The following is a 51,026-nucleotide window of genomic DNA, read 5'->3' as shown; positions in this document are numbered from 1 at the left end:
GCTTGTAATCCGTTGTTCCGTGTCAGTGGAGGCGCATTATAGGGAGTTATTTCAGGCTGACAAGGGGAAATTTAAAATAACTTTCCGAGTGCGTGTTTTTTCACCAAAACAACCATTAACATGCCATAAAATAAGCAAATTGCCGTTTTTGCAGCCGCAATCACACTTCCAGGTGGCATACTAATGAATAAGAAAAAGAGTAAGGAAGAACATTCATGCCGTTAAATGCCCAACAGCTAGCCGCACAGAAAAACTTGTCCTACGTTCTGGCCGAAAAGCTGGCTCAGCGAATATTAAAAGGTGAATACGCGCCGGGTGCGATATTGCCTGGCGAAATAGAGCTGGGCGATCAGTTTGGCGTGAGTCGCACCGCGGTAAGAGAGGCGGTAAAAACATTAACGGCAAAAGGTATGGTATTACCGCGCCCACGTATTGGCACACGCGTCATGCCGCAAGCAAACTGGAACTTCCTTGACCAGGAGCTACTCACCTGGTGGATGACGGAAGATAATTTCCCGCAGGTCATTAAACATTTTCTGGTGATGCGTATCAGCCTGGAGCCTCAGGCGTGCTTACTGGCGGCGACTATAGGTACGGCTGAACAGAAAGCGCACCTCAACACGCTGATGGAAGAGATGGTCGATCTGAAAAGAAACTTCAGACGCGAACGCTGGATTGAGGTTGATATCGCCTGGCATGAGCACATCTATGAAATGAGTGCGAATCCGTTCCTTATATCCTTTGCATCTCTGTTCCATTCGGTTTACCAGACCTACTTTACCTCTATTACCTATAACGATGTGGTGAAACTGGATTTGCACCAGGCCATTGTCGATGCAATAGATGATAACGATGGCGATCGCGCCTTTGCTGCCTGTCAGGCATTGCTGATAGCACCGAACGTGCTACCGGATAAATAATATGTCAGAAAAGAAATCACGCAGTATGGCCGGGCTACCGTGGATAGCAGCCATGGCCTTTTTTATGCAGGCACTAGACGCCACGATCCTCAATACCGCCCTACCCGCAATAGCACATAGTCTTAACCGCTCTCCACTCGCCATGCAGTCGGCCATTATCAGCTATACCCTGACTGTCGCGATGCTGATCCCGGTAAGTGGTTGGCTGGCAGACCGATTTGGTACCCGACGCGTCTTTATGATTGCCGTTAGCCTGTTTACGTTGGGATCGCTGGCCTGCGCGCTGTCCAGTTCCTTAAGCGAGCTGGTGATTTTCCGTGTCATTCAGGGAATCGGTGGCGCCATGATGATGCCCGTTGCCCGTCTGGCGTTATTGCGTGCTTACCCCCGCAGCGAACTGCTTCCCGTGCTTAACTTCGTCACCATGCCAGGACTTGTGGGGCCGATTTTAGGTCCGGTATTGGGCGGTGTACTGGTTACATGGGCCAGTTGGCACTGGATCTTCCTGATTAATATTCCAATTGGCATTGCCGGTATCTTCTATGCCCGCAAATATATGCCGAACTTCACCACGCCACGCCGCGGTTTTGATATGACCGGTTTCTTTCTGTTTGGTTTGAGCCTGGTGTTGTTTTCCAGCGGCGTTGAATTGTTCGGTGAGAAGCTTGTCGAGACCTGGGTCGCACTCGGTATTATTCTTGCCAGTGTGTTGTTACTACTCGCCTATATTCGCCATGCGCGTCGCCACCCAACGCCGCTGATATCGCTTCCGATATTTAAGACTCGGACCTTTTCTGTTGGGATCGCCGGAAACCTCGCCACTCGCCTGGGCACAGGCTGCGTGCCCTTCTTAATGCCGCTGATGTTGCAGGTAGGATTTGGATATCCGGCTCTGATAGCCGGCTGCATGATGGCGCCAACAGCGTTGGGTTCAATTCTGGCAAAATCCATGGTGACGCAGGTTCTGCGCAAACTCGGCTACAGGACCACATTGGTGGGTGTTACGGTATTTATCGGCCTGATGATTGCGCAGTTCGCTTTGCAATCTCCTGCCATGCCGATCTGGATGCTAATCCTGCCGTTGTTCATTTTAGGTATGGCGATGTCCACCCAGTTTACTTCAATGAATACCATCACTCTGGCGGATCTGACCGATGAAAACGCCAGCAGCGGCAACAGCGTATTGGCCGTTACTCAGCAGTTATCAATCAGTTTAGGGGTTGCCATCAGCGCCGCCGTTCTGCGTATCTATGAAGGTATGGAAGGAACCAATACGGTCGAACAGTTCCACTATACCTTTATGACGATGGGCGCTATCACGGTAATATCCGCGCTGATGTTCATGCTGCTAAAAGCCAAAGATGGACGTAACCTGATCAAAGATCGGCACAAACCTAAACCGACCCCCGCTCCATCAGAACAGGAGTAAGCTGCAAACGCTGTTGCTGTAATGCGGGCTGCGCCATCCGGTGAATTAATACATCGATGGCCAGTTCGCCCAATTCATCTTTTGGTTGGTGGATGGTCGTCAGGGGCGGCGTCATATAGCGCGCCAGCTCGATATCATCGTAACCCACCACAGCCATATCCTGCGGAATGCGCAATCCTGACTGGTACAGAGCCTGATACGCGCCAACTGCCATTGCATCATTGCCGGTAAAAACAGCCTGCGGTCGCTGTTTATGCGACAGCAACGTTTTCATAGCTTCAAAGCCGCCGCCGAACTCAAAGTCACCGGTAATCTCGTAGCCTTCCGGGACAGACAACCCCGCCCGCTTCATTGCTGCCCGATATCCTTCCAGACGCAAACGCGCCGGGGTTTTATCCAGCGGCCCGGTGATGCAGGCAATGCGCGTAAAACCTTTTTCGATAAGATGTTGCGTGGCTAAATCCCCGCCCAGCAAGGAGTTATCCTGAATCAGATCGCTTTCACCATCAAAAGGCGACCAGTCCATCATCACGGTCGGTATAGAAGGATAACGCTGCATTATCTCTCTGGAAGGCTGATGTGTTTCGGTGCAGAGCAGCAACAAGCCGTCCACACGTTTTTGCATCAGAGTTTCCAGGTTACGGTTCATGCGCTGTTCATCGCCTTCGGTATTGCACAGCACCAGGCTGTAGCCGCGCTCAAAACAGCTACGTTCAACGCCGCGCACTAGTTCAGAATAGAAGGGATTGGTACTGGCAGTGATTAACATGCCAATCGTGCGGGTCTGGTTTAGCTTGAGGCTACGCGCCAGCGCGGAGGGCGCGTAGTTAAGCGCTTTAATTGCAGCTTCTACTTTGTCAGTGACGGACTCACTGACAAAGCGATCTTTATTAATGACGTGAGAAACCGTCGACGTGGAAACACCCGCCAGGCGGGCGACGTCCTTCATTGTAGCCAAGCGTTACCTCTGTTGACTTAAAAACGCTTCTATTTCTTCGCGCCACGGAACGGAAGGCTGTGCGCCTTTACGGGTAACCGCAATCGCCGCAGCGGCATGCGCAAAGCGGATCGCTTCAGGCAGCGGAGTCTCTTCCAGCAACGCTGTAATTAACGCGCCATTAAAGGTGTCTCCAGCGGCAATAGTATCAACGGCTTCCACTTTAAAACCGGGCACACGCTGACCTTCACCATTAACGCTGGCCCACACACCGCGACTACCTAAAGTAATCAGTACAGTATGGATACCTTTAGCGTGCAATGCCTGCGCCGCTTTGGCCGCGTCTTCATCATTTTCGACCCGGATCCCCGTCAGCTTTTCAGCCTCGGTTTCATTCGGGGTAATAATATCCACCAGCGCCAGCAGTTCATCAGAAAGTTCACGAGCCGGTGCCGGGTTCAGGGCGACCATGGTCTTATTTTGATGTGCAATCTTTGCTGCAGTCAGTACGCTTTCGATCGGTGATTCTAACTGCATAAGTAAGGCGGACGCCTGAGCAATACGCTCATGCTGTGCTTCCACCAACGCTGGCGAAAGAGCTGCGTTCGCTCCGGCATGAATGCCGATAACGTTCTCACCTTCACCATTCACAAAAATCAACGCCACACCGGTCGATTCCCCCGAAATTACGCTAATCGGCGCAATATCGATGTTATCTTTGGCTAACTGTTTACGCACACTTTCGCCAATATCATCATCGCCCGTACAGGCAATGAATGCGATATTCGCGCCACTACGACCCGCAGCAACAGCCTGATTCGCGCCTTTACCGCCAAATGCGACCTGATAATGGCTACCTGTTACGGTTTCACCAGGTGTCGGGAAAGAGTTAAGGTTAAGGATGTGATCGGCATTGATACTGCCAAGAACAACGAGGTTGCCTGCGGTTTTCATATTTGGTGTTCCAAGTCAAAGTGCGCCACCGGGTTAGGGTGGCGCGTGCCCTGCTTTTCTTTTTACGCTTTCATCCCCAAAATCAGATACGGGGATGGCGTATTTATGTCTCCATCAGGCCGCGAGCGACCTGAATCGGTATTACTGCTTGATGACCAGCTTCAGGTCAACCGGATATTTAGCCTGAACCTTCTCGCCTTTCAGGACTTTATCCGCAGTCTCAACGCCTTTCGCGCCGATCTGATCCGGCAACTGAGCAATGGTCGCAGCCAGTTTGCCATCATTTACTGCTTTTTCGCCATCTGGAGTGCCGTCAAATCCAACCACCATCACATCAGATTTACCCGCGGTTTGCAGTGCGCGCAGCGCACCCAGCGCCATTTCATCGTTCTGGGCAAATACGGCCTGCACATCAGGATGCGCGGTCAGCAGGTTCTGCATGACGTTCAGACCTTTGGTGCGGTCGAAGTCTGCCGGCTGGCTGGCCAGTACGTTAAATTTGTGTGCCGCAACGGCCTGCTGGAAACCTTCGCCACGCTCACGCGCCGCTGAAGTTCCGGCAATCCCTTGCAGTTCGATAACTTTCGCGCCTTCACCTGCTTTCTTCGCGATGTAATCACCCGCAATTTTGCCACCCAACACGTTATCAGACGCGATGTGGCTTACCACTTCGCCTTTGGAGGCAACACGGTCAAGGGTAATAACCGGAATTTTTGCCTGGTTAGCCATCTTCACAGCATTACCAACGGCATCAGAGTCAGTCGGGTTGATCAGCAGAATTTTAGTTCCACGAACCGTTAAGTCCTGAACGTTAGCCAGCTCTTTCGCCGGGTTGTTCTGCGAGTCCAGAATCACCAGGTTGTAACCCAGCTTATCCGCCTCTTTTTGCGCCCCATCCTTCAGAGAAACAAAGAACGGGTTGTTGAGGGTGGAGACCACCAGCGCAATGGTATCTTTCGCCATCGCATTCGCGCTCACGGTGGCGCTCAGCGCAACAGCAGAAACCAGGGTAGCCAGTTTTTTCATGTTCATATTTAAGATGTCCTGTAATCGTTGTTACTGCTTTTTGTTGTCTACCAGTACCGCCAGCAAAATCACCACCGCTTTGACGATCATCTGGTAATAGGAGGATACACCTAACAAATTCAAACCATTATTGAGGAAACCAAGAATCAATGCGCCGATCAGCGTCCCAACAATACGTCCTTTACCACCCGCCAGGCTGGTACCGCCTAACACCACCGCTGCGATAGCATCCAGCTCATAGCCAGTACCTGCCGTCGGTTGTGCGGAGGAGAGTCGTGCGACCTCAATGATGCCCGCCAGCGATGCCAGCAGACCGCACAGTGAGTAAACGATAATTTTGATTTTACTGACGCTGATACCAGACAAACGCGTTGCCGCTTCGTTACCGCCCAGCGCGTAGATATAACGGCCCAGACGAGTGTGGTGCAGCATGTACCACGCCGCGAGGAAGACAATCCCCATGATCCACACTGGCGTAGGGATGCCTAACGGACGACCAATACCAAACCAGCCAAACACATCGGCATTGTCAGTAAACCCGGTATTAACCGGACTGCCGTTGGTGTACACCATGGTCACGCCGCGCAGCAGCAGCATCATCACTAGCGTTGCAATAAACGCCTGCACCCGGCCTTTCGCAACAATCACCCCGGTGACTGCGCCAATGGCAGCGCCGAGCGCCAGGGCTGCAGCAACAGCCACCAGCGCATTGACCTCAATCCCTACAATCGAAGCTGCAACCGCGCCGGTAAGCGCCAGCAAGGAACCGACGGACAGATCGATACCCGACGTCAGGATGACCAGCGTCATGCCAACGGCCATGATGGCGTTCACCGACGTTTGCTGGAGAATGTTGAACAGGTTATTAACGGTAAAAAAGTTAGGGCTCATGGTGGAAACAATCGCGATCAGCACTAACAGAGCGATGAGCGACTTTTGCTCCAGAAGCCATGCTTTAGTGAAATAACGGCGACCAGAAACAGCCTGGGTAGTCATCTTTTTTACTCCTGATTCACGCGATTAAGCTTGCCCACAGCGGCAGCCATTAATACTTCCTGAGTGGCCTGCTCGCGAGTGAACTCACCGCCGAGATGCCCTTCATGCATAACGATAATTCGATCGCTCATGCCCAATACTTCTGGCATCTCAGAGGAGACCAGAATGATACTCAGTCCGTCAGCCTTAAACTGGTTGATAAGCTGATAGATTTCTTTCTTAGCCCCAACGTCAACGCCGCGCGTTGGTTCATCAAGGATCAGCACCTTTGGCCGGGTCATCAGACCGCGCGCAATCGCCACTTTCTGCTGGTTACCACCGGAAAGCAGGCCGATAGCCTGTTCCATTGATGGTGTTTTAACATTGAACAGACGAATAAAATCACCCACCGCCTGCTGCTCATCTTTATGTTTCAGGCTTCCACCGGCGCGGCTGAAATAACGCAGCGCGGTCAGTGACATGTTCTCTTTCACCGACATACCCAGCACTAAGCCATCGCGTTTACGGTCTTCAGAAATATAGACGATGCCGTTAGCCAACCCATCCTGCGGCGAACGGGTAACCACTTCATGGCCATCAAGCGTGACGTAACCGCTGGTACGCGGCAATGCGCCGTACAACACTTTCATCAGTTCGGTACGTCCGGCCCCCATCAGCCCCGATACGCCAAGGATCTCGCCTTTACGCAGCGTGAACGAAACATCGTTTACGCCAGGACCGCACAGGTTATCGACCTTCAGGCGAATATCACCCGGCGCTTTTTCCAGGCGCGGGTACTGATCTTCCAGCTTACGTCCCACCATCATTTCAATCAGCGAGTCTTCAGTCAGCGAGGCAACTTCACGTTCGGCAATAAACTGCCCGTCACGGAAGACGGTTACGTCGTCGCAAATCTCGAAGATCTCTTTCATACGGTGAGAAATATAGACAATGCCGCGTCCCTGGGATTTCAGTTCGCGGATGACGCGGAACAGGGATTCGGTTTCGGTATCGGTGAGGGCATCCGTCGGTTCATCCATAATGATGACCTTCGATTCAAAGCTAAGCACTTTGGCAATTTCGACCATCTGCTGATCGCCAATCGACAGCTCACCAACCAGTCTGTCGCTTTTAAAGCGCAGATTCAGTTTGGCGAGCAGCAGATCGGCTTCGGCGTACATCTTCTTCCAGTCAATTTTGCCAAAGCGATTCACAAACTCACGGCCAAGAAAAATGTTCTCGGCGATAGTGAGTTGCGGGATCAGGTTCAGCTCCTGGTGGATGATACCGATTCCGGCTTCCTGGGAGGATTTCGGGCCGTTAAAGGTGGTCTCTTTCCCCAGCCACAATAAAGAACCGGCATCACGGGTATAGATCCCGGTCAGTACTTTCATCATGGTGGATTTGCCCGCGCCGTTTTCGCCCACCAGCGCCATCACGCGGCCAGGGTAGACATTCAGCGCGGCGCCGGATAGCGCTTTTACGCCCGGGAACGCTTTATCGATCCCTTTGAGTTGCAGTAATGCGTTCATGATGGCCTCAGAACGTGACGCCAGCACAGAGAATGATATTCGCATACGGAGAACATTCTCCGCTGCGAATTACCGCCTGACTGTCTGCGGTTTGTTTTTTGAATTGTTCATGCGTGGTGTAACGAATTTCTATGGTGTTTCCCTGGTGTTGTTGCAGTTGCTCAATGTGGCTGAGCAACGTTTCGTGGAGTTGCGGATTATGTTGTTTAATTTCCGACGCGAGAATGGCCGCCTCGACCTGCATTTCACGTGTGACCACATCCAGTACCTGCATAAAAGAAGGTACGCCCTGGGTTAATGCCATATCAATACGCGTTGTGCTGTTCGGGATGGGTAAACCTGCATCACACACCACCAGCGTATCGGTATGCCCCAGACGGGAGATCACCGTTGAAATTTCAGAGTTGAGTACCGTGCCTTTCTTCATTTTCTTTCCCCACTAGCGAAACGTTTCGCTGGAGATAAGTGTAGTGCGAAGAGTGGACAGAAAACCACCGCGACGTTACGAAAATGTGATCGCCATCGAAACGTTTCGCAAGGATTATCATTTGATGAAATGAAAACTGAGAGGGGCAAAACAAAACGCCCCCTTTCGCGATGAAAGAGGGCGTCGATGAGATTAAATCTCTACCTGAGTACCAAGCTCAATAACCCGGTTCGGTGGGATTTCAAACTGGTCCGGCGCGCGCAGCGCGTTGCGCTGTAGCAGCAGATACAGCTTGCCGCGCAGACGCAGGTACCATGGCCGCTTGCCTACAATCAACGACTCATGCGACATGAAGAAGGACGTTTCCATCATCCGACAGCTTAAGCCTTCCAGGCCGCAGCGATGGAACACTTCCTCCACGTTCGGCGTTTCGCGCCAGCCGTAGCTGGCCACCACGCGCCAGAAGGTGGGCGATAACTGCTCAATCTGCACCCTACGCACGTTGTGCACGTATGGCGCATCTTCTGTACGCAACGTCAGCAGAATAACGCGCTCATGCAGCACCTTGTTATGCTTGAGGTTATGCAGAAGTGCAAACGGGATGACGTTCAGTGCGCGGGACATATACACCGCCGTTCCCGGCACGCGTACCGGTGGCGATTTCTCCAGAGAAGCAATCATCGCCTCCAGAGAGTTACCGTGCTCATGCATGCGACGCAGCAGACGGAAGCGTTCGCTTTTCCAGGTGGTCATGATGGTGAACATCACCAGACCCAGCGTCAGAGGCAGCCAACCGCCGGAAATAAGCTTATCGAGGTTTGCGGAGAACAGCGGAACATCGACGCACAAGAACGCCACCAGGATCAGGAAGACGAAGTATTTATTCCAGTGCCAGTTTTTGCGCGCCACGGTGGTAGACAGAATAGATGTCAGTACCATTGTCCCCGTTACCGCAATCCCGTACGCCGCGGCCAGATTACTGGAGTGTTCAAAGCTCACAATCACGATAACTACCGCAAAATAGAGCATCCAGTTAACGAAAGGAATGTAAATCTGGCCCGATTCCATTTCCGAGGTATGGATGATACGCATCGGCGATAAATACCCCAGACGTACGGCCTGACGCGTCAGCGAGAAGACGCCGGAGATAACCGCCTGAGAGGCGATGACCGTTGCCAGCGCGGCGAGGATCAACAATGGAATTAATGCCCAGTCCGGCGCCAGCAGGAAAAACGGGTTTTTGATCGCTTCAGGATGCTTTAACAGCAACGCGCCCTGCCCAAAATAGTTCAGCACCAGTGAAGGCAATACCACGGAGAACCATGCCAGACGAATCGGCAATTTACCGAAGTGGCCCATATCCGCATACAGCGCTTCAACACCGGTAATCGACAGCACCACCGCACCCAGCGCGATAAAGGACAGCGTTTTGAATTCGAGGAAGAAATGCACCGCCCAATACGGATTGAGCGCCTGCAGCACTTCCGGATTGCCAATAATACTGCGCACACCTAATACCGCGAGCGTCAGGAACCATAGCAGCATAATCGGCGCAAACAGCTTACCGACCATGCCGGTACCGTGTTTTTGAATCAAAAACAGCAGGGTCAGCACAATTATTGAGAGCGGAACAATCCAGGTATCCAGTTGCGGGGCAACTATCTCCAGACCTTCAATTGCAGACATCACCGAAATGGCTGGCGTAATCACCACTTCACCATAGAAGAAGCTGCCGCCTATCAATCCCATAATGACCAGCATGGAGGTTGTTCGCGCCGAGGTATTGCGCCCGGCCAATGACATCAGCGTCAGGATCCCGCCTTCTCCGGCGTTATCTGCGCGCATGACAAACGTCAGGTATTTAATGGAGACAACAAAGATCAGCAGCCAGAAAATCAGCGAGAGAAAACCAAATACGGCATCACGTTCAACGCCAAAACCAAACTGGCCGGACAAACATTCACGAAGCGTATAAAGTGGGCTGGTACCAATATCACCGTAGACAACCCCAATGGCCGCAAGGGTAATCGCAGACAATGATTGTTTATTATCAGTGCTCATAGACTCGTCTTTCGTTTATACACATCATCTCTCAAGCCACTCCGTGTGGGCTGCATTCGTTATTCCCCCCATCCCAGAAGAAAACTCCATTGCCGCCTTGGTGCAGCTTGATTGATTTGGTGTATATATAAGAAATGTGTGCGTCGTCCCTTGGCCCACAAAAAGGCGCACAGTATGCACGATTAATCACAAAATCGTACCCCTAAATGAGACCAGATTAATCTGGCTCAAAGAAAAATAAGCGCACCTTCAGTCTATTACTGCAATGGTGTGAAGCATCTATACTCGCAGTTTATGCAGTACATTTGGCGAAAGGACGCCACTTCATTATGGCTCACCCACATTTATTAGCGGAAAGAATTTCCCGTCTGAGCAATGCGCTGGAAAAGGGACTTTATGAACGTAGCCACGCCATTCGTCTGTGTCTGCTGGCAGCACTCAGCGGCGAGAGCGTTTTCTTATTAGGCCCCCCGGGGATCGCAAAAAGCTTAATTGCCCGCCGACTGAAGTTTGCCTTCCAAAACGCACGCGCCTTTGAATACCTGATGACGCGCTTCTCTACGCCCGAAGAGGTGTTTGGTCCGCTGTCCATTCAGGCATTAAAAGATGAAGGTCGCTATGAACGCTTAACGGCGGGCTATCTTCCTGAAGCTGAAATCGTTTTTCTCGATGAAATCTGGAAAGCAGGCCCGGCAATCCTTAACACCCTGTTGACCGCCATTAACGAACGTCACTTCCGTAACGGCGCGTATGAAGAAAAAATTCCAATGCGTCTGCTGGTGGCGGCTTCCAACGAACTGCCTGAAGCCGACAGCAGCCTGGAAGCGCTGTACGACCGTATGCTGATTCGTCTGTGGCTGGATAAAGTTCAGGACAAGGCCAATTTCCGCTCCATGCTGTTAAGTCAGCAGGATGAAAGCGACAATCCGGTCCCGGCATCATTGCAGGTGACGGATGAAGAGTATCACCAGTGGCAAAAAGACATTGGTGCGATCAAGCTTCCCGATCGCGTGTTTGAGCTCATTTTCACGCTGCGCCAACAGTTGGACGTGTTACCGAATGCTCCTTATGTGTCCGATCGTCGCTGGAAAAAAGCGATCCGCTTACTCCAGGCCAGCGCTTTCTTTAGCGGACGCGATGCGGTAGTACCTATCGACCTGATCCTGCTGAAAGATTGCCTGTGGTACGACGCACAAAGCCTGAATCTGATGCAACAGCAGCTTGAAATATTGATGACCGGACACGCCTGGCAACAGCAAGCCATGCTGACGCGCCTGGGCAGCATTGTGCAGCGCCGCATTCAGCTCCAGCAGCAGCAAAGCGATAAAACGGCGTTCACGGTGATCCGCCAGGGCGGAATGTTCAGCCGTCGTCCTCATTATGATTTACCGCCAGAAGCCTCGTCTTCTGTCGTGACATTACTGCTGCAAAAGCCTTTAAAACTGCATGATATGGAGGTTATCCATATAGCTTTCGAACGTGGCGCGCTGGAACTGTGGCTAACAAAAGGCGGTGAGATCCGCGGAAAACTAAACGGGATCGGCTTTGCCCAAACGCTGAATATGGAAGTCGATAGCGCACAGCATCTGGTTGTACGCGATGTCAGTTTACAAGGCTCTCGCCTGGCGCTGCCGGGTGCTTCGCAAGAGAGTATGCCCGCAGAGATAAAACAGGAGCTTGAAGCGCTCGATAATGAGTGGCATCAGCAGCACAGCGCATTCAGCGAACAGCAAAAATGCCTGTTTATTCATAGCGACTGGTTAGGCCGCATTGAGGCCAGCCTGCAGGATGTCGGGGCGCAAATCCGCCAGGCGCAACAATGCTGACCCTTGATACGCTCAACATCATGCTGGCAGTCAGCGAAGAGGCGATGATCGAAGAGATGATCGTCGCCCTGCTGGCTTCCCCAAAGATGGTGGTATTTTTTAAAAAATTTCCTCGCCTTAAAAAAGCGATCACTGACGACATTCCCCGCTGGCGTGAATCATTGCGTAGCCGCCTCAAAGATACCCATGTACCGCCGGAGCTGATGGAGGAGGTTATGTGCTATCAACAAAGCCAGCTCCTCTCTCATGCGCAGTTTATCGTTCAGCTACCGCAAATATTATCCCTATTGCACCGCCTCCATTCGCCTTGGGCCGGACAAGCGCAGCAACTGGTCAATGACAACAGCACCTTTACGCCCGCCCTACATACACTTTTTCTCCAGCGCTGGCGCCTGAGCCTGGTGGTGCAAACCACAACGCTGAATCAGCAACTGCTGGAAGAAGAGCGCGAGCATTTGCTCAGTGAAGTACAAGAACGGATGACCCTCAGCGGGCAACTGGAACCTGTACTGGCAGAAAATGACAACGCAGCAGGCCGGTTGTGGGATATGAGCGCGGGCCAAATCAAGCGCGGTGATTATCAGTTGATGGTGAAATACGGCGACTTTCTGACGCAACAACCCGAACTCCAGCGCCTGGCCGAGCAGTTAGGTCGTTCCAGAGAGGCGAAATCCGTGCCGCGTAAAGATGCGCCAATGGAAACCTTCCGTACCCTGGTGCGCGAACCTGCAACCGTCCCAGAGCAGGTGGATGGCATCCAGCAAAGTGACGATATCCTGCGCCTGCTACCGCCAGAGCTGGCCACGCTGGGCATTACCGAACTGGAATACGAGTTCTACCGACGGCTGGTGGAAAAACAACTGCTCACCTACCGCCTGCACGGCGAAGCATGGCGTGAGAAAGTAACGGAACGTCCGGCGGTGCATCAGGATTTTGACGAGCAGCCGCGCGGGCCTTTTATCGTCTGCGTTGATACCTCGGGATCGATGGGTGGATTTAATGAGCAGTGTGCGAAAGCCTTTTGTCTTGCGCTAATGCGCGTTGCCCTTGCCGATAACCGGCGCTGTTTCATTATGCTGTTTTCAACAGAAGTGGTGCGCTATGAGCTTTCCGGTCCGGAGGGCATCGAACAGGCGATCCGCTTTTTAAGTCAGCGCTTTCGTGGTGGCACTGATATTGCCAGCTGTTTTCGCGCCATAATTGAGCGCATGCAGGGTCGGGAATGGTTTGATGCCGATGCGGTGGTGATCTCAGATTTTATCGCTCAGCGATTGCCCGATGAGGTCGTCAATAAAGTGGGTGAATTACAGCGGGTGCACCAGCACCGTTTTCACGCGGTGGCGATGTCAGCACATGGCAAACCCGGCATCATGCGCATTTTCGATCATATCTGGCGCTTTGATACCGGGATGCGAAGCCGTCTGCTCAGACGCTGGCGGCGTTAATTGTTACAGCAGAGAAGCGACGCTTTCACGTACCTGGGCCGGCCATACGCCACACTGAACCTGACCAATGTGCGGTAATTGCAGCAACAGCATGGTCAGACGCGACTGCCCAATGCCGCCACCAATTGTCTGCGGCATTTCACCGCGCAGCAGCGCCTGGTGCCACTCCAGACTCAGGCGATCTTCATCACCGGTCAGAGACAGCTGGTGTTTCAGGGCGTCAGCATCCACACGGATCCCCATAGAAGACAGCTCAAACGCATCTTCCAGAACCGGGTTCCAGACCAGAATATCACCGTTCAGACCGGCATGACCCAGCTCGGACGCTGAACTCCAGTCATCATAATCGGGCGCACGTACGTCATGACGGTGACCGTCACTGAGCTTACCGCCGATCCCCACCAGGAATACCGCACCCAGCTCTTTAGCGATCGCACGTTCACGACCTTTTGCATCAAGATCCGGATAACGAGATAAAAGCTCCTGGCTATGAACAAAGTGGATCTGCTCTGGCAGGAACGGTGCCAGACCAAACTCTTTGCTAACCGCAGCTTCGGTGGCCTTAATTCCCGCCCAGATAGCCTCTACCGTGCTTTTCAGAGTGGAGAATTGACGCTCACCGTCGCCCATCACGCGCTCCCAGTCCCACTGGTCAACGTACACTGAGTGCAGCGGGGAGAGGCGATCTTCATCGGGACGCAGGGCTTTCATGTGCGTGTACAGCCCCTCGCCTGCGCTAAAGTCGTGTTGTCCTAACGTTTGACGCTTCCACTTCGCCAGTGAATGAACCACTTCGAATTGAGCGTCTGGCAATGCTTTAACCTTCACCTGCACCGCTTTTTCGCAGCCCGACAAGTTATCCTGCGTGCCATCTCCAACGCGGCTGAGGATCGGCGCCTGAACTTCGATCAGGCCTAAACGCTCTTCCAGCTGGCGAGAAAAATGAGATTTTACGAAGCTAATTTGACGTTGTTTGGCAATGTAAGCGGTTTTCATTATGTGTACTCCTGTGTCCTGTTGCCTATGATTAAGCAACAGAATGGAGGTAATATTCAATAATCAACAAACAAAAAGCCGACTTCGATTTTGATTCGTTAAAAATTACGTCTAAAATAGAGTGAATCATTAATCTACATAAGAAAAACCTATGGAAAATTATCAGATCGACAATCTGGACCGCGGCATTCTTGACGCCTTAATGGAAAATGCTCGTACCGCCTACGCAGAATTAGCCAAACAGTTCGGCGTCAGCCCAGGAACAATTCACGTTCGCGTAGAAAAGATGAAGCAGGCGGGGATTATTACCGGCGCGCGGATTGATGTTAGTCCCAAACAATTGGGTTATGACGTCGGCTGCTTTATCGGCATCATCCTGAAAAGTGCGAAAGACTATCCGTCAGCGCTGGCCAGACTGGAAAGCCTCGATGAAGTGACCGAAGCGTATTACACCACCGGGCACTACAGCATCTTTATTAAGGTGATGTGCAAGTCGATCGACGCATTGCAGCAGGTACTTATCAACAAGATCCAAACAATTGACGAAATTCAGTCCACGGAAACGCTGATCGTCCTGCAAAACCCGATCATGCGTACCATCAAGCCGTGATCGCTTTTTTTAATACCCTGGTTTTCCACAGGTAGATCCCAGCTCGCTCACAGCGTACAATACGCCCTCTTTATAAAGGTGGGCGATCATGGCAGACATCACTCTTATCAGCGGTAGTACGCTTGGCAGTGCGGAATATGTAGCAGAGCATCTGGCTGAAAAGCTGGACGACGCCGGTTTTTCCAGCGAAATACTGCATGGGCCAATGCTTGAAGAGGTTCCGACTGACGGGATCTGGCTGATTATCAGCTCCACGCACGGTGCGGGAGATATTCCTGACAACCTGCAGCCTTTATATGATGCGTTACGCGAGCAAAAGCCGGACCTGTCACAAGTGCGCTTTGGTGCAATCGGGATCGGCAGTCGTGAATATGACACCTTTTGCGGCGCAATCGACAAGCTGGAAGCCGAATTGAAGGCCTGTGGGGCAAAACAGATCGGCGAAACACTCAGGATCAACGTGCTGGAACATGAAATTCCGGAAGATCCGGCAGAAATTTGGCTGGGATCGTGGCATCCGTTGCTCAGAGATTTGTAAAGATCGTACTTTTTATGTGGATAACTCTGGTTAAAAGCTTGGATCAACCGGTAGTTATCCCAAGAACAACCGTTGTTCAGTTTTTGAGTTGTGTATAACCCTTCATTCTGATCCCAGCTTATACGGACCAGGATCACCGATCATTCACAGCTAATGATCCTCAGCAACCTGTTGATCTTACTTAAAGGATCGTCCTTATCCACAGAAAGGTGCGATCCTAATAATAGATCACAATAAAACAGATCTCTAAATAAAAAGATCTTCTTTTTAATACCCAGGATCCCAGGTCTTTCTCGATCGACTAAAGTTGAGTAGAATCCACGGCCCGGGCTTCAATCCATTTTCACACCGCGTTATGCGAGGCAATTACCATGTTTTATCAGGATCCTTTTGACGTCATCATCATTGGCGGGGGTCATGCAGGCACCGAGGCCGCAATGGCCGCGGCGCGAATGGGACAACAAACCCTGCTTTTGACACACAATATCGACACTCTGGGGCAGATGAGCTGCAACCCGGCGATTGGCGGTATTGGGAAGGGACACCTGGTAAAAGAAGTGGATGCGCTTGGTGGATTGATGGCAAAAGCGATCGACCATGCCGGTATTCAGTTTAGGATACTAAACGCAAGCAAAGGACCAGCCGTTCGCGCTACCCGAGCTCAGGCCGATCGTGTGCTCTATCGCCAGGCGGTACGCACTGCGCTGGAGAATCAACCTAACCTGATGATCTTCCAGCAGGCGGTTGAAGATCTGATTGTCGAAAACGATCGCGTTGTGGGAGCAGTAACCCAAATGGGACTGAAGTTCCGTGCCAAAGCGGTCGTATTAACCGTGGGGACTTTCCTCGACGGCAAAATTCATATTGGCCTGGATAACTACAGCGGTGGCCGCGCTGGCGATCCGCCGTCCATCCCGCTGTCACGCCGTCTGCGTGAACTGCCGCTGCGCGTCAGCCGCCTGAAAACCGGTACACCGCCGCGTATCGATGCGCGCACGATTGATTTCAGCGTGCTCGGCCAGCAAAACAGCGATAACCCGATGCCGGTCTTCTCATTCCTGGGCGATGCTTCTCAGCATCCGCGCCAGATGCCGTGTTACATCACGCATACCAATGAGAAAACCCATGACGTGATCCGCAACAACCTAGATCGTAGCCCAATGTACGCTGGCGTGATCGAAGGTATCGGCCCACGCTACTGCCCGTCGATCGAAGACAAAGTGATGCGCTTTGCCGATCGTAACCAGCATCAGATCTTCCTCGAACCGGAAGGACTGACCTCTAACGAAATTTACCCGAATGGCATCTCCACCAGCCTGCCGTTCGATGTGCAGATGCAAATTGTCCGCTCCATGCAGGGGATGGAAAATGCCAGAATCGTCCGCCCAGGCTACGCGATTGAGTATGATTTCTTCGATCCGCGTGACCTGAAACCTACTCTGGAAAGCAAATTCATCCAGGGTCTGTTCTTTGCGGGCCAGATTAACGGTACAACCGGTTATGAAGAAGCCGCTGCACAAGGCATGTTGGCAGGTCTGAACGCCGCACGTTTGTCTGCTGAAAAAGAGGGTTGGGCACCGCGTCGCGATCAGGCTTATCTTGGCGTGCTGGTGGACGACCTGTGTACGCTGGGTACCAAAGAACCGTACCGTATGTTCACATCTCGCGCTGAATATCGTCTGATGCTGCGTGAAGATAACGCCGACCTGCGTCTGACCGAAATTGGTCGTGAACTGGGTCTGGTGGACGATGAGCGCTGGGCTCGCTTCAACGAGAAACTGGAGCGTATCGAACAGGAACGCCAACGTCTTAAATCAACCTGGGTGAATCCGTTAGCGGAGTCCGCAGCAGAAGTGAATGCTCACCTGGCTACACCTCTGTCACGTGAAGCGAGCGGTGAAGATCTGCTGCGTCGCCCGGATATGACCTATGCTCAGTTGACCTCTTTATCTGCGTTCGCACCCGCGCTTGATGATGCTCAGGCCGCGGAACAGGTTGAGATTCAGGTGAAATATGAAGGATATATTGCCCGTCAGTTGGAAGAAATTGAAAGACAACAGCGCAATGAAAACACTCTGTTGCCTGCAACGCTGGATTATCGTCAGGTCTCTGGCTTGTCGAATGAAGTTATCGCTAAGCTGAACGATCACAAACCCGTCTCGATCGGTCAGGCATCGCGTATTTCCGGCATAACGCCTGCCGCCATCTCCATTCTGCTGGTATGGCTGAAAAAACAAGGTATGCTGCGCCGCAGCGCTTGATAACACTATTTTGGCGGGAGCGCTTCGCTTGCCCGCCGTACAAATTTGTAGGCCCGATAAGCGAAAGCGCATCGGGCATTTGATTATTAACAGGTAACGACCGTGCTCAACAAACTCTCTCGTCTGCTGGCTGATGCCGGTATTTCTCTTACCGATCACCAGAAAAATCAGCTGATTGCGTATGTCGATATGCTGCACAAATGGAACAAAGCCTACAACCTGACGTCGGTGCGGGATCCAAACGAAATGCTGGTACGCCATATTCTGGACAGCATTGTCGTTGCACCGTATCTGAAGGGGGAGCGTTTTATCGATGTAGGTACGGGACCGGGCCTGCCGGGAATTCCGCTTTCTATAGTGCGTCCAGAAGCGCATTTCACACTGCTCGATAGCCTGGGAAAACGCGTTCGTTTCTTGCGTCAGGTGCAGCATGAGCTTGCGCTTACTAACATCACTCCAGTGCAAAGCCGTGTTGAAGAATTTCCTTCAGAACCGCCGTTTGATGGGGTGATTAGCCGTGCTTTCGCTTCACTCAATGATATGGTGAGCTGGTGTCACCATTTGCCGGGCCAGAATGGGCGTTTTTATGCGCTAAAAGGGCAGTTGCCTGCAGATGAAATTGATTCGCTGCCAGCAGAATTCAGCGTCGAGTCCGTCGAAAAATTACGCGTTCCGCAGTTGGATGGTGAACGTCATTTGGTGGTTATTAAGCCAAACAAAATTTAATTTTTATCAAAAAAAATAGAGAAAAAACGACTTTTCAGGTGTTAAAAGTCATAGGTAATAGTGTGGTTAAATGTCGTTACATTTCACTAGTGCCTTACGGTTTTGCATCATAACTATAACGTACCGTTTTTTGTTAAAAGCGAAACAAGTCAGCTGTGAAAATATCAGTCTGCTAAAGATAGAACGTAAGAATCACCGTTCGTGTTAATTTTTTATTATAAATGTCAATGAGCGGTTTTTTTGTTGTTAGGCGTTGTTTTTGAAATAGTGGCTATTTTTACGCTTAAATATCAAAAAGATGAAAAGGCATCAATTGCCACGTAAATAAATTATGCGAAGGTGAATATGTTCAATATGTGATCTGGTGCACGCTTTGACGCCAGTGTTTTCGCGGCATTTGCAGTTTTGCATGATCGTTCACAGTTTGCCTAAAAGTAATAAATGTGGGGCAGCGAAAAATATTTAAACATTTATTCACTTTTTAGCTACTTATTGTTTGAAATCACGAAGGCGCACCGTATAATTTGTCCGCTTTTTGATGCTTGACTCTAAGCCATAAAGAACGTTTTATACGACACGCGGCATACCTCGAAGGGAGCAGGAGTAAAAACGTGATGTCTATGTCGCTCTTGAGTCGAAACGTTGCTCGTAAGCTTTTGCTCACACAGCTTCTGGTTGTAATAGCAAGTGGATTGCTGTTTAGCCTCAAAGACCCTTTCTGGGGCATCTCCGCGTTGTGTGGAGGATTGGCAGTGTTACTGCCTAATGTGTTGTTTATGATATTTGCCTGGCGTCACCAGGTACATACACCAGCGAAGGGCCGAGTAGCCTGGTCGTTCGCTTTCGGCGAAGCCTTCAAGGTATTAGCTATGCTGGTGTTGTTGGTGGTGGCGTTGGCTGTTTTGAAAGCGGTATTCATGCCGCTGATCGTTACGTGGGTTTTGGTGCTGGTGGTTCAGATACTGGCGCCGGCTGTAATTAACAACAAAGGGTAAAGGCATCATGGCTTCAGAAAATATGACGCCGCAGGATTACATAGGACACCATCTGAATAACCTTCAGTTGGACCTACGTACATTCTCGCTGGTGGATCCGCACAACCCCCCAGCCACCTTCTGGACGCTCAATATTGACTCCATTTTCTTCTCGGTGGTTCTGGGTCTGTTGTTCCTGCTTATGTTCCGTAGCGTAGCCAAAAAGGCGACCAGCGGCGTACCAGGTAAATTTCAGACCGCGATTGAGCTGGTAATCGGCTTTGTGCATGGTAGCGTGAAAGACATGTACCATGGCAAAAGCAAGCTGATTGCTCCGCTGGCCCTGACGATTTTCGTCTGGGTATTCCTGATGAACTTGATGGATTTGCTGCCTATCGACCTGCTGCCGTACATCGGTGAGCATATCTTTGGCCTACCGGCTCTGCGTGTGGTTCCGTCTGCTGACGTGAACATCACCCTGTCGATGGCGCTGGGCGTATTTATCCTCATTCTGTTCTACAGCATCAAAATGAAAGGCATCGGTGGCTTCGCGAAAGAGTTGACGCTGCAGCCGTTCAATCACTGGGCGTTCATCCCTGTCAACTTAATCCTTGAAGGGGTAAGCCTGCTGTCCAAACCAATCTCTCTTGGTCTGCGACTGTTCGGCAACATGTATGCCGGTGAGCTGATTTTCATTCTGATTGCTGGTCTGTTGCCGTGGTGGTCACAGTGGATTCTGAATGTGCCTTGGGCCATTTTCCACATACTGATTATCACGCTGCAAGCCTTCATATTTATGGTTCTGACGATTGTCTATCTGTCGATGGCATCTGAAGAGCATTAATTTACCAACACTACTACGTTTTAACTGAAACAAACTGGAGACTGTCATGGAAAACCTGAATATGGATCTGCTGTACATTGCTGCCGCTGTGATGATGGGTCTGGCGGCAATCGGTGCTGCGATCGGTATCGGCATCCTCGGGGGTAAATTCCTGGAAGGCGCAGCGCGTCAACCGGATCTGATTCCTCTGCTGCGTACTCAGTTCTTTATCGTTATGGGTCTGGTGGATGCAATCCCAATGATCGCTGTAGGTCTGGGTCTGTACGTGATGTTTGCTGTCGCGTAGTAAGCGTTGCTTGAATTAAGAGCAATATCAGAACGTTAACTAGATAGAGGCATTGTGCTGTGAATCTTAACGCAACAATCCTCGGCCAGGCCATCGCGTTTGTCCTGTTCGTTCTGTTCTGCATGAAGTACGTATGGCCGCCATTAATGGCTGCCATCGAAAAACGTCAAAAAGAAATTGCTGACGGCCTTGCTTCTGCAGAACGAGCACATAAGGATCTTGACCTTGCAAAGGCCAGCGCGACCGACCAGCTGAAAAAAGCGAAGGCGGAAGCTCAGGTAATCATCGAGCAGGCGAACAAACGCCGTGCTCAGATCCTGGACGAAGCTAAAACTGAAGCAGAGCAGGAACGTACTAAAATCGTGGCACAGGCGCAGGCGGAAATTGACGCCGAGCGTAAACGTGCTCGCGAAGAGCTGCGTAAGCAAGTTGCTATCCTGGCTGTTGCTGGCGCCGAGAAGATCATCGAACGTTCCGTGGATGAAGCTGCTAATAGCGACATCGTGGACAAACTTGTCGCTGAACTGTAAGGAGGGAGGGGCTGATGTCTGAATTTATTACGGTAGCTCGCCCCTACGCCAAAGCAGCTTTTGACTTTGCCGTTGAGCACCAAAGCATTGACCGTTGGCAGGATATGTTGACGTTCGCCGCTGAGGTGACAAAAAACGAACAAATGGCAGAGCTTCTCTCTGGCGCGCTGGCGCCGGAAACGCTCGCTGAGTCGTTTATCGCTGTGTGCGGTGAGCAGCTGGACGAAAGCGGCCAAAACCTGATTAGGGTTATGGCTGAAAATAACCGTCTGAATGCGCTCCCGGATGTTCTTGAGCAGTTTATTCACCTGCGTGCAGCCAGTGAGGCTATCTCTGAGGTAGAAGTCACTTCTGCCAATGCACTGAGTGATGAACAGCTTACGAAGATTAGTGCTGCGATGGAAAAACGTCTGTCACGCAAAGTTAAGCTGAATTGCAAAATCGATAAGTCTGTAATGGCAGGCGTAATCATCCGAGCGGGTGATATGGTCATTGATGGCAGCGTACGCGGCCGTCTTGAGCGCCTTGCAGACGTCTTGCAGTCTTAAGGGGACTGGAGCATGCAACTGAATTCCACCGAAATCAGCGAACTGATCAAGCAGCGCATTGCTCAGTTCAATGTTGTGAGCGAAGCTCACAACGAAGGTACTATTGTTTCTGTAAGTGACGGTGTTATCCGCATTCACGGCCTGGCCGATTGTATGCAGGGTGAGATGATTTCCCTGCCGGGTAACCGTTACGCTATCGCACTGAACCTGGAGCGCGACTCCGTAGGTGCTGTTGTGATGGGGCCATACGCTGACCTCGCCGAAGGCATGAAGGTTAAGTGTACGGGTCGTATTCTGGAAGTTCCGGTTGGCCGTGGCCTGCTGGGTCGTGTGGTGAACACTCTGGGTTCCCCGATTGACGGTAAAGGTCCGGTTGATAACGATGGCTTCTCGCCAATCGAAGTTATCGCACCAGGCGTAATCGAACGTCAGTCCGTCGATCAGCCAGTACAGACCGGTTATAAATCTGTTGATGCCATGATCCCAATCGGTCGTGGCCAGCGTGAGCTGATCATCGGTGACCGTCAGACAGGTAAAACTGCGATGGCAATCGATGCCATCATCAACCAGCGTGATTCCGGCATCAAATGTGTGTACGTGGCTATCGGCCAGAAAGCGTCCACCATTTCCAACGTGGTTCGTAAACTGGAAGAACACGGCGCACTGTCCAACACCATCGTTGTTGTGGCGACCGCGTCTGAATCTGCTGCACTGCAATACCTGGCACCATATGCCGGTTGCGCAATGGGCGAATACTTCCGTGACCGCGGTGAAGATGCACTGATCGTTTATGATGACCTGTCTAAACAGGCTGTTGCTTACCGTCAGGTTTCCCTGCTGCTGCGTCGTCCGCCAGGACGTGAAGCATTCCCGGGCGACGTATTTTACCTCCACTCCCGTCTGCTGGAACGCGCATCCCGCGTAAACGCGGAATACGTTGAGAAGTTCACCAATGGTGAAGTTAAAGGTAAAACCGGCTCCCTGACCGCTCTGCCGATTATCGAAACCCAGGCGGGTGACGTTTCTGCGTTCGTTCCGACTAACGTAATTTCCATTACCGATGGTCAGATCTTCCTGGAAACCAACCTGTTTAACTCCGGTATTCGTCCGGCAGTTAACCCGGGTATCTCCGTATCTCGTGTTGGTGGTGCAGCGCAGACCAAGATCATCAAGAAACTGTCCGGTGGTATTCGTACCGCTCTGGCACAGTATCGTGAACTGGCAGCGTTTTCTCAGTTCGCTTCCGACCTGGATGAAGCTACTCGTAAGCAGCTGAGCCATGGTCAGAAAGTAACTGAACTGCTGAAGCAGAAACAGTATGCGCCAATGTCTGTTGCACAGCAGGGTGTGGTGCTGTTTGCGGCTGAACGCGGTTACCTCGAAGATGTGGAACTGGCGAAAATCGGTAGCTTCGAAGCCGCTCTGCTGGCTTACGTTGACCGTGACCACGCTCCGCTGATGCAAGAGATCAACCAGTCCGGTGGCTATAACGATGAAATCGAAGGCAAGCTGAAAGCTATCCTCGATTCCTTCAAGGCAACCCAGTCCTGGTAACGTCTGGCGGTCTGCTTTAGGGCGGACCGCAAGGCATTGAGGAGAAGCTCATGGCCGGCGCAAAAGAGATACGTAGTAAGATCGCAAGCGTCCAGAACACGCAGAAGATCACTAAAGCGATGGAGATGGTCGCCGCTTCCAAAATGCGTAAATCGCAGGATCGCATGGCGGCCAGCCGTCCTTATGCAGAGACCATGCGCAAAGTGATTGGTCACCTTGCGAATGGTAATCTGGAATATAAGCACCCTTACCTGGAAGAACGCGACGTTAAACGCGTGGGCTACCTGGTGGTGTCGACCGACCGTGGTCTGTGCGGTGGCTTGAACATTAACCTGTTCAAAAAGCTGCTGGCGGATATGAAAACATGGTCCGATAAAGGCGTTCAGTGCGATATCGCAATGATTGGCTCTAAGGGCGTGTCTTTCTTTAACTCCGTTGGCGGAAACGTGATCGCTCAGGTAACCGGCATGGGGGATAACCCTTCCCTGTCCGAACTGATCGGTCCGGTTAAAGTGATGCTGCAGGCCTACGATGAAGGTCGTCTGGACAAACTGTACGTTGTCAGCAACAAATTTATTAACACCATGTCTCAGACGCCAACCATCACTCAACTGCTGCCTCTGCCGGCATCAGATGATGATGAATTGAAGCGTAAATCCTGGGATTACCTGTATGAGCCAGACCCGAAAGCGCTGCTGGATACCTTGCTGCGTCGTTATGTCGAGTCTCAGGTTTATCAGGGCGTGGTAGAAAACCTGGCCAGCGAGCAGGCCGCACGTATGGTGGCGATGAAAGCCGCGACCGACAATGGCGGCAGCCTGATTAAAGAGCTGCAGTTGGTATACAACAAAGCTCGTCAGGCCAGCATTACTCAGGAACTCACCGAAATCGTCGGTGGTGCATCCGCGGTATAACCAGGTTAATTCGTAGAGGATTCAAGATGGCTACTGGAAAAATTGTCCAGGTAATCGGCGCCGTGGTTGACGTCGAATTCCCTCAGGATGCCGTACCGCGCGTGTACGATGCTCTTGAGGTTATGAATGGTAAAGAGAGCCTGGTGCTGGAAGTTCAGCAGCAGCTCGGCGGCGGTATCGTACGTACCATCGCCATGGGTTCTTCCGACGGTCTGCGTCGTGGTCTGGAAGTTAAAGACCTCGAACACCCGATCGAAGTCCCGGTAGGTAAAGCAACCCTGGGTCGTATCATGAACGTCCTGGGTCACCCGATCGACATGAAAGGCGATATCGGTGAAGAAGAGCGTTGGGCTATCCACCGCGCAGCACCTTCCTACGAAGAGCTGTCCAGCTCTCAGGAACTGCTGGAAACCGGCATCAAAGTTATCGACCTGATGTGTCCGTTCGCTAAGGGCGGTAAAGTCGGTCTGTTCGGTGGTGCGGGTGTAGGTAAAACCGTAAACATGATGGAGCTGATCCGTAACATCGCGATCGAACACTCCGGTTACTCCGTGTTTGCGGGCGTAGGTGAACGTACTCGTGAGGGTAACGACTTCTACCACGAAATGACCGACTCCAACGTACTGGACAAAGTGTCCCTGGTATATGGCCAGATGAACGAGCCGCCGGGAAACCGTCTGCGCGTTGCACTGACCGGTCTGACCATGGCTGAGAAGTTCCGTGACGAAGGTCGTGACGTTCTTCTGTTCGTTGATAACATCTACCGTTACACCCTGGCCGGTACAGAAGTATCTGCACTGCTGGGTCGTATGCCATCAGCGGTAGGCTACCAGCCGACCCTGGCGGAAGAGATGGGTGTTCTTCAGGAACGTATCACCTCTACCAAAACCGGTTCTATCACCTCCGTTCAGGCGGTATACGTACCTGCGGATGACTTGACTGACCCGTCCCCAGCAACCACCTTTGCTCACTTGGATGCAACCGTGGTACTGAGCCGTCAGATCGCTTCTCTGGGTATCTACCCGGCAGTTGACCCGCTGGACTCCACCAGCCGTCAGTTGGATCCGCTGGTTGTTGGTCAGGAACACTACGACACCGCGCGTGGCGTACAGTCCCTGCTGCAGCGTTATCAGGAACTGAAAGACATCATCGCCATCCTGGGTATGGATGAACTGTCTGAAGAAGATAAACTGGTGGTAGCACGTGCGCGTAAGATCCAGCGCTTCCTGTCCCAGCCGTTCTTCGTTGCGGAAGTATTCACCGGTTCTCCGGGTAAATACGTTTCCCTGAAAGACACCATCCGTGGCTTTAAAGGCATCATGGAAGGCGAATACGACCACCTGCCAGAGCAGGCGTTCTACATGGTTGGTTCTATCGACGAAGCCGTGGAAAAAGCCAAAAAACTTTAACGCCTTAATCGGAGGGTGATATGGCAATGACTTACCACCTGGACGTCGTCAGCGCAGAGCAACAAATGTTCTCTGGTCTGGTCGAGAAAATCCAGGTAACGGGTAGTGAAGGTGAACTGGGTATTTTCCCGGGTCACGCCCCGCTGCTCACCGCCATTAAGCCTGGTATGATCCGCATCGTTAAACAGTTCGGTCATGAAGAGTTTATCTATCTGTCCGGCGGCATTCTCGAAGTGCAGCCTGGCAGCGTGACCGTACTGGCTGATACCGCGATTCGCGGACAGGATCTCGATGAAGCGAGAGCCCTGGAAGCGAAGCGTAAGGCTGAAGAGCACATTAAGAGCTCTCATGGTGACGTGGATTACGCTCAGGCATCTGCGGAACTGGCCAAAGCGATCGCGAAACTGCGCGTTATCGAGTTGACCAAAAAAGCGATGTAACACCGGCTTGAAAAGCACAAAGGCCAGTCTGGTTTCCAGGCTGGCTTTTTTTATGGCTTGGTTACAGGAAATATGTAAATAAAAAGCAGTTTTATTGTTTCGTGATTTAGATCATAAAAATATTGATTGGTTAAAAAATGAGGCGTAGACTCTTTTTTATGTGATGTATGTCACATAATGAACTCAGATAAAAAAAGAGATACCAACATGAAATTGATCAACAAAATCATCGCCCTGTTCAGCAATATGAGTTTTTAGTCTTTCCCCGCCAGCTCTGTGGCGCGAAGCTTAATGCGGTTTATCAGCTAGCGCCATCGTTATTAAATCCCCCTCCTTCGCTGTATCATTTGTTCTCTATCATTCCTCCCCTCAATTTTCCCAACCCATTTTTCTGCTTCTCACTGAATCACATAAATAAAATCGTTCTATGCTGATGTAATGCTTTATTCATGCGGTAAAAAAATAGCAAAAACATTAACCTAAGGCTTTAATAAGAGCAGACTCCAGGTTTTTGGGAGACAAAAGACGCAGATATAGACGAAAATAGTGAGTTATCAGATGGGGAATCACCCCTGTTGAACGTTTTATCTTCGGTCCATTTCACGCTGAAAAAAATGTAGTATTTTCAATGTGAAACGGTATAAATTCGTTCTCAAATTACAGTCAGGACGTGTATGTTGAATAATGCTATGAGCGTTGTGATCCTTGCCGCAGGCAAAGGCACGCGTATGTATTCCGAAATTCCTAAAGTGCTGCACACCCTCGCAGGAAAGCCGATGGTTCAGCATGTCATTGATGCAGCTAATGAATTAGGTGCGACTCATGTACACCTTGTCTACGGACACGGTGGCGATCTGCTTAAGCAAACGCTGAAAGATGGAAATCTGAATTGGGTTCTGCAGGCTGAGCAGTTGGGTACCGGCCATGCAATGCAGCAGGCGGCGCCATTCTTTAGTGATGACGAAGACATTTTAATGCTCTATGGCGATGTGCCGCTGATCTCTACCGATACCTTACGTCGCCTGCGTGAAGCTAAACCGCAGGGTGGTATCGGTTTGTTAACGGTAAAACTGGACGACCCATCCGGCTATGGGCGTATTACCCGTGATAACGGCAAAGTTACTGGCATTGTTGAGCATAAAGATGCAACCGACGAGCAGCGTCAAATCCAGGAAATCAACACTGGTATTCTGATTGCCAACGGCGCTGACATGAAGCGTTGGCTGTCTAAACTGACCAACAACAACGTGCAGGGTGAATACTACATCACCGATATCATCGCGATGGCGTATCAGGAAGGACGTGAAATTGCTGCGGTACATCCGGCACGAATCAGTGAAACGGAAGGGGTAAATAACCGCCTTCAGTTATCCCGTCTGGAACGTGTGTATCAGTCCGAGCAGGCAGAAAAACTGCTGCTGGCGGGCGTGATGCTGCGCGATCCTGCACGTTTTGATCTTCGCGGTACGCTGATTCACGGGCGCGATGTTGAAATTGATACTAACGTTATCATTGAAGGTAACGTAACCGTTGGAGATCGCGTCAAGATTGGTGCTGGCTGCATCATCAAAAACAGCGTGATTGGTGAGGGTTGTGAGCTTAGCCCGTATAGTGTGGTGGAAGATGCCCATCTGGAAGCCGCATGCACCATCGGTCCATTCGCGCGTCTGCGCCCGGGTGCTGAGCTGCAGGAAGGCGCACACGTGGGTAACTTCGTCGAAATGAAAAAAGCTCGTCTGGGTAAAGGCTCTAAAGCTGGTCATTTGACCTATCTGGGCGATGCGGAAATTGGCGATAACGTGAATATCGGCGCGGGTACGATCACCTGCAACTACGATGGTGCCAATAAGTTTAAAACCATTATTGGTGATGATGTGTTTGTGGGTTCTGATACTCAGCTGGTGGCACCTGTCACCGTGGGTAAAGGTGCGACGATTGCCGCAGGAACCACCGTAACGCGTAATGTCGCCGATAACGAATTGGTATTAAGCCGTGTACCTCAGGTCCATAAACAGGGCTGGCAGCGTCCGGTGAAGAAGAAGTAATTTATTTTTGCCGGATGGCGGCTTTGCCTTATCCGGCCTACGTGCGGTGACGTTCTGTAGGCCTGATAAGCGTGAGCGCCATCAGGCAGACAAGAGATGAGGGGATAATATAATCCTCCGCTCAACAAGCAGTACCTATAAAAATAACCCCACTCTCTACAAGGCTCGGGGCGCCCGAAATACGGGTATCAGGTTGACCGACAACGACAGGCTAATGCCTAAATTCGGAATCAAAAAATATGTGTGGAATTGTTGGCGCTATCGCGCAGCGTGATGTAGCTGAAATCCTTCTCGAAGGTTTACGTCGTCTGGAATATCGTGGTTATGACTCTGCTGGTCTGGCCGTTGTCGATGCTGAAGGCAACATGACCCGTCTGCGTCGTCTGGGTAAAGTGCAGATGCTGACTGCTGCTGCGGAAGAACATCCGCTGCATGGTGGTACTGGTATTGCTCACACCCGCTGGGCGACACACGGCGAACCTTCAGAAGCGAACGCGCATCCCCATGTTTCTGAACACATTGTTGTGGTGCATAACGGCATCATTGAAAACCATGAACCACTGCGTGAGCTGTTGAAAACGCGTGGCTACACCTTTGTTTCTGAAACCGACACCGAAGTGATTGCTCACCTGGTGCACTGGGAGCTGGAACAGGGTGGTACGTTACGTGAAGCCGTGCTGCGTACTATTCCGCAGCTGCGCGGTGCCTACGGCACGGTGATCATGGATACCCGTAACCCGGAAACCCTGCTGGCGGCCCGTTCTGGCAGCCCGCTGGTGATTGGTCTGGGTATGGGTGAGAACTTTATCGCTTCCGATCAGCTGGCACTGCTGCCGGTAACCCGTCGCTTCATCTTCCTGGAAGAGGGCGACATCGCGGAAGTAACCCGTCGTTCGGTCTCTATTTTCGACAAGTCTGGCGCGGAAGTGAAACGTCAGGATATCGAATCTAATCTGCAATACGATGCGGGCGAAAAAGGTATTTATCGCCACTACATGCAGAAAGAGATCTACGAACAGCCGAACGCAATTAAAAACACGCTGACCGGCCGTATCAGCCACGGTGAAGTGGATTTAAGCGAGCTGGGTTCGCATGCCAACGAGCTGCTGTCTCAGGTTGAGCATATCCAGATTATCGCCTGCGGTACGTCGTACAACTCCGGTATGGTGTCCCGCTACTGGTTTGAATCGCTGGCTGGCATTCCTTGTGATGTCGAAATTGCTTCCGAATTCCGCTATCGCAAATCCGCCGTGCGTCGTAACAGCCTGATGATCACCCTTTCCCAGTCTGGTGAAACGGCAGATACCCTGGCGGGTCTGCGCCTATCCAAAGAGTTGGGCTATCTGGGTTCGCTGGCTATTTGTAACGTACCGGGCTCTTCTCTGGTGCGCGAATCCGACCTGGCGATGATGACCAATGCCGGTACCGAAATCGGCGTGGCCTCCACGAAAGCATTTACCACTCAGCTGACCGTTCTGCTGATGCTGGTGGCGAAACTGTCTCGTCTGAAAGGCCTGGATGTGGCTATTGAGCAGGAAATCGTTCACGGTCTGCAGGCGCTGCCGAGCCGTATTGAGCAGATGCTGTCTCAGGACAAACGCATTGCCGCTCTGGCTGAAGGATTCTCTGATAAACACCATGCGCTGTTCCTGGGCCGCGGCGATCAGTACCCGATTGCGCTGGAAGGTGCGCTGAAGCTGAAAGAGATCTCTTATATTCATGCTGAAGCTTATGCCGCAGGCGAACTGAAACACGGTCCGCTGGCGCTGATTGATGCCGATATGCCGGTTATCGTGGTTGCGCCGAACAACGAACTGCTGGAAAAACTGAAGTCCAACATTGAAGAAGTTCGCGCCCGTGGCGGTCAGCTGTACGTCTTTGCTGACCAGGATGCTGGCTTTACCAGCAGCGAAAACATGCACATCATTGAGATGCCGCATGTGGAAGAGGTGATTGCACCGATCTTCTATACCGTTCCGCTGCAGTTGCTGGCGTATCATGTGGCACTGATTAAAGGCACCGACGTGGATCAGCCGCGTAATCTGGCGAAGTCGGTTACCGTAGAGTAATCCGTACCTAACTGAACTGAAAATGCCCTGCTTTAAGCGGGGCATTTTTTTAAACTTGTTCTGTTTTTAATCAATTATCCCGCCTGTTTTATGTGACAAACCGTCATCTTCAGCTACTGTTTGCAGTGTCATAAAAAGAAAATTTTAGCGAAATGTTATTGTCATGGTAATAGATAACATTTTGTTTTAAATGAATTTTTAGATAAATAACTTCCCGTATTTTTCATTGTCATAAAACTGTCATATTTCGTACATTTAACTGTCACCTGTTTGTCCTATTTTGCTCACAGTAGCAACTCAAACAACGATTTACGAAAACCGTGCAGGAGACATTATGAAAGTTATGCGTACCACTGTCGCAACTGTTGTCGCCGCGACCTTATCCATGAGCGCGTTCTCTGCGTTTGCAGCAGCGAGCCTGACAGGTGCAGGTGCAACCTTCCCTGCGCCAGTGTATGCCAAATGGGCAGATACCTATCAGAAAGAGACCGGTAGCAAAGTAAACTACCAGGGTATCGGCTCCTCCGGTGGCGTAAAACAAATTACGGCCAATACCGTTGATTTCGGCGCTTCTGATGCCCCGCTGTCTGACGAGAAACTGGCACAAGAAGGCCTGTTCCAGTTCCCGACCGTTATCGGCGGTGTGGTGCTGGCGGTGAATATCCCTGGACTGAAATCCGGCGAGCTGGTGCTTGACGGTAAAACGCTGGGCGACATCTACCTCGGTAAAATTAAGAAGTGGGATGACGAAGCCATCACCAAACTGAACCCGGGTCTGAAGCTGCCTTCGCAGAATATCGCTGTTGTGCGCCGCGCTGATGGTTCCGGTACTTCCTTCGTCTTCACTAGCTACCTGGCGAAAGTGAACGAAGAGTGGAAATCTAAAATCGGTTCTGGCTCTACCGTAAACTGGCCGACCGGTCTGGGCGGTAAAGGTAACGACGGTATCGCCGCGTTCGTACAGCGTCTGCCGGGTTCTATCGGTTACGTTGAGTACGCTTACGCTAAGCAGAACAACCTGGCGTACACCAAGCTGGTCTCTGCTGATGGTAAACCGGTAAGCCCGACCGAAGAAAACTTTGCCAACGCCGCTAAAGGCGCTGACTGGAGCAAAACCTTCGCTCAGGATCTGACTAACCAGAAAGGTGACGATGCGTGGCCAATCACTTCCACCACCTTCATCCTGGTCCATAAAGAGCAGAAGAAGCCTGAGCAGGGCGTTGAAGTGCTGAAATTCTTCGACTGGGCATACAAAAATGGTGGCAAACAGGCTAATGACCTGGATTACGCCAGCCTGCCGGATAGCGTGGTTGAGCAGATTCGTGCTGCATGGAAGACCAACGTGAAAGACAGCAGCGGTAAAGCGCTGTACTAATAGAATATCTTTAACGAGTTGGCGGATGGCGCTACGCTTATCCGCCCTACAGTTCCGACTGTAGGCCCAATTTGTAGGCCGGATAAGCGTAGCGCCATCCGGCAGGGCAATTTCGTAAACGCGTTTAACTTAAAGAGTGATTTATGGCTGCAACCAAGCCTGCTTTTAACCCACCGGGTAAAAAGGGTGACATGATATTCAGCGCGCTGGTAAAACTGGCTGCGCTGATTGTGCTATTGATGTTGGGTGGCATTATTGTCTCTCTGGTTATCTCCTCCTGGCCAAGCATACAGAAATTTGGTTTCTCCTTTTTGTGGACCAAAGACTGGGATGCGCCGAACGATATCTACGGCGCGCTGGTACCGATTTACGGTACGCTGGTCACCTCGTTTATTGCATTGCTGATTGCCGTTCCGGTGAGTTTCGGCATTGCGCTGTTCCTGACTGAACTTGCACCCGGTTGGCTGCGTCGTCCGCTGGGTATCGCTATTGAACTGCTGGCAGCAATTCCGAGTATCGTATACGGCATGTGGGGCCTGTTTATCTTTGCCCCGCTGTTTGCGACGTACTTCCAGGAGCCGGTCGGAAACATCCTTTCCAACATTCCGTTTGTTGGTGCACTGTTCGCTGGCCCGGCGTTTGGTATCGGTATTCTGGCGGCTGGTGTGATCCTCGCTATCATGATCATTCCGTACATTGCTGCGGTTATGCGTGATGTGTTCGAACAAACGCCGGTGCTTATGAAAGAGTCAGCCTACGGCATCGGCTGTACCACCTGGGAAGTTATCTGGCGTATCGTCCTGCCGTTCACCAAAAATGGTGTGATCGGCGGTGTGATGCTGGGTCTGGGCCGCGCGCTGGGTGAAACCATGGCGGTCACCTTTATCATTGGTAACACCTACCAGCTCGATAGTGCCTCGCTGTACATGCCGGGCAACAGTATTACCTCTGCGCTGGCGAATGAATTTGCCGAAGCGGAATCTGGCCTGCACGTTGCTGCGTTGATGGAACTGGGTCTGATTCTGTTTGTGATCACCTTCATCGTACTGGCGGCGTCTAAGTTCATGATCATGCGCCTTGCGAAGAACGAGGGGGCACGCTAATGGCTACGCTTGAAATGCAAAACACCACTGCGCTGGCGGAGTCCCGCCGTAAAATGCAGGCACGTCGCCGTCTGAAGAACCGCATCGCGCTGACGCTCTCTATGGCGACCATGGCGTTCGGTCTGTTCTGGCTCATTTGGATCCTGATGTCCACGATCACCCGTGGTATTGACGGTATGTCGCTGGCGCTGTTCACCGAAATGACGCCTCCGCCGAATACAGCGGGTGGTGGTCTGGCGAACGCCCTGGCCGGTAGCGGACTGTTAATTCTGTGGGCGACCGTGTTTGGTACACCGCTTGGCATTATGGCGGGTATCTACCTGGCAGAGTACGGACGTAAGTCCTGGCTGGCTGAGGTTATCCGCTTTATCAATGACATTCTGCTGTCTGCGCCATCAATCGTGGTCGGTCTGTTCGTTTACACCATTGTGGTAGCAAAAATGGAACACTTCTCTGGCTGGGCGGGCGTTATCGCGCTGGCGCTGCTGCAGGTGCCCATTGTTATTCGTACCACGGAGAACATGCTCAAGCTGGTGCCGGATAGCCTGCGTGAAGCTGCCTATGCACTGGGTACGCCGAAATGGAAGATGATTTCTGCAATCACCCTGAAGGCGTCTGTCTCGGGGATCATTACAGGCGTTCTGCTAGCGATTGCTCGTATCGCAGGTGAAACGGCTCCGCTGCTGTTTACGTCGCTCTCCAATCAGTTCTGGAGCACCGACATGATGCAGCCTATCGCCAACCTGCCGGTCACTATCTTTAAGTTTGCGATGAGCCCGTTTGCTGAGTGGCAGCAACTGGCCTGGGCCGGGGTACTGATTATTACCCTGTGCGTACTGCTGCTGAACATTCTGGCGCGCGTCATTTTCGCGAAGAAGAAACACGGTTAATTTTTACGGCGTGGCTGATGCGGCGCCGGATGAGGAAGAGATTGAAATGAGTATGGTTGATACTGCCCCAGGTAAGATTCAGGTTCGTGATTTGAACTTCTACTATGGCAAATTCCATGCCCTGAAGAACATCAACCTGGATATTGCTAAAAACCAGGTAACGGCGTTTATCGGGCCGTCAGGCTGTGGTAAATCAACGCTGCTGCGTACGTTCAACAAAATGTTTGAACTGTACCCGGAGCAGCGTGCGGAAGGTGAAATCCTGCTGGATGGCGACAATATTCTCACCAATACCCAGGATATCGCTCTGCTGCGTGCCAAAGTGGGCATGGTATTCCAGAAGCCGACGCCGTTCCCGATGTCCATCTACGACAACATTGCTTTTGGCGTACGTCTGTTTGAGAAACTCTCGCGTGCGGATATGGACGAGCGTGTGCAGTGGGCATTGACCAAGGCCGCATTGTGGAACGAAACCAAAGATAAATTACACCAGAGCGGGTACTCTCTCTCGGGTGGTCAGCAGCAGCGTCTGTGTATTGCGCGTGGTATCGCCATTCGCCCGGAAGTGCTTCTGCTTGATGAGCCATGTTCAGCGCTCGACCCTATTTCTACCGGGCGTATCGAAGAGCTGATCACTGAGCTGAAAGAGGATTACACCGTCGTTATCGTTACCCACAACATGCAGCAGGCTGCGCGTTGTTCCGATCACACGGCATTTATGTACCTGGGCGAGTTGATTGAGTTCAGCAACACGGACGATCTGTTCACCAAGCCCGCGAAGAAACAAACTGAAGATTACATCACCGGTCGTTACGGCTGATTCAGGAGCTTGTTGTGGATAACCTTAACCTTAATAAACATATTTCCGGCCAGTTCAATGCAGAGCTGGAAAGCATCCGTACCCAGGTGATGACCATGGGCGGCATGGTCGAGCAGCAGCTTTCTGATGCAATCACGGCGATGCACAACCAGGACAGCGAGCTGGCAAAACGCGTCATTGAAGGCGATAAGAACGTCAACATGATGGAAGTGGCGATCGACGAAGCCTGCGTGCGTATCATCGCCAAGCGTCAACCGACAGCGAGCGACCTGCGTCTGGTGATGGCGATTATCAAAACCATCGCTGAGCTGGAACGTATTGGCGACGTGGCGGACAAAATTTGCCGTACCGCGCTGGAGAAGTTCTCGCAACAGCACCAGCCGCTGCTGGTAAGCCTGGAATCACTGGGCCGCCACACCGTACAAATGCTGCATGACGTGCTGGATGCGTTTGCGCGTATGGATCTGGACGAAGCAGTGCGTATTTATCGCGAAGATAAGAAAGTTGACCAGGAATATGAAGGCATCGTGCGTCAGCTGATGACTTATATGATGGAAGACCCACGTACCATTCCAAGCGTGCTGACCGCGCTGTTCTGCGCACGTTCCATCGAACGTATCGGTGACCGCTGCCAGAATATCTGCGAATACATCTTCTACTTCGTGAAGGGACAAGACTTCCGTCACGTGGGCGGGGATGAGCTGGATAAGCTGCTGGCGGGCAAAGATCCGAAGGAATAAGCAGTTTGTTGCGTTCGCCGGGATCCCCCGGCGTCGCTATTGTAGGCCGGATAAGGTGTTACGCCGCATCCGGCATTCTGCGCCATTCGCCTGATGGCGCTTTGCTTATCGGGCCTACTGTTTATTCGACGATATTCCAACCCCGCGCTTTCCACAATTCCGGCAACTGTGCCAGATCGGTAAACGTCGTCACTTTTGGATGATCGATCGGTTTGTTATGCGGATCGGCGCAGAAGTAGAACACTTCCATCCCGGCGGCAATCCCCGCCTGCGCACCTGCGCTGGAATCATCAACCAGAATGCAGTTCTCAACATTAACATCCATCGCTTTCGCCGCATGGAACATCAGGGCCGGATCGGGCTTCCAACGCTGAATATCGTAGCCGCTGAACAGTAAATCAGGGAAATGGTGCAACATGCCCAGCTTACCCAGCGAATGCTGCATTTTGCTGACCGGACCGTTAGAGACCACACACATTGGTACGGCTATGCTGTCCAGTAGCGCATTGGCACCGGCAATCACCTCCAGTTCCGTATCGAACAGACGTGCGACCTCAGCGCGGTAAACCGGTTCTAAATCGGCTTTTGCCAGTTCGACACCGTGCTCTTCGTTGATAATGTCGATGATCTCGTACAGCTTTACCCCCTTGAAGCGTTTGAAAATTTCTTCAAGATCGAGCGTAATGCCAAACGCCTGGAACATGCTGACATACGCGCGAGAACAAATCACTTCACTGTCGACAAGGGTACCGTCACAGTCAAAAAATACGGCTTCTATCTGGGACATGTCATTTCCGTTTTAACAAGTTTAACGTTTTCGTAATGCATTATTGGGCGACGCAATCGTTGCCGTATAAGCAAAATCAATGAAAAAAGTTGCTCATAACCCAACCCTATTGTCGCATTTTGGTATAGGATAGCGACGAATTTTCCCTCCTTGTTCGGAAATTGATAATGAGTCAACAACACACAACCCAGGCTTCTGGCCAGGGGATGCTGGAACGCGTGTTCAAACTGCGCGAACATGGCACGACGGCACGGACCGAAGTGATCGCCGGTTTAACGACCTTCCTGACGATGGTGTATATCGTTTTTGTTAACCCGCAAATTCTTGGCGTGGCTGGCATGGATACCAGCGCTGTCTTTGTTACCACCTGCCTTATTGCTGCATTTGGTAGCATCCTGATGGGCCTGTTTGCCAACCTGCCGGTCGCACTTGCGCCTGCTATGGGCCTGAACGCATTCTTCGCTTTCGTGGTCGTTGGCGCGATGGGGCTGTCATGGCAGATTGGTATGGGCGCTATCTTCTGGGGCGCTGTTGGTCTGCTGCTGCTGACGATTTTCCGCGTTCGTTACTGGATGATTGCCAATATCCCGGTTAGCCTGCGTGTGGGGATCACCAGCGGTATTGGTCTGTTCATCGGCATGATGGGGCTGAAAAACGCCGGTGTTATCGTCGCCAACAAAGACACGCTGGTGTCTATCGGTAACCTGACGTCCCACAGCGTACTGCTCGGTATCCTGGGCTTCTTTATCATCGCGATTCTGGCGTCCCGTAACATTCACGCGGCGGTGCTGATTTCTATCATTGTAACCACGCTGCTGGGCTGGATGCTGGGCGATGTTCATTACAACGGTATCGTTTCTGCGCCACCGAGCGTGATGTCCGTTATCGGACATGTCGACCTGGCCGGTTCGTTTAACATTGGCCTGGCGGGTGTGATTTTCTCGTTCATGCTGGTTAACCTGTTCGACTCCTCCGGTACGCTGATTGGCGTTACGGATAAAGCCGGTCTGGCGGATGCGAAGGGCAAGTTCCCGCGCATGAAGCAAGCGCTGTATGTGGATAGCGTGTCGTCGGTTACCGGGGCGTTTATCGGGACTTCTTCCGTTACTGCGTATATCGAATCTTCTTCCGGGGTTTCGGTCGGTGGACGTACCGGTCTGACCGCCGTGGTCGTTGGTCTGCTGTTCCTGCTGGTTATCTTCCTGTCGCCGCTGGCGGGGATGGTACCGGGTTATGCAGCCGCTGGTGCGCTGATTTACGTTGGTGTCCTGATGACATCAAGCCTGTCGCGCGTGAAGTGGGATGACCTGACAGAAGCGGTTCCGGCGTTTATTACCGCCGTGATGATGCCCTTTAGCTTCTCAATTACCGAAGGTATTGCGCTGGGCTTTATTTCTTACTGCGTGATGAAGATTGGTACCGGACGTTTCCGCGATCTCAGCCCGTGCGTCATCATTGTCGCGCTGCTGTTTGTGCTGAAGATTGTGTTTATCGACGCGCACTAATCGCTGTTTATTTGCCCATATATCAACAAGCCCGGCATATCGCCGGGCTTTTTCTTTTACGCTTTCACGCGCTGAATGTAGTCGCCAAATGCGGTCAATTGACCGGTCAGATGGTCCAGCGTGCTTTGGTCGATCACTTCACCTGTCTGCGGGTCTACTTTGTTCTGAATGACGCCGCCCATAAATTCCGGCTTGTTCATTACCATGGCGTCGAGGAATACCAGGATCTGACGCAGATGATACTGGCAGCGCGCGCCGCCAATAGCGCCCATAGAACTGGTCTGGATCAGCACCGGCTTACCCGATAATGGCTGATCGGGCAGGCGGGACAGCCAGTCAATGGCGTTCTTCAGTCCGCCCGGAACAGAATAGTTATATTCAGGAGTGACGATGACGACACCGTCAGCCTTTCTGATTTGCTCAGCCAGTGCTTCTACGCTGGCCGGAAAACCCTCTTCCTGTTGGAGGTCGGCATCGTACAGAGGGATATCACCAATCGACGGCAGCGCGTTCACTTCCATTCCCGCTGGAGCAATCTTGGGCAGCGTACGGGCAACCATTCCATTAAACGAACCTTTGCGCAGACTTCCCAGTAACGTAACAACATTCAATGTTTCAGACATGGTGACTCCTGTTTCATCATGAAGGTTAAATCAAAGCGTATGGCTCTTCGCTGCACATAATTGAGAGAACCGGATCAGACGACCCGTTGGCTCATTGGCGCGAGTCTGGATATCAGGCAAAATTTTCCAGTCCTGTTTACCATCAAACTCCCAAACTTTGAGTTTTTCAATGGTTGGCGTAACCGCAACTGACCACACCAGTACATCTTCCGCATCGCAAATGGCTTCAACCTGCGCCACATGGGCACATTTCAGGCGCCCTGCGCCGGGTAAAAGCTGGAGCTCGCGCGGATCGTCATTGCACACATCGCCAGTGAGTTTGAGTACGCTCTGGCGCAATGTAATGAGCTGCGCGCGTGCTTCGTTGGGGTCGTTTTGGTTATTGATCCACAGGTTTTCGTTACTGGAGAAGCGCCACGTTTCCGTTGAATTTGGATTGTGAAACCCGCGGGTGGCCCGCTGAAGTTCCATATCCAGGCCGCACGTTCCTTCAGTTGTTAGCACAACGCCGACGATATTCCCGGCATAGGAAATCGAAAAACCCGGCAGGTTCTTATCGCGAAAAACGGGCTTACCTTTGGCCTGAGTAACAATTTCGGGCAGCGTGCTGGTGCCGTAAAGCATAAACATCAGTTCAGCGAGAAGACTTCGGGAAGCCAGGAAACGTGTCCGGCGATGAGCGGGTAGATCTCTTGCTTCGATATGACATGGAGAAGGGAGGCGAGCTGAAACCAGGTGTCCCTCCGTAAGAATCCCTCTGGCAAAATGTGTCGCCATTTGTCGCTCCGTGATTAATGGTCCGTGATTATTACCAGAGTAACATTTACACGGCTTCCGGGCAGGCTTTGCTGCCCAAAAACTAAGCGAAAATGGGAGACATTACGCGATATTTACATTTCTGTTGCCAGAATGGTCGATTTAGCAACACCAAAATGAAGGATCGTCAGGAGATATCGCGATAAAGCGCCTTGATCGTGTCTTTTAGCCAGACGATCTTAGGATTGTGGCTGTTGCGTTTATGCCAAAGAAGAGTGAACGGTACGCGCATTTTTTCCAGTTGCGCCGTATCAAATGGCATTGGCCGTGCAACGAGTGGAAGCTGGTGGAGTTGGTTATAACGCTGGCAATAGACCGGTGCGGTGGCTATCAGCGCGTGATCCGGCTGCGCGGCCATAAACAGCGATTGCTCAAAACCGGGCAGACATAACGCGATATTGCGTGCGCGTCCCATTTCTTGCAGGACTTCATCCAGCGCCCATGTATCGCTTTGCTCCCAGCTAATGCTGATGTGCGGATAGCGCAGAAAGGTGTCCAGATTCCACTCTTCCTGCAGTGCGGGATGATCTTCACGTAGCCAGACGCAGGGGAGATCGGAAAACAGCACTTCATGGTCGATCGACAATGGCAACAAACTCAGCAGTTCGCGCGAACGCGGATGACTTTCGCGCCCGGTAAAGCCAATATCCACTTCACCGCGGATAATGGCATCCAGCGAATCATAGTCCCAGTTGCGTATTTTGATTGTCGCCTGGGGATAGCGCTGATAAATCTGCTGGGAGAGCGCATTGAACATGATCATCACTAACGGCGTTTCGGCCGCCAGATCAAACTTCAGCCCGCGTGGAGACTCATGGTGCGGCTTATCGAGCAACTGATTGCCCATCTGCATCCATTCAGCAAGGCTCTGCTCCATGCTGACCATCAGCGGCGTCGGCGATAGCCCCAGCGGGGTGTTCACAAACAAGGGATCATCAAACCAGGTCCGCAGCTTCGACAGCGACTTACTGACCGCCGACGGTGTGACGTTCATCCGTTTGGCGGTTTTAGTGACGCTGCGTTCCTGCATCAACAGCTGCAGGCAGAGCAATAAATTAAGATCGAGACTGCTGAGGGATTTCTTCATGAGTTGGCGCGGACCGGTTAGGTGCAACAGTGATAATCAGCATGATACTCACTATGCTACAGCCAATCAGAATCCCGATCAGCATATTCAGCGCATCAAGGCCAAGAACCGCCGCCAGCCAAATCCACAGCGAGGAACCGCAAACCTGGGCAATACCTAATGCCGAGCTGGCGACGCCCGCGCGCAGCGAGAACGGCCCAAGCGCCTGGCTCATCGCAACACCGAAGCCGACCGAGAATCCGGCGCAGATTAACGTCAGCCCGAAAAGCGTTACTGCGTGTGAAGTGGCAAGGGTTAACACCACGCCGGCACACAGAAACAGCACCTGTGAGGTCAGCATCAGAACGCGAGGCTTAAATACGCTCAGAGCAAATGGCGTAGAGAAAGAGACCGCCATACTGATGCCTGCGGTCATGGCCATCGTGGTGGCGTACTCACCACGGTCGAAGCCCATCACTTCCATCAGCAGCACCGGAGACGTGTTCACGAAGGTCAGGATCACCGATACGCTGAGGGTGGTAATGGCCAGACGGCTTAAGAAAAAGCGGTTTACCAGTGATTCGGTCGTGTGGTTCTTTTCCGTCGTCGCCATAAGCGTTGCTGGGCGCGATTCTCGCAGGACAAACACCGACAGCAGGCAAACAGCCACACCCATTCCCATCATCGTGTAGAACAGGCTCTGCCACGGGTATTTGAGCATGATCAGATGCCCCATCACTGGAGCCAACACCGGCACAATACAGGTAATTCCGTTCAACAGCGACAGTACCTTCGCCCGGCGGCGATCGTCGAGCGTATCGCGCAGGATAGCGAAAGCCACCACGTAGCAACAGCCCGCACCTACGCCCTGAATAAAACGACCTATGAGGAATGGCGTACCGCTTTCGGCGAAAGAACATAGCGCAGAGGCGAAAATAAAGATGAGTGCGCCGACTATGGCGACCGGTTTGCGACCTGACTGGTCGGCAATTTTACCGGCGAACAGCATCGCCGTCGCCATTCCTGCCAGATAAACCGAAAACGCGATATGCAGTTGCGCCTCGCTGGCCTGTAAATCGGCAGCAATACGGGGCAGCCCCACCAGATACATATCAATACCGGCAGGATAAAGAAGAACCAGGGCGAAACTGCAGATTAGAAAGCGTGTCATAGCGACCTCATAAGAAATGTGGCGCTAAGCATACGGTCAGAGAGTCAACTGCACGAGTTGCCATTTGGACAACAGTGATTTCCACATGGGAAATAGTTGTTGCCGGATGGCGGCGTAAATGCCTTATCCGGCCTACGGGGCCTGTAGGCCCGGTTAGCATCGCGCCACCGGGCAACACAACGTTACTTACCAATACAGAAGCTGGAGAAAATCCGTCCCAGCAGATCGTCGGAGGTAAATTCTCCAGTGATCTCACTGAGGTTCTGCTGCGCCAGGCGTAGCTCCTCAGCCAGCAATTCTCCGGCCCATGCTCCGAGCAGTTGGGCTTTACCCTGCTCGAGATGCTCCGCCGCTTCTGCCAGCGCCTGCAGGTGACGACGACGCGCCAGGAAGCCGCCTTCCATATTGGTTTCAAAGCCCATGCTCTGTTTGAGATGATTACGCAGTACGTCAACGCCTTCACCGGTACGCGCAGAGAGGCGAACCAGTGAGTGGCCATTTACTTCGCTAAGGCCCAGCGTCTCACCGGTAATATCCGCTTTGTTACGCACCACGGTGATCGGCAGTTTGGCTGGCAGACGGGCAATAAAGTCTGGCCAGATATCTGCCGGGTCCACGGCGTCGGTGGTGGTGCCATCAACCATAAACAGTACACGGTCGGCCTGTTCAATTTCCTGCCAGGCACGTTCGATACCGATGCGTTCAACTTCGTCGCTGGCATCGCGCAAACCGGCGGTGTCGATGATGTGTAGCGGCATGCCGTCGATGTGAATATGCTCACGCAGCACGTCGCGAGTAGTCCCGGCGATATCGGTGACAATGGCCGCCTCACGGCCAGCCAGCGCGTTCAGCAGGCTTGATTTCCCGGCGTTTGGCCGACCGGCAATCACCACCTTCATCCCTTCGCGCAGCAGGCTGCCCTGACGCGCTTCCGCACGCACGGCATCAAGATCGCTGATAACGCTGTTGAGTTGCGCTTCAATCTTGCCGTCAGACAGGAAGTCGATTTCTTCATCCGGGAAGTCGATCGCAGCTTCAACATAGATGCGCAGGTGAGTGAGCGCTTCCACAAGATGATTTACCCGTGCGGAAAATGCGCCCTGCAACGAGTTCAGCGCCGAGCGAGCGGCTTGCTCTGAGCTGGCATCGATCAGGTCGGCAATCGCCTCGGCCTGGGCTAAATCGAGCTTATCATTGAGAAACGCTCGCTCGGAGAATTCACCCGGTCTGGCAATGCGCAGCCCGGGAATGGTCAGAATACGTTTGAGCAGCAGGTCAAGAATCACCGGACCTCCGTGGCCCTGAAGCTCTAAAACGTCTTCGCCGGTAAAGGAGTTTGGGCCGGGGAACCACAAGGCAATCCCCTGATCCAGCGCGCTGCCATCCGCGTCTTTAAACGGCAGATAATCGGCATAACGCGGTTTGGGCAGTTTCCCCAGTACGGTTTCTGCGACCTCACGCGCCTTCAGGCCGGAGATACGCAGGATACCCACGCCACCACGTCCCGGTGGGGTGGCCTGAGCGACGATGGTGTCGTTATGGCTCATGGTTTGTCTCTTCTTAATGCAATAAAAAAGGCGGTCTAATGACCGCCCTTTACTTTATGTTCCGTTTGCCGGATGGCGGCTTCGCCTAATCCGGCCTACACCGAATCAGGAGTTTTTCTTCTCGCGGCTATGCAGGCCACGTTTCTCCAGACCACGGTAAATCAGCTGCTGCTGAATAATGGTTACCAGGTTGCTGACGATATAGTACAGCACCAGACCTGACGGGAACCACAGGAAGAACACGGTGAAGATGACCGGCATGAAGGTCATGATCTTCTGCTGCATCGGGTCGGTTACGGTGGTCGGAGACATCTTCTGAATGAAGAACATCGTCACGCCCATCAGAATCGGCAGGATGTAGTACGGGTCCTGTGCAGACAGGTCATGGATCCACAGGGCGAACGGCGCATGACGCAGTTCAATGGAGCCCATCAGCATGTAGTACAACGCCAGGAAGATTGGCATCTGGATGATCAGCGGGAAGCAGCCGCCCAGCGGGTTTACCTTCTCAGCTTTGTACAGGGCCATCATTTCCTGGCTCTGACGCTGTTTGTCATCGCCCAGACGTTCACGCATAGCCTGAATCTTCGGCTGCAGCATACGCATCTTCGCCATGGAGGTGTACTGCGCTTTGGTCAGCGGGTACATGATGCCACGAACGATAAAGGTGATAACGATGATGGAGAAGCCCCAGTTACCCAGGAAGCTATGGATCCACTTCAGCAGTTTAAACAGCGGCTGAGAAATGAACCACAACCAGCCGTAATCCACGGTCAGATCCAGGTGCGGTGCAACGGCCGCCATTTTATCCTGAATTTCCGGGCCGACCCACAGGGTGCTGGTCATCGCGCCAGTCTGGCCAGGCTGTACCAGTACCGGCTGTGATTTATAGCCGATAGCGGCAATGCCGTTACCCAGGTTAGCGGTATAGAAGTTGTTGGTGCCGTCGTTACGCGGAACCCATGCCGTTGCGAAATACTGTTGCAGCATTGCGACCCAGCCATCTTTAGCATTGACGTTCAGGTTTTCGTTTTCAGCAATGGTGTCGAATTTGTATTTCTCATACTTCTCATCCGGCGTGGAGTACGCCGCGCCACGGAAGGTGTGCAGCGCAAAGTTGCTGCTACCGGTGTCGCGATGAGATGGCAGATTGATGGATTGCTTCAACTGACCAAAGGTGGAGATTTCCAGCGGTTTTTCGCCGGCGTTCTGCACGCTGTAGTTAACGTTGACAGCATATTCACCACGCTTAAGAACAAACGTTTTAGTGAATGTGTTACCCGCTGCGTCAGTATAGGTCATCGGGATCTGCAGTTCGTTCTGACCGTCAGCCAGTACAAACGCGTCTTTATCGACGTTGTACAGCGGACGTGGGCCGTTAGCCGGGTTATCCGGGCCGTCACGACCTGTCAGGCCACTCTGTGCCTGGTAGATGAACTGTGGCGTGGTTTCCAGTAACTGGAACGGTTCGGTAGAACCGAGTTCTTTCGGGTAAGCTGGCAGTGAAGCCTGTTCCACATCACCACCACGGGTGTTGATGGTCAGATCAAGCACGTCAGTTTTAACCGTAATCAGTTTCCCCTGGCCACTGGCCGGTACGCCCTGGTCTGCGGCGCTACCCGCTGCGGTGGTCGTTGTCTGCGTGGTCTGTTGGGCCTGAGGTTGCGGGTTTTTATCCTGCTCCCAGGCTTGCCAGATCATGAAAGACACGAACAGCAAAGCGATGACTAAAAGATTGCGTTGCGAATCCATCGTTAGTGTTCTCTGGTATCAAATGGTCCGGGCGGGACGGGATCGTCACCACCAGGGTGTAAAGGGTGGCATTTTAATACGCGTTTCACCGTCAACCAACTGCCTTTTATCACTCCAAACCTGCGCAATGCCTCAATTCCGTAGCTCGAACAGGTTGGAGTGAAACGGCAATGCGGCCCAAGCAGCGGACTGATCAGGCGTTGATAGACCCGAATGAGGGCTATCAGGACCCGCGAGCCAGGCGACAATGGCGACGCCATAATTTTTCCAACGCTTCCGAGAGAGCACGGTTATCGAGGTCAGCAACCCCTTTTTTCGCCACCACCACGAAATCCATTGCTGGAAGCTCGTGCTGACGTAAACGGAAGCTTTCACGCGTCAGACGTTTAATCCGATTGCGTTCATGCGCACGTTTAACATTTTTCTTGGCGACTGTAAGACCGATACGGGGATGCCCCAGCGAATTCAGGCGGCCGAGGATGGTGATTTGCGGCGTGCCAGCCCGTTGTGGCTGCTGGAAGACGAATGTGAAATGAGTGGGAGTTAACAAACGTAACTCCCTGGGAAATGCGAGCTTAACCACTCAGGGGCTAGCTTTTATTACTTAGAAACGGTCAGACGAGAACGGCCTTTAGCACGACGACGTGCCAGAACCTGACGACCATTTTTATTAGCCATACGAGCACGGAAGCCGTGAGAACGGTTGCGCTTCAGTACAGACGGTTGAAAAGTGCGTTTCATGGCGATTTCTACCTAAACTTGAATAAATTCACTGACTTTTGCGTATACCCGAACGAATTTCGAACGACTTACGCCACAGTGTGGGTGATTAAAGAGGCCGGATTGTAATAATTGTACACTCCGGAGTCAATTCTCTTTCCTTATTTCCCGCTTTTTTCCGCATGGTTTCGCGTAAAAAACAGGCAGCGTTGACGCCGTAAGGCGACCGTTACTCGCTGGGGGTAAGAATTATACGGGCTGGTGGATAAAGCGCAAGGATCGCACGGGATCTTTATTAGATCGTTTAAGCAGTAAAGCATCTTTACTCATTAATTTTTTCAATATGCGCGCTAAAACCTGCAGCACTTCTCCAGGATCGTTTACACTTAGCCGATTCTGGATCATCCTGTGGATAAATCGGGAAGAATCTGTGAGAAACAGAAGATCTCTTTCTCAGTTTACGCTATGATCCGCGGTCCTGATCGTTTCAATGGATCCTGATCGGGTAAAAATTGCAGATAGCAATTCGCACGTCACCCTTTGCATAGGGTCTTGTCGATGTGCGTCAACAATCATGAATGTTTCAGCCTTTGTCATTTATCGACTTTTGTTCGAGTGGAGTCCGCCGTGTCACTTTCGCTTTGGCAGCAGTGTCTTGCCCGATTGCAGGATGAGTTACCAGCCACAGAGTTCAGTATGTGGATACGCCCGTTGCAGGCGGAACTGAGCGATAACACGCTGGCTTTGTATGCGCCAAACCGTTTCGTGCTCGATTGGGTAAGGGATAAATACCTTAATAATATTAATGGATTACTCAATAATTTCTGTGGAGCGGATGCCCCACAGCTGCGCTTTGAAGTCGGCACTAAACCCGTCACGCAAACGCTGAAAACGCCGGTCAACAATGTTGTTGCGCCCGCCCACGTGGCTCAGCAAGTGCAACCGCAACGTGCTGCTCCGGCGGCGCGTCCAGGCTGGGATAACGTCCCGGCTCCGGCAGAACCTACCTATCGTTCTAACGTCAACGTCAAACACACGTTTGATAACTTCGTTGAAGGTAAATCTAACCAACTGGCGCGCGCGGCGGCACGTCAGGTGGCGGACAATCCTGGCGGCGCCTACAATCCGTTATTCCTTTATGGCGGTACGGGTCTGGGTAAAACCCACCTGTTGCACGCTGTCGGTAACGGCATTATGGCGCGTAAGCCAAACGCCAAAGTGGTGTATATGCACTCCGAGCGTTTTGTGCAGGACATGGTCAAAGCCCTGCAAAACAACGCGATCGAAGAGTTTAAACGCTACTACCGTTCCGTTGACGCGCTGCTGATTGACGATATCCAATTCTTCGCGAATAAAGAGCGATCGCAGGAAGAGTTTTTCCACACCTTTAACGCCCTGCTGGAAGGCAATCAGCAGATCATCCTGACCTCGGATCGCTATCCGAAGGAGATCAACGGCGTTGAAGATCGTCTGAAATCCCGCTTTGGCTGGGGACTGACTGTCGCGATCGAACCGCCTGAACTGGAAACGCGTGTTGCGATCCTGATGAAAAAAGCCGATGAAAACGACATTCGTCTGCCGGGTGAAGTCGCGTTCTTTATTGCCAAGCGTCTACGCTCTAACGTACGTGAGCTGGAAGGCGCACTGAACCGCGTGATCGCCAACGCCAATTTTACCGGCCGGGCGATTACTATCGATTTCGTGCGTGAAGCGCTGCGCGATCTGCTGGCTTTGCAGGAAAAGCTGGTCACCATCGACAATATCCAGAAGACGGTGGCGGAGTATTACAAAATCAAAATTGCGGATCTGCTTTCTAAGCGTCGATCTCGCTCGGTAGCTCGTCCGCGCCAGATGGCGATGGCGCTGGCAAAAGAGCTCACTAACCACAGTCTGCCGGAAATTGGCGACGCGTTTGGTGGGCGTGACCATACTACCGTGCTTCATGCCTGCCGCAAGATTGAGCAGTTGCGTGAAGAAAGCCATGATATTAAAGAAGATTTCTCCAATTTAATCAGAACATTATCTTCGTGACGCTATGAAATTTACCGTTGAACGTGAACATTTATTAAAACCGCTTCAGCAGGTCAGCGGCCCGCTGGGTGGACGTCCTACACTGCCTATTCTCGGAAACCTGCTGCTGCAGGTTGCTGACGGCACGCTTTCGCTGACCGGTACCGATCTCGAAATGGAGATGGTGGCGCGCGTGGCGCTGATCCAGCCTCATGAACCTGGCGCGACCACCGTTCCGGCGCGTAAATTCTTCGATATTTGCCGTGGATTGCCGGAAGGCGCGGAAATTGCCGTTCAACTGGAAGGCGACCGTATGCTGGTGCGTTCTGGTCGCAGCCGTTTCTCGCTGTCTACGCTGCCTGCTGCCGACTTCCCGAATCTGGACGACTGGCAGAGCGAAGTCGAATTCACCCTGCCGCAGGCGACGATGAAGCGCCTGATTGAAGCCACGCAGTTTTCGATGGCGCATCAGGACGTACGTTACTACTTAAACGGCATGCTGTTTGAAACCGAAGGGGAAGAGCTGCGTACCGTGGCGACCGACGGTCACCGTCTGGCGGTTTGTTCAATGCCTGTCGGTCAGCCGTTGCCAAGCCATTCGGTGATCGTACCGCGTAAAGGTGTGATTGAACTGATGCGTATGCTCGACGGCGGCGATAACCCGCTGCGCGTGCAGATTGGCAGCAACAACATTCGTGCGCACGTTGGTGACTTCATCTTCACCTCTAAGCTGGTTGATGGCCGTTTCCCGGATTATCGCCGCGTATTGCCGAAGAATCCGGACAAGCATCTGGAAGCCGGTTGCGATATCCTCAAACAGGCGTTTGCGCGTGCGGCGATCCTCTCGAACGAGAAATTCCGCGGCGTGCGTCTGTATGTCAGCGAAAACCAGCTCAAAATCACCGCCAACAACCCGGAGCAGGAAGAAGCAGAAGAAATTCTGGATGTCTCCTATCCTGGTACAGAACTGGAAATCGGCTTTAACGTGAGCTACGTACTGGACGTTCTGAACGCGCTGAAGTGCGAGAACGTGCGTATTCTGCTGACCGATTCCGTATCGAGCGTACAGATTGAAGATGCAGCGTCACAATCTGCAGCCTATGTCGTCATGCCTATGCGCTTGTAAAGAATATCGGGCTATCTTACTTGTTATTCTGGCTCCGGGCAGTGCTCGCAATCCTCACGTACTTCAGTACGCTCCGGTTGCTGTGCGCTGGCCGTAACCAGACTAACTGCGACGATAACGCCCTGGTTATGAGTTGATATGTCGCTATCCCGACTCCTGATTAAAGATTTCCGAAATATTGAAAATGCGGATCTCGCTTTATCCCCTGGCTTTAACTTCCTGGTTGGCGCGAACGGCAGCGGCAAAACCAGCGTCCTGGAAGCCATCTATACGCTCGGCCATGGCCGGGCGTTTCGCAGTTTGCAGATTGGCCGCGTGATTCGCCACGAGCAGGAGTCGTTTGTTTTACACGGGCGTTTGCAGGGTGAAGAACGTGAGACGTCGATTGGCCTGACGAAAGACAAACTGGGCGACAGCAAAGTGCGCATTGACGGCACTGACGGGCACAAGGTCGCAGAACTGGCGCACCTGATGCCGATGCAGCTGATCACGCCTGAGGGGTTTACTTTACTCAACGGCGGCCCCAAATACAGAAGAGCATTCCTTGACTGGGGATGCTTTCACAATGAAGTCGGATTTTTCACCGCCTGGAGCAACCTGAAGCGACTGCTCAAGCAGCGCAATGCAGCGCTGCGCCAGGTGAGTCGTTATGAGCAACTGCGCCCGTGGGATAGAGAACTTATCCCGCTGGCGGAACAAATCAGCACCTGGCGCGCGGAGTACAGCGCCGGTATCGCGCAGGATATGGCGGATACCTGCCAGCAGTTTCTTCCCGAGTTTTCGCTCTCCTTCTCATTCCAGCGCGGCTGGGAGAAAGAGACTGATTATGCCGAAGTGCTGGAACGCAGTTTTGAACGCGATCGCATGTTGACCTACACTGCGCACGGCCCGCATAAGGCGGATTTCCGCATTCGCGCCGACGGTGCGCCGGTGGAAGATACGTTGTCGCGTGGGCAGCTAAAGCTGCTGATGTGCGCCTTACGTCTGGCGCAAGGGGAGTTCCTGACCCGTGAAAGCGGGCGGCGCTGCCTGTACCTGATAGATGATTTTGCCTCTGAACTGGATGACGCGCGTCGCGGACTGCTGGCCAGCCGCTTAAAAGCCACGCAATCTCAGGTCTTTGTCAGCGCAATAAGCGCTGAACACGTTATAGACATGTCCGATGAAAATTCGAAGATGTTTACCGTGGAAAAGGGTAAAATAACGGATTAACCCAAGATAAAATGAGCGAGAAACGTTGATGTCGAATTCTTATGACTCCTCCAGTATCAAAGTCCTGAAAGGACTGGATGCGGTGCGTAAGCGCCCGGGTATGTATATCGGCGACACGGATGACGGCACCGGTCTGCACCACATGGTATTCGAGGTGGTAGATAACGCTATCGACGAAGCGCTCGCGGGTCACTGTAAAGATATCGTGGTAACGATTCACGCTGACAACTCCGTGTCCGTTACCGATGATGGCCGTGGTATCCCAACCGGTATTCACCCGGAAGAGGGCGTTTCGGCAGCGGAAGTTATCATGACCGTTTTGCACGCAGGCGGTAAATTCGATGATAACTCCTATAAAGTTTCCGGCGGTCTGCACGGCGTGGGTGTTTCCGTCGTTAACGCCCTGTCACAGAAGCTGGAACTGGTGATTCGTCGTGAAGGCAAAGTGCATCAGCAAACTTACGTGCACGGTGTGCCGCAGGCGCCGCTGGCAGTAACCGGCGAAACAGAATTGACCGGGACTCAGGTCCGTTTCTGGCCAAGCCACGAAACCTTTACCAATGTTGTTGAATTTGAATACGACATTCTGGCGAAACGTCTGCGTGAGCTGTCATTCCTGAACTCCGGCGTCTCTATTCGTCTGCGCGACAAGCGTGACGGCAAAGAAGACCATTTCCACTACGAAGGTGGCATCAAGGCGTTTGTTGAATACCTCAACAAAAACAAAACGCCGATCCACCCGAATATTTTCTACTTCTCCACCGAAAAAGACGGTATCGGCGTTGAAGTTGCGCTGCAGTGGAACGATGGTTTCCAGGAAAACATCTACTGCTTCACCAACAACATTCCACAGCGTGACGGCGGTACTCACCTTGCAGGCTTCCGTGCGGCGATGACCCGTACCCTGAACGCCTACATGGACAAAGAAGGCTACAGCAAAAAAGCGAAAGTCAGCGCTACTGGTGACGATGCCCGTGAAGGCCTGATTGCCGTTGTTTCCGTGAAAGTACCGGATCCGAAGTTCTCCTCACAGACCAAAGACAAGCTGGTCTCCTCTGAGGTGAAATCGGCGGTAGAACAGCAGATGAACGAACTGCTGAGCGAATATCTGCTGGAAAACCCGTCTGACGCGAAAATCGTTGTCGGCAAAATTATTGATGCTGCGCGTGCTCGTGAAGCTGCACGTCGTGCGCGTGAAATGACCCGTCGTAAAGGCGCGCTGGACTTAGCGGGCCTGCCGGGCAAGCTGGCGGACTGTCAGGAACGCGACCCGGCGCTGTCCGAACTGTACCTTGTGGAAGGGGACTCCGCGGGCGGTTCTGCTAAGCAGGGCCGTAACCGTAAAAACCAGGCGATTCTGCCGCTGAAGGGTAAAATCCTCAACGTCGAGAAAGCGCGCTTTGACAAGATGCTCTCCTCTCAGGAAGTCGCGACGCTGATCACCGCGCTCGGCTGTGGCATCGGTCGTGACGAGTACAACCCGGACA

The 51,026-nt window shown here is 52.2% G+C and carries 48 protein-coding genes (1 of these 48 only partly in view); 29 read left to right on the top strand and 19 right to left on the bottom strand.

The features are described from left to right. The first annotated feature begins 215 nt into the window (after positions 1-215). Both OGX90_RS18295 and mdtD read left to right on the top strand, forming a co-directional pair. Complete coding sequence (locus OGX90_RS18295) at positions 216-920, top strand: FadR/GntR family transcriptional regulator (RefSeq protein ID WP_191226611.1); 705 nt, start codon at positions 216-218, stop codon at positions 918-920. 1 nt (position 921) lies between these two features. Then, complete coding sequence (gene mdtD / locus OGX90_RS18290; protein ID WP_008786557.1) at positions 922-2,349, top strand: multidrug transporter subunit MdtD; 1,428 nt, start codon at positions 922-924, stop codon at positions 2,347-2,349. On the opposite strand, the gene rbsR is transcribed toward mdtD, so the two are convergent. The 7 genes from rbsR to kup all read right to left on the bottom strand — a co-directional run bounded on the left by rbsR (position 2,315) and on the right by kup (position 10,261). After that, complete coding sequence (rbsR, locus tag OGX90_RS18285; protein ID WP_218658818.1) at positions 2,315-3,307, bottom strand: ribose operon transcriptional repressor RbsR; 993 nt, start codon at positions 3,305-3,307, stop codon at positions 2,315-2,317. The two genes, mdtD and rbsR, sit on opposite strands and share 35 nt — an antisense overlap. Before the next feature lie 3 nt (positions 3,308-3,310). Then, the gene (gene rbsK, locus OGX90_RS18280) at positions 3,311-4,240 is read right to left on the bottom strand and encodes a ribokinase (RefSeq protein WP_003826997.1); all 930 of its coding nucleotides are present in this window, start codon (positions 4,238-4,240) and stop codon (positions 3,311-3,313) included. A 141-nt stretch (positions 4,241-4,381) separates the two neighbouring features. After that, the gene (gene rbsB, locus OGX90_RS18275; protein ID WP_003023760.1) at positions 4,382-5,272 is read right to left on the bottom strand and encodes a ribose ABC transporter substrate-binding protein RbsB; all 891 of its coding nucleotides are present in this window, start codon (positions 5,270-5,272) and stop codon (positions 4,382-4,384) included. Between the two features lie 24 nt (positions 5,273-5,296). Continuing rightward, the gene (gene rbsC / locus OGX90_RS18270) at positions 5,297-6,262 is read right to left on the bottom strand and encodes a ribose ABC transporter permease (protein ID WP_045449027.1); all 966 of its coding nucleotides are present in this window, start codon (positions 6,260-6,262) and stop codon (positions 5,297-5,299) included. A 5-nt stretch (positions 6,263-6,267) separates the two neighbouring features. Continuing rightward, entirely contained in the window at positions 6,268-7,773 is a 1,506-nt protein-coding gene (rbsA, locus tag OGX90_RS18265) for a ribose ABC transporter ATP-binding protein RbsA (RefSeq protein ID WP_003023764.1), read from the bottom strand. A 7-nt stretch (positions 7,774-7,780) separates the two neighbouring features. After that, the gene (rbsD, locus tag OGX90_RS18260) at positions 7,781-8,200 is read right to left on the bottom strand and encodes a D-ribose pyranase (protein WP_003827001.1); all 420 of its coding nucleotides are present in this window, start codon (positions 8,198-8,200) and stop codon (positions 7,781-7,783) included. Between the two features lie 192 nt (positions 8,201-8,392). Then, positions 8,393-10,261 carry a low affinity potassium transporter Kup gene (gene kup / locus OGX90_RS18255; RefSeq protein WP_003827003.1) on the bottom strand — a complete coding sequence of 623 codons (1,869 nt, stop codon included), beginning with the start codon at positions 10,259-10,261 and terminating at the stop codon, positions 8,393-8,395. 329 nt (positions 10,262-10,590) lie between these two features. Here kup and ravA point away from each other — a divergent pair, with 329 nt between their 5' ends. Then, positions 10,591-12,087, top strand: coding sequence for an ATPase RavA (gene ravA / locus OGX90_RS18250; RefSeq protein ID WP_020996042.1), 1,497 nt, complete (start codon positions 10,591-10,593; stop codon positions 12,085-12,087). Continuing rightward, complete coding sequence (gene viaA, locus OGX90_RS18245; RefSeq protein ID WP_286624437.1) at positions 12,081-13,532, top strand: ATPase RavA stimulator ViaA; 1,452 nt, start codon at positions 12,081-12,083, stop codon at positions 13,530-13,532. The genes ravA and viaA overlap by 7 nt, the downstream gene beginning before the upstream one ends. Before the next feature lie 3 nt (positions 13,533-13,535). On the opposite strand, the gene asnA is transcribed toward viaA, so the two are convergent. Then, positions 13,536-14,528: an aspartate--ammonia ligase gene (asnA, locus tag OGX90_RS18240; protein WP_003827009.1), complete on the bottom strand. Its 993-nt coding sequence runs from the start codon at positions 14,526-14,528 to the stop codon at positions 13,536-13,538. A gap of 151 nt (positions 14,529-14,679) precedes the next feature. Here asnA and asnC point away from each other — a divergent pair, with 151 nt between their 5' ends. From asnC to phoU, 20 genes are all read left to right on the top strand, one after another. Further along, positions 14,680-15,138 carry a transcriptional regulator AsnC gene (gene asnC, locus OGX90_RS18235; RefSeq protein ID WP_003023780.1) on the top strand — a complete coding sequence of 153 codons (459 nt, stop codon included), beginning with the start codon at positions 14,680-14,682 and terminating at the stop codon, positions 15,136-15,138. An 88-nt stretch (positions 15,139-15,226) separates the two neighbouring features. After that, on the top strand, positions 15,227-15,676 hold the full coding sequence (gene mioC / locus OGX90_RS18230; RefSeq protein ID WP_003827013.1) for an FMN-binding protein MioC: 450 nt from the start codon (positions 15,227-15,229) through the stop codon (positions 15,674-15,676). A 371-nt stretch (positions 15,677-16,047) separates the two neighbouring features. Continuing rightward, on the top strand, positions 16,048-17,937 hold the full coding sequence (gene mnmG / locus OGX90_RS18225) for a tRNA uridine-5-carboxymethylaminomethyl(34) synthesis enzyme MnmG (protein WP_003827014.1): 1,890 nt from the start codon (positions 16,048-16,050) through the stop codon (positions 17,935-17,937). 102 nt (positions 17,938-18,039) lie between these two features. After that, positions 18,040-18,663: a 16S rRNA (guanine(527)-N(7))-methyltransferase RsmG gene (rsmG, locus tag OGX90_RS18220; RefSeq protein ID WP_003827017.1), complete on the top strand. Its 624-nt coding sequence runs from the start codon at positions 18,040-18,042 to the stop codon at positions 18,661-18,663. 614 nt (positions 18,664-19,277) lie between these two features. Next, on the top strand, positions 19,278-19,658 hold the full coding sequence (gene atpI, locus OGX90_RS18215; protein ID WP_003827019.1) for a F0F1 ATP synthase subunit I: 381 nt from the start codon (positions 19,278-19,280) through the stop codon (positions 19,656-19,658). Between the two features lie 7 nt (positions 19,659-19,665). Beyond that, the gene (gene atpB, locus OGX90_RS18210; protein ID WP_003023792.1) at positions 19,666-20,481 is read left to right on the top strand and encodes a F0F1 ATP synthase subunit A; all 816 of its coding nucleotides are present in this window, start codon (positions 19,666-19,668) and stop codon (positions 20,479-20,481) included. Positions 20,482-20,527: 46 nt separating this feature from the next. Next, positions 20,528-20,767, top strand: coding sequence for a F0F1 ATP synthase subunit C (atpE, locus tag OGX90_RS18205; RefSeq protein WP_003023794.1), 240 nt, complete (start codon positions 20,528-20,530; stop codon positions 20,765-20,767). Positions 20,768-20,826: 59 nt separating this feature from the next. Continuing rightward, a complete protein-coding gene (gene atpF / locus OGX90_RS18200; RefSeq protein WP_003827022.1) occupies positions 20,827-21,297 on the top strand; it encodes a F0F1 ATP synthase subunit B in 471 nt (156 codons plus the stop codon). Between the two features lie 14 nt (positions 21,298-21,311). Beyond that, positions 21,312-21,845: a F0F1 ATP synthase subunit delta gene (gene atpH, locus OGX90_RS18195; RefSeq protein ID WP_003827024.1), complete on the top strand. Its 534-nt coding sequence runs from the start codon at positions 21,312-21,314 to the stop codon at positions 21,843-21,845. Between the two features lie 12 nt (positions 21,846-21,857). Further along, the gene (gene atpA, locus OGX90_RS18190; RefSeq protein WP_003023802.1) at positions 21,858-23,399 is read left to right on the top strand and encodes a F0F1 ATP synthase subunit alpha; all 1,542 of its coding nucleotides are present in this window, start codon (positions 21,858-21,860) and stop codon (positions 23,397-23,399) included. 50 nt (positions 23,400-23,449) lie between these two features. Next, positions 23,450-24,313 carry a F0F1 ATP synthase subunit gamma gene (gene atpG / locus OGX90_RS18185; RefSeq protein ID WP_006687765.1) on the top strand — a complete coding sequence of 288 codons (864 nt, stop codon included), beginning with the start codon at positions 23,450-23,452 and terminating at the stop codon, positions 24,311-24,313. A gap of 26 nt (positions 24,314-24,339) precedes the next feature. After that, positions 24,340-25,722, top strand: a complete 1,383-nt coding sequence (atpD, locus tag OGX90_RS18180) for a F0F1 ATP synthase subunit beta (RefSeq protein WP_003023806.1) — start codon at positions 24,340-24,342, stop codon at positions 25,720-25,722. A gap of 20 nt (positions 25,723-25,742) precedes the next feature. Beyond that, a complete protein-coding gene (locus OGX90_RS18175) occupies positions 25,743-26,162 on the top strand; it encodes a F0F1 ATP synthase subunit epsilon (RefSeq protein WP_003023809.1) in 420 nt (139 codons plus the stop codon). A 674-nt stretch (positions 26,163-26,836) separates the two neighbouring features. Further along, positions 26,837-28,207 (top strand): bifunctional UDP-N-acetylglucosamine diphosphorylase/glucosamine-1-phosphate N-acetyltransferase GlmU, encoded by a 1,371-nt coding sequence (gene glmU / locus OGX90_RS18170; RefSeq protein WP_286624435.1) that lies wholly within the window; start codon positions 26,837-26,839, stop codon positions 28,205-28,207. A 239-nt stretch (positions 28,208-28,446) separates the two neighbouring features. Next, complete coding sequence (glmS, locus tag OGX90_RS18165; protein ID WP_003827031.1) at positions 28,447-30,276, top strand: glutamine--fructose-6-phosphate transaminase (isomerizing); 1,830 nt, start codon at positions 28,447-28,449, stop codon at positions 30,274-30,276. 334 nt (positions 30,277-30,610) lie between these two features. Next, positions 30,611-31,651: a phosphate ABC transporter substrate-binding protein PstS gene (pstS, locus tag OGX90_RS18160; protein ID WP_003827033.1), complete on the top strand. Its 1,041-nt coding sequence runs from the start codon at positions 30,611-30,613 to the stop codon at positions 31,649-31,651. A gap of 143 nt (positions 31,652-31,794) precedes the next feature. Continuing rightward, positions 31,795-32,754 carry a phosphate ABC transporter permease PstC gene (gene pstC, locus OGX90_RS18155; RefSeq protein ID WP_008786549.1) on the top strand — a complete coding sequence of 320 codons (960 nt, stop codon included), beginning with the start codon at positions 31,795-31,797 and terminating at the stop codon, positions 32,752-32,754. Next, positions 32,754-33,644 (top strand): phosphate ABC transporter permease PstA, encoded by an 891-nt coding sequence (gene pstA / locus OGX90_RS18150; protein WP_003827037.1) that lies wholly within the window; start codon positions 32,754-32,756, stop codon positions 33,642-33,644. The genes pstC and pstA overlap by 1 nt, the downstream gene beginning before the upstream one ends. 46 nt (positions 33,645-33,690) lie before the next feature. Then, positions 33,691-34,464 carry a phosphate ABC transporter ATP-binding protein PstB gene (gene pstB / locus OGX90_RS18145; protein WP_003023821.1) on the top strand — a complete coding sequence of 258 codons (774 nt, stop codon included), beginning with the start codon at positions 33,691-33,693 and terminating at the stop codon, positions 34,462-34,464. A gap of 14 nt (positions 34,465-34,478) precedes the next feature. Next, positions 34,479-35,204, top strand: a complete 726-nt coding sequence (phoU, locus tag OGX90_RS18140) for a phosphate signaling complex protein PhoU (protein ID WP_003023824.1) — start codon at positions 34,479-34,481, stop codon at positions 35,202-35,204. Between the two features lie 121 nt (positions 35,205-35,325). Here the strand turns inward: phoU and yieH are convergent, their stop codons facing one another. Further along, the gene (gene yieH, locus OGX90_RS18135) at positions 35,326-35,991 is read right to left on the bottom strand and encodes a 6-phosphogluconate phosphatase (RefSeq protein ID WP_284878891.1); all 666 of its coding nucleotides are present in this window, start codon (positions 35,989-35,991) and stop codon (positions 35,326-35,328) included. Positions 35,992-36,158: 167 nt separating this feature from the next. Here yieH and adeP point away from each other — a divergent pair, with 167 nt between their 5' ends. Beyond that, entirely contained in the window at positions 36,159-37,496 is a 1,338-nt protein-coding gene (gene adeP / locus OGX90_RS18130) for an adenine permease AdeP (RefSeq protein WP_003827042.1), read from the top strand. Positions 37,497-37,552: 56 nt separating this feature from the next. Here adeP and OGX90_RS18125 read toward each other — a convergent pair whose 3' ends face one another. From OGX90_RS18125 to OGX90_RS23930, 10 genes are all read right to left on the bottom strand, one after another. Further along, positions 37,553-38,119 carry an NADPH-dependent FMN reductase gene (locus tag OGX90_RS18125; protein WP_003827046.1) on the bottom strand — a complete coding sequence of 189 codons (567 nt, stop codon included), beginning with the start codon at positions 38,117-38,119 and terminating at the stop codon, positions 37,553-37,555. A gap of 30 nt (positions 38,120-38,149) precedes the next feature. Further along, a complete protein-coding gene (locus OGX90_RS18120) occupies positions 38,150-38,896 on the bottom strand; it encodes a 4'-phosphopantetheinyl transferase family protein (RefSeq protein ID WP_286624432.1) in 747 nt (248 codons plus the stop codon). A 166-nt stretch (positions 38,897-39,062) separates the two neighbouring features. Beyond that, positions 39,063-40,022 carry an HTH-type transcriptional regulator YidZ gene (gene yidZ, locus OGX90_RS18115; RefSeq protein WP_003827051.1) on the bottom strand — a complete coding sequence of 320 codons (960 nt, stop codon included), beginning with the start codon at positions 40,020-40,022 and terminating at the stop codon, positions 39,063-39,065. Continuing rightward, the gene (locus OGX90_RS18110; protein ID WP_032945462.1) at positions 39,991-41,172 is read right to left on the bottom strand and encodes an MFS transporter; all 1,182 of its coding nucleotides are present in this window, start codon (positions 41,170-41,172) and stop codon (positions 39,991-39,993) included. Before OGX90_RS18110 ends, yidZ begins: the two co-directional genes overlap by 32 nt. A 182-nt stretch (positions 41,173-41,354) precedes the next feature. Then, entirely contained in the window at positions 41,355-42,719 is a 1,365-nt protein-coding gene (gene mnmE, locus OGX90_RS18105) for a tRNA uridine-5-carboxymethylaminomethyl(34) synthesis GTPase MnmE (protein WP_032945460.1), read from the bottom strand. Between the two features lie 105 nt (positions 42,720-42,824). Beyond that, positions 42,825-44,471, bottom strand: coding sequence for a membrane protein insertase YidC (gene yidC, locus OGX90_RS18100; RefSeq protein ID WP_003827058.1), 1,647 nt, complete (start codon positions 44,469-44,471; stop codon positions 42,825-42,827). Positions 44,472-44,473: 2 nt separating this feature from the next. Continuing rightward, positions 44,474-44,731, bottom strand: a complete 258-nt coding sequence (gene yidD / locus OGX90_RS18095; RefSeq protein WP_003023846.1) for a membrane protein insertion efficiency factor YidD — start codon at positions 44,729-44,731, stop codon at positions 44,474-44,476. Then, entirely contained in the window at positions 44,695-45,054 is a 360-nt protein-coding gene (gene rnpA / locus OGX90_RS18090; RefSeq protein WP_003844432.1) for a ribonuclease P protein component, read from the bottom strand. The genes yidD and rnpA overlap by 37 nt, the downstream gene beginning before the upstream one ends. 17 nt (positions 45,055-45,071) lie before the next feature. Next, complete coding sequence (gene rpmH, locus OGX90_RS18085) at positions 45,072-45,212, bottom strand: 50S ribosomal protein L34 (RefSeq protein WP_003023858.1); 141 nt, start codon at positions 45,210-45,212, stop codon at positions 45,072-45,074. 228 nt (positions 45,213-45,440) lie between these two features. After that, entirely contained in the window at positions 45,441-45,521 is an 81-nt protein-coding gene (locus OGX90_RS23930; protein ID WP_418221920.1) for a hypothetical protein, read from the bottom strand. Between the two features lie 297 nt (positions 45,522-45,818). Here OGX90_RS23930 and dnaA point away from each other — a divergent pair, with 297 nt between their 5' ends. The 4 genes from dnaA to gyrB form a co-directional block, all read left to right on the top strand. Beyond that, positions 45,819-47,222: a chromosomal replication initiator protein DnaA gene (dnaA, locus tag OGX90_RS18080; RefSeq protein ID WP_003827078.1), complete on the top strand. Its 1,404-nt coding sequence runs from the start codon at positions 45,819-45,821 to the stop codon at positions 47,220-47,222. Between the two features lie 4 nt (positions 47,223-47,226). Further along, positions 47,227-48,327 carry a DNA polymerase III subunit beta gene (gene dnaN / locus OGX90_RS18075; RefSeq protein ID WP_003023863.1) on the top strand — a complete coding sequence of 367 codons (1,101 nt, stop codon included), beginning with the start codon at positions 47,227-47,229 and terminating at the stop codon, positions 48,325-48,327. A gap of 138 nt (positions 48,328-48,465) precedes the next feature. After that, positions 48,466-49,539 carry a DNA replication/repair protein RecF gene (gene recF, locus OGX90_RS18070; protein WP_234096614.1) on the top strand — a complete coding sequence of 358 codons (1,074 nt, stop codon included), beginning with the start codon at positions 48,466-48,468 and terminating at the stop codon, positions 49,537-49,539. 28 nt (positions 49,540-49,567) lie between these two features. Then, positions 49,568-51,026, top strand: partial view of a DNA topoisomerase (ATP-hydrolyzing) subunit B gene (gyrB, locus tag OGX90_RS18065; protein ID WP_286624429.1) — the 5' portion only. Its footprint extends 956 nt past the window's final position; the window shows 1,459 of its 2,415 coding nt (coding positions 1-1,459); its start codon is at positions 49,568-49,570; its stop codon lies off the right edge, out of view.

The sequence above is a fragment of the Citrobacter sp. Cpo012 genome (genome assembly GCF_030333015.1).
Classification (GTDB): Bacteria; Pseudomonadota; Gammaproteobacteria; order Enterobacterales; family Enterobacteriaceae; genus Citrobacter; species Citrobacter portucalensis.
Note: the sequence above shows the minus strand (reverse complement) of the source record. Positions and strands in the feature narration are given on the sequence as shown.

Coding starts and splice junctions, on each gene's coding strand:
- OGX90_RS18295 (WP_191226611.1), top strand. CDS start 216: ATGCCGTTAAATGCCCAACAGCTAGCCGCACAGAAAAACTTGTCCTAC.
- mdtD (WP_008786557.1), top strand. CDS start 922: ATGTCAGAAAAGAAATCACGCAGTATGGCCGGGCTACCGTGGATAGCA.
- rbsK (WP_003826997.1), bottom strand. CDS start 4,240: ATGAAAACCGCAGGCAACCTCGTTGTTCTTGGCAGTATCAATGCCGAT.
- rbsB (WP_003023760.1), bottom strand. CDS start 5,272: ATGAACATGAAAAAACTGGCTACCCTGGTTTCTGCTGTTGCGCTGAGC.
- rbsC (WP_045449027.1), bottom strand. CDS start 6,262: ATGACTACCCAGGCTGTTTCTGGTCGCCGTTATTTCACTAAAGCATGG.
- rbsA (WP_003023764.1), bottom strand. CDS start 7,773: ATGAACGCATTACTGCAACTCAAAGGGATCGATAAAGCGTTCCCGGGC.
- rbsD (WP_003827001.1), bottom strand. CDS start 8,200: ATGAAGAAAGGCACGGTACTCAACTCTGAAATTTCAACGGTGATCTCC.
- kup (WP_003827003.1), bottom strand. CDS start 10,261: ATGAGCACTGATAATAAACAATCATTGTCTGCGATTACCCTTGCGGCC.
- ravA (WP_020996042.1), top strand. CDS start 10,591: ATGGCTCACCCACATTTATTAGCGGAAAGAATTTCCCGTCTGAGCAAT.
- viaA (WP_286624437.1), top strand. CDS start 12,081: ATGCTGACCCTTGATACGCTCAACATCATGCTGGCAGTCAGCGAAGAG.
- asnA (WP_003827009.1), bottom strand. CDS start 14,528: ATGAAAACCGCTTACATTGCCAAACAACGTCAAATTAGCTTCGTAAAA.
- asnC (WP_003023780.1), top strand. CDS start 14,680: ATGGAAAATTATCAGATCGACAATCTGGACCGCGGCATTCTTGACGCC.
- mioC (WP_003827013.1), top strand. CDS start 15,227: ATGGCAGACATCACTCTTATCAGCGGTAGTACGCTTGGCAGTGCGGAA.
- mnmG (WP_003827014.1), top strand. CDS start 16,048: ATGTTTTATCAGGATCCTTTTGACGTCATCATCATTGGCGGGGGTCAT.
- atpI (WP_003827019.1), top strand. CDS start 19,278: ATGTCTATGTCGCTCTTGAGTCGAAACGTTGCTCGTAAGCTTTTGCTC.
- atpB (WP_003023792.1), top strand. CDS start 19,666: ATGGCTTCAGAAAATATGACGCCGCAGGATTACATAGGACACCATCTG.
- atpE (WP_003023794.1), top strand. CDS start 20,528: ATGGAAAACCTGAATATGGATCTGCTGTACATTGCTGCCGCTGTGATG.
- atpH (WP_003827024.1), top strand. CDS start 21,312: ATGTCTGAATTTATTACGGTAGCTCGCCCCTACGCCAAAGCAGCTTTT.
- atpA (WP_003023802.1), top strand. CDS start 21,858: ATGCAACTGAATTCCACCGAAATCAGCGAACTGATCAAGCAGCGCATT.
- atpG (WP_006687765.1), top strand. CDS start 23,450: ATGGCCGGCGCAAAAGAGATACGTAGTAAGATCGCAAGCGTCCAGAAC.
- atpD (WP_003023806.1), top strand. CDS start 24,340: ATGGCTACTGGAAAAATTGTCCAGGTAATCGGCGCCGTGGTTGACGTC.
- OGX90_RS18175 (WP_003023809.1), top strand. CDS start 25,743: ATGGCAATGACTTACCACCTGGACGTCGTCAGCGCAGAGCAACAAATG.
- glmU (WP_286624435.1), top strand. CDS start 26,837: ATGTTGAATAATGCTATGAGCGTTGTGATCCTTGCCGCAGGCAAAGGC.
- glmS (WP_003827031.1), top strand. CDS start 28,447: ATGTGTGGAATTGTTGGCGCTATCGCGCAGCGTGATGTAGCTGAAATC.
- pstS (WP_003827033.1), top strand. CDS start 30,611: ATGAAAGTTATGCGTACCACTGTCGCAACTGTTGTCGCCGCGACCTTA.
- pstC (WP_008786549.1), top strand. CDS start 31,795: ATGGCTGCAACCAAGCCTGCTTTTAACCCACCGGGTAAAAAGGGTGAC.
- pstA (WP_003827037.1), top strand. CDS start 32,754: ATGGCTACGCTTGAAATGCAAAACACCACTGCGCTGGCGGAGTCCCGC.
- pstB (WP_003023821.1), top strand. CDS start 33,691: ATGAGTATGGTTGATACTGCCCCAGGTAAGATTCAGGTTCGTGATTTG.
- yieH (WP_284878891.1), bottom strand. CDS start 35,991: ATGTCCCAGATAGAAGCCGTATTTTTTGACTGTGACGGTACCCTTGTC.
- adeP (WP_003827042.1), top strand. CDS start 36,159: ATGAGTCAACAACACACAACCCAGGCTTCTGGCCAGGGGATGCTGGAA.
- OGX90_RS18125 (WP_003827046.1), bottom strand. CDS start 38,119: ATGTCTGAAACATTGAATGTTGTTACGTTACTGGGAAGTCTGCGCAAA.
- OGX90_RS18120 (WP_286624432.1), bottom strand. CDS start 38,896: ATGGCGACACATTTTGCCAGAGGGATTCTTACGGAGGGACACCTGGTT.
- yidZ (WP_003827051.1), bottom strand. CDS start 40,022: ATGAAGAAATCCCTCAGCAGTCTCGATCTTAATTTATTGCTCTGCCTG.
- OGX90_RS18110 (WP_032945462.1), bottom strand. CDS start 41,172: ATGACACGCTTTCTAATCTGCAGTTTCGCCCTGGTTCTTCTTTATCCT.
- mnmE (WP_032945460.1), bottom strand. CDS start 42,719: ATGAGCCATAACGACACCATCGTCGCTCAGGCCACCCCACCGGGACGT.
- yidC (WP_003827058.1), bottom strand. CDS start 44,471: ATGGATTCGCAACGCAATCTTTTAGTCATCGCTTTGCTGTTCGTGTCT.
- yidD (WP_003023846.1), bottom strand. CDS start 44,731: ATGGCGTCGCCATTGTCGCCTGGCTCGCGGGTCCTGATAGCCCTCATT.
- rpmH (WP_003023858.1), bottom strand. CDS start 45,212: ATGAAACGCACTTTTCAACCGTCTGTACTGAAGCGCAACCGTTCTCAC.
- OGX90_RS23930 (WP_418221920.1), bottom strand. CDS start 45,521: ATGAGTAAAGATGCTTTACTGCTTAAACGATCTAATAAAGATCCCGTG.
- dnaN (WP_003023863.1), top strand. CDS start 47,227: ATGAAATTTACCGTTGAACGTGAACATTTATTAAAACCGCTTCAGCAG.
- recF (WP_234096614.1), top strand. CDS start 48,466: ATGTCGCTATCCCGACTCCTGATTAAAGATTTCCGAAATATTGAAAAT.